Annotated in this window: 56 protein-coding genes, 1 tRNA gene and 1 pseudogene (2 of these 58 cut by a window edge); 23 read left to right on the forward strand and 35 right to left on the reverse strand. The window is 58.1% G+C overall.

Annotated elements, in window-relative coordinates; genetic code table 11:
• The 3 genes from murI to PVA19_RS11585 form a co-directional block, all read right to left on the reverse strand.
• Positions 1-88 carry the start of a glutamate racemase gene (gene murI / locus PVA19_RS11575; protein WP_274102518.1) on the reverse strand. 734 nt of this gene lie to the left of the window's left edge, so 88 of the gene's 822 nt are visible here — the first part of the coding sequence; it begins with the start codon at positions 86-88; its stop codon lies beyond the left edge, outside the window.
• A complete protein-coding gene (locus tag PVA19_RS11580) occupies positions 66-899 on the reverse strand; it encodes an RNA methyltransferase (RefSeq protein ID WP_274102519.1) in 834 nt (277 codons plus the stop codon). Before PVA19_RS11580 ends, murI begins: the two co-directional genes overlap by 23 nt.
• A 77-nt stretch (positions 900-976) precedes the next feature.
• Positions 977-1,507: a hypothetical protein gene (locus PVA19_RS11585; RefSeq protein ID WP_062427553.1), complete on the reverse strand. Its 531-nt coding sequence runs from the start codon at positions 1,505-1,507 to the stop codon at positions 977-979.
• Between the two features lie 214 nt (positions 1,508-1,721).
• On the opposite strand from PVA19_RS11585, the gene PVA19_RS11590 reads away from it, so the two are divergent.
• The 3 genes from PVA19_RS11590 to PVA19_RS11600 all read left to right on the forward strand — a co-directional run bounded on the left by PVA19_RS11590 (position 1,722) and on the right by PVA19_RS11600 (position 6,040).
• Entirely contained in the window at positions 1,722-2,936 is a 1,215-nt protein-coding gene (locus tag PVA19_RS11590) for an NADP-dependent isocitrate dehydrogenase (RefSeq protein ID WP_062427554.1), read from the forward strand.
• Positions 2,937-3,062: 126 nt separating this feature from the next.
• Positions 3,063-3,686 carry a glutathione S-transferase family protein gene (locus PVA19_RS11595; RefSeq protein WP_274102521.1) on the forward strand — a complete coding sequence of 208 codons (624 nt, stop codon included), beginning with the start codon at positions 3,063-3,065 and terminating at the stop codon, positions 3,684-3,686.
• A 236-nt stretch (positions 3,687-3,922) separates the two neighbouring features.
• A complete protein-coding gene (locus PVA19_RS11600) occupies positions 3,923-6,040 on the forward strand; it encodes a bifunctional diguanylate cyclase/phosphodiesterase (protein WP_274102523.1) in 2,118 nt (705 codons plus the stop codon).
• A gap of 85 nt (positions 6,041-6,125) precedes the next feature.
• Here PVA19_RS11600 and lipB read toward each other — a convergent pair whose 3' ends face one another.
• Positions 6,126-6,860 carry a lipoyl(octanoyl) transferase LipB gene (lipB, locus tag PVA19_RS11605; protein ID WP_113260795.1) on the reverse strand — a complete coding sequence of 245 codons (735 nt, stop codon included), beginning with the start codon at positions 6,858-6,860 and terminating at the stop codon, positions 6,126-6,128.
• A 188-nt stretch (positions 6,861-7,048) separates the two neighbouring features.
• On the opposite strand from lipB, the gene PVA19_RS11610 reads away from it, so the two are divergent.
• Positions 7,049-7,133, forward strand: a tRNA-Leu gene (locus PVA19_RS11610).
• Between the two features lie 89 nt (positions 7,134-7,222).
• Here PVA19_RS11610 and PVA19_RS11615 read toward each other — a convergent pair.
• The 3 genes from PVA19_RS11615 to recA form a co-directional block, all read right to left on the reverse strand.
• Positions 7,223-7,411 (reverse strand): hypothetical protein, encoded by a 189-nt coding sequence (locus PVA19_RS11615; RefSeq protein ID WP_062427484.1) that lies wholly within the window; start codon positions 7,409-7,411, stop codon positions 7,223-7,225.
• 536 nt (positions 7,412-7,947) lie between these two features.
• Positions 7,948-10,611 (reverse strand): alanine--tRNA ligase, encoded by a 2,664-nt coding sequence (gene alaS, locus PVA19_RS11620; protein WP_274102525.1) that lies wholly within the window; start codon positions 10,609-10,611, stop codon positions 7,948-7,950.
• Positions 10,612-10,816: 205 nt separating this feature from the next.
• Positions 10,817-11,905 (reverse strand): recombinase RecA, encoded by a 1,089-nt coding sequence (recA, locus tag PVA19_RS11625; protein WP_062427486.1) that lies wholly within the window; start codon positions 11,903-11,905, stop codon positions 10,817-10,819.
• 245 nt (positions 11,906-12,150) lie between these two features.
• Between recA and PVA19_RS11630 the strand changes: the two genes are divergently transcribed.
• Together PVA19_RS11630 and PVA19_RS11635 are read left to right on the forward strand one after the other, a co-directional pair.
• Positions 12,151-13,089 (forward strand): carbohydrate kinase family protein, encoded by a 939-nt coding sequence (locus PVA19_RS11630; RefSeq protein ID WP_274102526.1) that lies wholly within the window; start codon positions 12,151-12,153, stop codon positions 13,087-13,089.
• Positions 13,090-13,119: 30 nt separating this feature from the next.
• Complete coding sequence (locus tag PVA19_RS11635; RefSeq protein WP_274102527.1) at positions 13,120-14,043, forward strand: pseudouridine-5'-phosphate glycosidase; 924 nt, start codon at positions 13,120-13,122, stop codon at positions 14,041-14,043.
• A gap of 74 nt (positions 14,044-14,117) precedes the next feature.
• Here the strand turns inward: PVA19_RS11635 and PVA19_RS11640 are convergent, their stop codons facing one another.
• Positions 14,118-16,343 (reverse strand): OmpA family protein, encoded by a 2,226-nt coding sequence (locus PVA19_RS11640; RefSeq protein WP_274102528.1) that lies wholly within the window; start codon positions 16,341-16,343, stop codon positions 14,118-14,120.
• 259 nt (positions 16,344-16,602) lie between these two features.
• Positions 16,603-17,868, reverse strand: coding sequence for an MFS transporter (locus PVA19_RS11645; RefSeq protein WP_274102529.1), 1,266 nt, complete (start codon positions 17,866-17,868; stop codon positions 16,603-16,605).
• A gap of 330 nt (positions 17,869-18,198) precedes the next feature.
• Here PVA19_RS11645 and PVA19_RS11650 point away from each other — a divergent pair, with 330 nt between their 5' ends.
• The 5 genes from PVA19_RS11650 (at position 18,199) to PVA19_RS11670 (ending at position 22,083) form a co-directional block, all read left to right on the forward strand.
• Entirely contained in the window at positions 18,199-18,972 is a 774-nt protein-coding gene (locus PVA19_RS11650; RefSeq protein WP_062427490.1) for an ABC transporter substrate-binding protein, read from the forward strand.
• 115 nt (positions 18,973-19,087) lie between these two features.
• Positions 19,088-19,888, forward strand: coding sequence for an ABC transporter permease (locus PVA19_RS11655; protein ID WP_062427557.1), 801 nt, complete (start codon positions 19,088-19,090; stop codon positions 19,886-19,888).
• Positions 19,885-20,715: an ABC transporter permease gene (locus PVA19_RS11660; protein ID WP_274102530.1), complete on the forward strand. Its 831-nt coding sequence runs from the start codon at positions 19,885-19,887 to the stop codon at positions 20,713-20,715. Before PVA19_RS11655 ends, PVA19_RS11660 begins: the two co-directional genes overlap by 4 nt.
• 159 nt (positions 20,716-20,874) lie before the next feature.
• Positions 20,875-21,141, forward strand: coding sequence for an usg protein (locus tag PVA19_RS11665; RefSeq protein ID WP_274102531.1), 267 nt, complete (start codon positions 20,875-20,877; stop codon positions 21,139-21,141).
• Between the two features lie 117 nt (positions 21,142-21,258).
• Entirely contained in the window at positions 21,259-22,083 is an 825-nt protein-coding gene (locus PVA19_RS11670; RefSeq protein ID WP_274102602.1) for a class I SAM-dependent DNA methyltransferase, read from the forward strand.
• A gap of 60 nt (positions 22,084-22,143) precedes the next feature.
• Here the strand turns inward: PVA19_RS11670 and PVA19_RS11675 are convergent, their stop codons facing one another.
• The 3 genes from PVA19_RS11675 to PVA19_RS11685 all read right to left on the reverse strand — a co-directional run bounded on the left by PVA19_RS11675 (position 22,144) and on the right by PVA19_RS11685 (position 23,905).
• Positions 22,144-22,632 (reverse strand): Lrp/AsnC family transcriptional regulator, encoded by a 489-nt coding sequence (locus tag PVA19_RS11675; protein ID WP_062427493.1) that lies wholly within the window; start codon positions 22,630-22,632, stop codon positions 22,144-22,146.
• A 66-nt stretch (positions 22,633-22,698) separates the two neighbouring features.
• Complete coding sequence (locus PVA19_RS11680) at positions 22,699-23,358, reverse strand: uracil-DNA glycosylase family protein (RefSeq protein WP_113179834.1); 660 nt, start codon at positions 23,356-23,358, stop codon at positions 22,699-22,701.
• 1 nt (position 23,359) lies between these two features.
• Positions 23,360-23,905, reverse strand: a complete 546-nt coding sequence (locus tag PVA19_RS11685) for a thermonuclease family protein (RefSeq protein ID WP_274102532.1) — start codon at positions 23,903-23,905, stop codon at positions 23,360-23,362.
• 141 nt (positions 23,906-24,046) lie between these two features.
• Here PVA19_RS11685 and PVA19_RS11690 point away from each other — a divergent pair, with 141 nt between their 5' ends.
• Positions 24,047-25,582 (forward strand): sensor histidine kinase, encoded by a 1,536-nt coding sequence (locus PVA19_RS11690; RefSeq protein ID WP_062427496.1) that lies wholly within the window; start codon positions 24,047-24,049, stop codon positions 25,580-25,582.
• A 1-nt stretch (position 25,583) separates the two neighbouring features.
• On the opposite strand, the gene PVA19_RS11695 is transcribed toward PVA19_RS11690, so the two are convergent.
• Together PVA19_RS11695 and cobT are read right to left on the reverse strand one after the other, a co-directional pair.
• Positions 25,584-26,003, reverse strand: coding sequence for a diacylglycerol kinase (locus tag PVA19_RS11695; protein ID WP_062599003.1), 420 nt, complete (start codon positions 26,001-26,003; stop codon positions 25,584-25,586).
• A 7-nt stretch (positions 26,004-26,010) separates the two neighbouring features.
• A complete protein-coding gene (gene cobT / locus PVA19_RS11700) occupies positions 26,011-27,036 on the reverse strand; it encodes a nicotinate-nucleotide--dimethylbenzimidazole phosphoribosyltransferase (RefSeq protein WP_113226294.1) in 1,026 nt (341 codons plus the stop codon).
• Between the two features lie 221 nt (positions 27,037-27,257).
• Here cobT and cobS point away from each other — a divergent pair, with 221 nt between their 5' ends.
• From cobS to PVA19_RS11715, 3 genes are read left to right on the forward strand one after another with little or no spacing between them, the layout of a single operon-like run.
• Positions 27,258-28,010: an adenosylcobinamide-GDP ribazoletransferase gene (gene cobS, locus PVA19_RS11705; RefSeq protein ID WP_274102603.1), complete on the forward strand. Its 753-nt coding sequence runs from the start codon at positions 27,258-27,260 to the stop codon at positions 28,008-28,010.
• Between the two features lie 18 nt (positions 28,011-28,028).
• On the forward strand, positions 28,029-28,208 hold the full coding sequence (locus PVA19_RS11710) for a DUF1289 domain-containing protein (protein ID WP_062427560.1): 180 nt from the start codon (positions 28,029-28,031) through the stop codon (positions 28,206-28,208).
• Entirely contained in the window at positions 28,205-28,912 is a 708-nt protein-coding gene (locus tag PVA19_RS11715; protein ID WP_274102533.1) for a retropepsin-like aspartic protease family protein, read from the forward strand. The genes PVA19_RS11710 and PVA19_RS11715 overlap by 4 nt, the downstream gene beginning before the upstream one ends.
• Before the next feature lie 6 nt (positions 28,913-28,918).
• Here the strand turns inward: PVA19_RS11715 and PVA19_RS11720 are convergent, their stop codons facing one another.
• From PVA19_RS11720 to PVA19_RS11735, 4 genes are all read right to left on the reverse strand, one after another.
• On the reverse strand, positions 28,919-29,680 hold the full coding sequence (locus tag PVA19_RS11720; RefSeq protein ID WP_062427500.1) for an ABC transporter permease: 762 nt from the start codon (positions 29,678-29,680) through the stop codon (positions 28,919-28,921).
• Complete coding sequence (locus tag PVA19_RS11725) at positions 29,677-30,615, reverse strand: ABC transporter ATP-binding protein (protein ID WP_062440788.1); 939 nt, start codon at positions 30,613-30,615, stop codon at positions 29,677-29,679. Before PVA19_RS11725 ends, PVA19_RS11720 begins: the two co-directional genes overlap by 4 nt.
• A gap of 404 nt (positions 30,616-31,019) precedes the next feature.
• On the reverse strand, positions 31,020-32,189 hold the full coding sequence (locus PVA19_RS11730) for an extensin-like domain-containing protein (protein ID WP_274102534.1): 1,170 nt from the start codon (positions 32,187-32,189) through the stop codon (positions 31,020-31,022).
• 244 nt (positions 32,190-32,433) lie between these two features.
• On the reverse strand, positions 32,434-34,251 hold the full coding sequence (locus PVA19_RS11735) for a methyl-accepting chemotaxis protein (protein WP_274102535.1): 1,818 nt from the start codon (positions 34,249-34,251) through the stop codon (positions 32,434-32,436).
• A 275-nt stretch (positions 34,252-34,526) separates the two neighbouring features.
• On the opposite strand from PVA19_RS11735, the gene PVA19_RS11740 reads away from it, so the two are divergent.
• A complete protein-coding gene (locus tag PVA19_RS11740; RefSeq protein ID WP_116493833.1) occupies positions 34,527-34,838 on the forward strand; it encodes a DUF1883 domain-containing protein in 312 nt (103 codons plus the stop codon).
• 64 nt (positions 34,839-34,902) lie between these two features.
• Here the strand turns inward: PVA19_RS11740 and PVA19_RS11745 are convergent, their stop codons facing one another.
• Both PVA19_RS11745 and PVA19_RS11750 read right to left on the reverse strand, forming a co-directional pair.
• On the reverse strand, positions 34,903-36,219 hold the full coding sequence (locus PVA19_RS11745) for a replication-associated recombination protein A (RefSeq protein ID WP_274102536.1): 1,317 nt from the start codon (positions 36,217-36,219) through the stop codon (positions 34,903-34,905).
• Positions 36,216-37,622, reverse strand: coding sequence for a DegQ family serine endoprotease (locus PVA19_RS11750; protein WP_274102537.1), 1,407 nt, complete (start codon positions 37,620-37,622; stop codon positions 36,216-36,218). The genes PVA19_RS11745 and PVA19_RS11750 overlap by 4 nt, the downstream gene beginning before the upstream one ends.
• A gap of 172 nt (positions 37,623-37,794) precedes the next feature.
• On the opposite strand from PVA19_RS11750, the gene PVA19_RS11755 reads away from it, so the two are divergent.
• Positions 37,795-38,148 (forward strand): lysozyme inhibitor LprI family protein, encoded by a 354-nt coding sequence (locus tag PVA19_RS11755; RefSeq protein ID WP_062440774.1) that lies wholly within the window; start codon positions 37,795-37,797, stop codon positions 38,146-38,148.
• On the opposite strand, the gene PVA19_RS11760 is transcribed toward PVA19_RS11755, so the two are convergent.
• Positions 38,145-39,146 carry a serine hydrolase domain-containing protein gene (locus PVA19_RS11760; protein ID WP_274102538.1) on the reverse strand — a complete coding sequence of 334 codons (1,002 nt, stop codon included), beginning with the start codon at positions 39,144-39,146 and terminating at the stop codon, positions 38,145-38,147. The genes PVA19_RS11755 and PVA19_RS11760 overlap by 4 nt on opposite strands.
• Positions 39,147-39,307: 161 nt before the next feature.
• Positions 39,308-39,985: an SDR family oxidoreductase gene (locus PVA19_RS11765; protein WP_274102539.1), complete on the reverse strand. Its 678-nt coding sequence runs from the start codon at positions 39,983-39,985 to the stop codon at positions 39,308-39,310.
• 141 nt (positions 39,986-40,126) lie between these two features.
• On the opposite strand from PVA19_RS11765, the pseudogene PVA19_RS22420 reads away from it, so the two are divergent.
• Positions 40,127-40,441, forward strand: a pseudogene (locus tag PVA19_RS22420) (GNAT family N-acetyltransferase); the annotation flags it as partial.
• A 116-nt stretch (positions 40,442-40,557) separates the two neighbouring features.
• Here PVA19_RS22420 and ilvD read toward each other — a convergent pair.
• Entirely contained in the window at positions 40,558-42,393 is a 1,836-nt protein-coding gene (ilvD, locus tag PVA19_RS11770; protein ID WP_062427511.1) for a dihydroxy-acid dehydratase, read from the reverse strand.
• A 260-nt stretch (positions 42,394-42,653) separates the two neighbouring features.
• On the opposite strand from ilvD, the gene PVA19_RS11775 reads away from it, so the two are divergent.
• The 3 genes from PVA19_RS11775 to msrQ all read left to right on the forward strand — a co-directional run bounded on the left by PVA19_RS11775 (position 42,654) and on the right by msrQ (position 44,897).
• Positions 42,654-43,106, forward strand: a complete 453-nt coding sequence (locus PVA19_RS11775) for a hypothetical protein (RefSeq protein ID WP_274102540.1) — start codon at positions 42,654-42,656, stop codon at positions 43,104-43,106.
• Between the two features lie 191 nt (positions 43,107-43,297).
• Entirely contained in the window at positions 43,298-44,239 is a 942-nt protein-coding gene (msrP, locus tag PVA19_RS11780; RefSeq protein ID WP_113179761.1) for a protein-methionine-sulfoxide reductase catalytic subunit MsrP, read from the forward strand.
• Position 44,240: 1 nt separating this feature from the next.
• A complete protein-coding gene (msrQ, locus tag PVA19_RS11785; protein WP_274102541.1) occupies positions 44,241-44,897 on the forward strand; it encodes a protein-methionine-sulfoxide reductase heme-binding subunit MsrQ in 657 nt (218 codons plus the stop codon).
• Here msrQ and PVA19_RS11790 read toward each other — a convergent pair.
• On the reverse strand, positions 44,872-45,279 hold the full coding sequence (locus tag PVA19_RS11790; protein ID WP_440598713.1) for a DUF2809 domain-containing protein: 408 nt from the start codon (positions 45,277-45,279) through the stop codon (positions 44,872-44,874). The two genes, msrQ and PVA19_RS11790, sit on opposite strands and share 26 nt — an antisense overlap.
• A gap of 80 nt (positions 45,280-45,359) precedes the next feature.
• On the opposite strand from PVA19_RS11790, the gene PVA19_RS11795 reads away from it, so the two are divergent.
• Both PVA19_RS11795 and PVA19_RS11800 read left to right on the forward strand, forming a co-directional pair.
• Positions 45,360-46,217, forward strand: coding sequence for a DUF817 domain-containing protein (locus PVA19_RS11795; protein ID WP_274102604.1), 858 nt, complete (start codon positions 45,360-45,362; stop codon positions 46,215-46,217).
• A 186-nt stretch (positions 46,218-46,403) separates the two neighbouring features.
• A complete protein-coding gene (locus PVA19_RS11800) occupies positions 46,404-46,781 on the forward strand; it encodes a hypothetical protein (protein WP_274102543.1) in 378 nt (125 codons plus the stop codon).
• 601 nt (positions 46,782-47,382) lie between these two features.
• On the opposite strand, the gene rplQ is transcribed toward PVA19_RS11800, so the two are convergent.
• The 11 genes from rplQ to rplF all read right to left on the reverse strand — a co-directional run.
• Positions 47,383-47,808: a 50S ribosomal protein L17 gene (rplQ, locus tag PVA19_RS11805; protein ID WP_062427518.1), complete on the reverse strand. Its 426-nt coding sequence runs from the start codon at positions 47,806-47,808 to the stop codon at positions 47,383-47,385.
• Between the two features lie 117 nt (positions 47,809-47,925).
• On the reverse strand, positions 47,926-48,936 hold the full coding sequence (locus PVA19_RS11810; protein WP_003495228.1) for a DNA-directed RNA polymerase subunit alpha: 1,011 nt from the start codon (positions 48,934-48,936) through the stop codon (positions 47,926-47,928).
• A gap of 185 nt (positions 48,937-49,121) precedes the next feature.
• Positions 49,122-49,511 (reverse strand): 30S ribosomal protein S11, encoded by a 390-nt coding sequence (rpsK, locus tag PVA19_RS11815; protein ID WP_062427519.1) that lies wholly within the window; start codon positions 49,509-49,511, stop codon positions 49,122-49,124.
• 137 nt (positions 49,512-49,648) lie between these two features.
• Positions 49,649-50,017, reverse strand: a complete 369-nt coding sequence (rpsM, locus tag PVA19_RS11820) for a 30S ribosomal protein S13 (protein WP_062427520.1) — start codon at positions 50,015-50,017, stop codon at positions 49,649-49,651.
• A 224-nt stretch (positions 50,018-50,241) separates the two neighbouring features.
• Positions 50,242-50,856 carry an adenylate kinase gene (locus PVA19_RS11825; RefSeq protein WP_062427521.1) on the reverse strand — a complete coding sequence of 205 codons (615 nt, stop codon included), beginning with the start codon at positions 50,854-50,856 and terminating at the stop codon, positions 50,242-50,244.
• The gene (gene secY, locus PVA19_RS11830) at positions 50,853-52,193 is read right to left on the reverse strand and encodes a preprotein translocase subunit SecY (protein WP_062427522.1); all 1,341 of its coding nucleotides are present in this window, start codon (positions 52,191-52,193) and stop codon (positions 50,853-50,855) included. Before secY ends, PVA19_RS11825 begins: the two co-directional genes overlap by 4 nt.
• 358 nt (positions 52,194-52,551) lie before the next feature.
• Positions 52,552-53,031 (reverse strand): 50S ribosomal protein L15, encoded by a 480-nt coding sequence (gene rplO, locus PVA19_RS11835; RefSeq protein WP_062427523.1) that lies wholly within the window; start codon positions 53,029-53,031, stop codon positions 52,552-52,554.
• 16 nt (positions 53,032-53,047) lie between these two features.
• A complete protein-coding gene (gene rpmD, locus PVA19_RS11840; RefSeq protein WP_062440744.1) occupies positions 53,048-53,254 on the reverse strand; it encodes a 50S ribosomal protein L30 in 207 nt (68 codons plus the stop codon).
• Between the two features lie 11 nt (positions 53,255-53,265).
• Positions 53,266-53,835 carry a 30S ribosomal protein S5 gene (rpsE, locus tag PVA19_RS11845; RefSeq protein ID WP_062427525.1) on the reverse strand — a complete coding sequence of 190 codons (570 nt, stop codon included), beginning with the start codon at positions 53,833-53,835 and terminating at the stop codon, positions 53,266-53,268.
• A 128-nt stretch (positions 53,836-53,963) separates the two neighbouring features.
• On the reverse strand, positions 53,964-54,326 hold the full coding sequence (rplR, locus tag PVA19_RS11850; RefSeq protein ID WP_062427526.1) for a 50S ribosomal protein L18: 363 nt from the start codon (positions 54,324-54,326) through the stop codon (positions 53,964-53,966).
• Positions 54,327-54,338: 12 nt separating this feature from the next.
• Positions 54,339-54,558, reverse strand: partial view of a 50S ribosomal protein L6 gene (gene rplF / locus PVA19_RS11855; RefSeq protein ID WP_062427527.1) — the end only. 314 nt of this gene lie beyond the right edge of the window; 220 of the gene's 534 nt are visible here — the last part of the coding sequence; its start codon lies off the right edge, out of view; the stop codon is at positions 54,339-54,341.

Below are 54,558 nucleotides of genomic sequence, written 5' to 3' on the forward strand. Positions count from 1 at the left end.
CGCGCAAAACCGTCAGCCCGCCGATGCCGGAATCGAAGACGAGAACCGGCTTTGAGACGGGAAGATCAGTCGTTGTCGCCAGAGCCATTCGTCGGTGTCTCCTCGCCTTCGGCGCTTTTCTCTGTCCGTTTCGGCCAGCGGCGCGGAAACGCGTCCAGCGACTTGATCACGCCGCGAAACACGCTGATCTCCTGCTCCGTAAATCCCCGTCGTGACAGAACTGCGCGCAGATTGTCGACCATTTTGGGCTTTTTTTCAGCCGGATGGAAATATCCGCGCGCATCCAGCGCCTCTTCGATCTGGTCGAAGAGGCCGAAGACCTGTTCCTTGGTGGAAGGCCGTTGCTGCACCGACTGGAACGCAGTCTCGGCAAGGTCCTCCATGCCGGATTTCATCCATTCATAAGACATCAGCAGCACAGCCTGAGCGATGTTGAGCGACGCAAACGCGGGATTGACGGGAAACGTCACGATTTCGTCGGCAAGCGCCACTTCCTCGTTCGTCAGGCCCCAGCGCTCGCGACCGAACATGACGCCGGTCGTTTCGCCTGCCTTGAACTTGGCGCGCAAGGTTTCGGTCGCGGTGACGGGCGCGCGCACCGGCTTGAAGCCGTAACGCTCACGTGCCGTCGTCGCATAGACGAAGTTCAGATCGCGAACCGCATCTTCCAGCGTTTCGTAGACCTTGGTTGCATCGATCACATGATCGGCCTTGGAGGCGGCCGCACGTGCTTTCTCGCTCGGCCAGCCATCGCGCGGATTGACCAGACGCAGCTCTGCCAGCCCGAAATTCGCCATGGCGCGTGCCACCATACCGATATTTTCACCAAGCTGAGGCTCGACCAGAATGATCGCCGGGCCTTCGGCAATGAGTTCGAGATCGCTGTTTGTACCTGCCATAGTCGCCTTCCAATTTTTTGGCTTCACTGGCACAGTTTTCCGCGCAAATCAAAGGCAAGGCGTGCGTTGCATGCGGCTTATTCGCCCTTGATGATGTTTGCCATCTCTTGCTGCACGGAATCGCGGCCCTCATCGCCAACACGATGAATGTCATTGATGACCGGCTTGCCGTCTTCTTCGATCACATCGAAATTGACCTGATCAACGGTCGCCTTCATCTCGGCCTCATCCATGCAGGCCCAGAGCTTGAACTTGACGGTGACGTCGCTCACGCCATCCTTGGGCGGCGCTGCCGAGATGTTAACGTCCTGCAGCGGGCAGCCATCCTGCGAATTGGTAACCACGTCATAACCGAAGGGGTCGCCCTTCTCGCCTGCCTCTGCCTCATAGGCGGGCTTCTTCGAGGCTTCGCGATATTGGGCGATGAACGCCTTGCTGAACAGCGTCGTCAGCAGATCTTCATCGAAAATATACTTCCAGTCATCGGCCTCGCCGGACCAGTTCTTCACCGTAATATCCATGACCTTCTTCACCGGCTCGGTGGGATCGGCGGCAAAGGCGCTGGAGGAAAGGAATAGTGCGGCAATGGCGAGCAGAACTTTCTGCATGATGACGTCCTGAAACTTCAGCTTACCCAACGTAAGCGATTCGCCTGAATCTAATCCGCGAATGTGTTTTGGCAATCCGGTAACAAGGCTTTTAGAAAGGCCAAAAAAGCTGACCGATGGCTTTGCCTCCGCCGGTCGCAATGCTATAGCGCCACGGGATATTGACCCTTATGGCGCTCGATTGGGCGCAACCGTTCTCGAAGGTGAGGAATTCATGACAAAGATCAAGGTAGCCAATCCGGTCGTCGATCTCGACGGCGACGAAATGACCCGTATCATCTGGCAGCTCATCAAGGACAAGCTGATCCTGCCATACCTCGATCTTGATATCGAATATTACGACCTTTCCGTTGAAAACCGCGACGCTACCAACGATCAGGTAACCGTTGATGCGGCACACGCCATCAAGAAGCATGGCGTCGGCATCAAGTGCGCGACCATCACACCGGACGAAGCCCGCGTGGAAGAATTCAACCTCAAGCAGATGTGGAAGAGCCCGAACGGCACGATCCGCAACATTCTGGGCGGCGTCATCTTCCGCGAGCCGATCATCTGCAAGAACGTTCCGCGCCTGGTTCCCGGCTGGACCCAGCCGATCGTTGTCGGCCGTCACGCTTTCGGCGACCAGTACAAGGCAACAGACTTCAAGTTCCCCGGCAAGGGCAAACTGACGATCAAGTTCGTTGGCGAAGATGGCCAGGTCATCGAGAAGGACGTGTTCGACGCTCCGAGCGCCGGCGTGGCTCTTGCCATGTACAACCTCGACGATTCCATCCGCGAATTCGCCCGTGCATCCATGAACTACGGCCTGATGCGCAAGTGGCCGGTTTACCTCTCCACGAAGAACACCATCCTGAAGGCCTATGACGGTCGCTTCAAGGACATCTTCGAAGAAGTCTACCAGAGCGAATTCAAGGCGCAGTTCGACGAAGCCGGTATCACTTACGAGCACCGCCTCATCGACGACATGGTCGCTTCCGCGCTGAAGTGGTCCGGCGGCTACATCTGGGCCTGCAAGAACTACGACGGCGACGTTCAGTCGGATACCGTGGCACAGGGCTTCGGCTCGCTCGGCCTGATGACCTCGGTTCTCCTGTCTCCGGATGGCCGCACGGTCGAAGCAGAAGCGGCGCACGGCACGGTGACGCGCCACTACCGTCAGCATCAGAAGGGTCAGGAAACCTCGACCAACTCCATCGCATCGATCTTCGCATGGACCCGTGGCCTCGCCCACCGCGCCAAGCTGGACGACAATGCTGAACTGGCAAAGTTCGCCACGACGCTGGAAACCGTCTGCGTCGACACCGTAGAAGCCGGCTACATGACCAAGGACCTCGCGCTCCTCATCGGTCCGGATCAGCCTTGGCTCTCCACCACCGCCTTCCTCGACAAGATCGACGAAAACCTCAAGAAGGCCATGGCTGCCTGATCGGCATCTAACCCTTTAGAGACCTTCGAAAACCCGGCCTTCGCGCCGGGTTTTCTTTTGCCCCCAATCGATGTCTTGATTAGGTCATGCTGCCGGAGCAAACTCTGCTCAACAAGGGAGAGAGACATGAGCGATCTGACATTCTACACCCATCCCATGTCACGCGGACGCATCATCCGCTGGATGCTGGAGGAAGTGGGCGCATCTTACGACACCAGAATCATCGGCTTCGACAGCGACATGAAGGCTGGCGAGTACAAGGCCATCAATCCCATGGGCAAGGTGCCCGCGATCAAACACGGTGACGTCGTCGTGACGGAATGCGCAGCCATCTGCGCCTATCTGGCCGACGCCTTTCCGGAAAAGGGTCTTGCCCCTCCGACCAACCATCGTGGCCTTTACTATCGCTGGCTCTTCTTTGCGGCCGGCCCTTTGGAAATGGGCGTCAGCAACCGCGCCATGGGTCTGGTGATTCCGGAAGACAAGTATCGCATGGCCGGATGCGGACGCTTTGAAGACCTGATGGACACCCTCGAATACGCCGTGACGCAGAACGCTTTCATTGCTGGCGACAGCTTCACCGCCGCCGACGTCTATGTGGGCTCGCATATTGGATGGGGTCTGCAATTCGGTTCGATCGAGAAGCGCAAGTCCTTCGCCGGTTATCTCGGTCGCCTCGGTCAGCGCCCGGCTTTCCTGCGCGCTCAGGAGATCGACGATTCAATCATAAAGAAAATGCAGACAGCCTGACGTCGCACGGCCTTTGGCGCATCTCATTCTATCAAAAGATGCGTCAGACAACCCCCAAAACCTACCTAGGATTGATCTAAGCCTTTGTGAACGTTGTAGAATTTTGTTGTACGCCATATAAATTATTAACTCGTTGTGTAGTAAACCATCACATTGCCATCCACCCGGCCTGCGAACGCAGTAAACGGCTGCTGCGTTTGCTCAAATGCGGTGCCTTCCTACAAGGGGCGACTGTAATGATGACTGTGCTGGGATGCATCGTCTACGAACACAACATCTGGCTCGTGCTTGTGGCAGTGCTACTCTGCGGCACCGGTTCTTGGGTGACATCCCGGCTTTTCAGTAAAACGACGACCGCGACCGGGAAGCAGCGCATCGGCTGGCAGGCGATGACGGCGCTGTCCGCTGGCGTGGCGATCTGGTGCACACATTTCGTCGCCATGCTTGGCTATGACGCAGGCGTGCCCATCGGCTTCGATTTGTCGTTGACGGTCGTTTCGCTTCTGGTCGTCCTGTTCGGCAATGCGATCGGTTTTGCCGTTGCAGTCAGCAACCGTCATCCCATCATGCCCGCCTTGGGCGGCGCAATCGTCGGTCTCGCCATTTCCACGATGCACTATACCGGTATGATGGCCTACCGCGTTCAAGGGATCGTATCCTGGGACAGGACTTACCTCGTCGCCTCGATCGTTCTTTCCGTAGGTCTTTCTTCGGCTGCGCTGCATTTTGGCATGCGCAAAGGCAGCAACGTCATGGCTGTGGTCCTGACGCTTGCAATCGCCGTTTTGCACTTCACGGGGATGACGGCGTTCAAGGTCGAACCGATGTATGTCGATGGATCCTTCTCCAACCCGGACTCGCTCTGGACTCTGGCCATCGCCATTTCCGGCATGGCTTTCGTCATCGTTACCTGCGGTCTGGTGAGCTACCTCATCGACAATGGCACACGCGCCGAGACCATAGCGCATCTTCGTCAAATGGCGTTGTACGACGCACTGACCGGCCTTCCCAATCGCGCCAATTTCAACGAGAGGCTGGAGGAAGAGATCGCGCTCGCCGATGCGCAGAAGAGCCGGCTAGCCATGATCGGCATCGATCTCAACCGGTTCAAGGAGATCAACGACACCCGTGGCCACCATGTCGGCGACGACGTATTGACCGACCTTGGTCTGCGGCTCAAGCATTTGGTTCGGGAAGACAAGGGCGAGTTCGTTGCCCGCGTTGGCGGAGACGAGTTCGCCGCTCTTTTCCGTATTCAAGACGATGAAATGGTCGGCATAAACCGGTTTCTGAAACGTCTTGAAACGGTGATGTTCACTCCGATCAATATAGACGAAGCCCAAATTGTCGCTGGCGCAAGCTTCGGTGTCGCACTCTATCCCGACGACGCAACCACCAGGGAAACGCTTGTCAGTAACGCGGACCTCGCCATGTACCGCGCCAAGTCGCAACTCACCGAAATGCGTGTCTGCTTCTATGAGGCGGGCATGGACAAGGCCGTCAAAGCAAGGCGCTGCATGGCGGCTGATTTGCGCAAAGCACTCTCCCGCGATGAACTCTCGATCCACTACCAGGTACAGACCTCCGTTTCGACTGGCGAGATCACGGGCTACGAAGCGCTGCTGCGGTGGCACCATCCTGAACGCGGTTTCATCCCGCCCTCGGATTTTATTCCGCTGGCGGAGGAAAACGGCCTTATCCTGCAACTTGGGGAGTGGGTGCTACGCACCGCATGCGCAGCCGCGGCCTCCTGGGAGCCAGCCTGCAAGATTGCTGTCAACCTCTCTGCCGTTCAGTTTGCAGCCGGCGATCTGCCCAAGCTCGTCATGAGCATCCTTCTCGAAACGGGTCTTCCCCCGCATCGACTTGAGCTTGAACTTACCGAGACCGCCATCCTGAAGGATCGCGAGCGTGCCTTTCACATGCTTCGCCAAATCAAATCCTATGGAGTTTCCATTGCGCTGGACGACTTCGGCATTGGCTATTCTTCGATAGATACGCTGCGGTCTTTCCCTTTCAGCAAGATCAAGCTCGACCGTTCCTTTATCGACGAAAGCCACAGCAGTCAGGAAGCACTGACCATCATCCGCACCGTATTGGCTCTCGGCAAGGGCCTCAGAATTCCGGTTTTGGCGGAAGGGGTGGAAACAAGGGAACAGCTCTCCCTTTTGGAATCAGAAGGATGCGGGGAAGCACAGGGCTACTTGCTCGGTCGGCCCGCGTCACTTGATCAGATCCTTGCGACGGGCCGCTTGCGCATCATCGAACGACCTCTCCCTTTGCCAAAAACGGCCATTCACGACCATTTCGGCCTATCTGACGTGGCTATTGGAAACACAGGCACAGACAGCTGAAACCCAGCGAAGGCTGGAAGACTGTCTGTTATCCCATATGATGCGGAGCTGGTTCTCGAACATCCGATGGGTTTAGAAAACCGAATTAAGACGGCGCCCCTGCGCTCTCATTCGCGGTATCGCCAAAGACTTCCTCGAAGGCCTCCCGTAGGAAGACATCGACATCGTTGATCATCACCAAGAGGCCTAGATCAACGAGGCTGGTGACGCCATATTGGGTAATACCACAGGGGACGATGCCGCCGAAGTGGGTCAGGTCGGGATCGACATTGATCGACAGGCCATGGAAGCTCACCCACTTGCGCAGGCGAATACCGAGCGCCGCAATCTTGTCCTCCGACATGGAGCCATCCGGCAGAAGCGGCTTTTCCGGCCTGCGAACCCAAACACCGACCCGATCCTCACGCCGCTCGCCCTTGACGTTCATCTTGTCGAGCGTGCGGATGATGACCTCCTCCAGTGCCGCCACATAGGCGCGCACATCCTGGCGTCGGCGCTTGAGATCAAGCATCACATAGACCACCCGCTGGCCTGGGCCATGATAGGTGTACTCCCCGCCCCGTCCGGTTGCGAAGACGGGAAAACGGTCCGGCTCGATCAGGTCGGATGAATCGGCGCTCGTGCCCGCCGTGTAAAGCGGTGGATGCTCCAGGAGCCATACAAGCTCGTCCGCTTCGCCGGCAGCGATGGCTGCGACCTCACGCTCCATCTCCTCGATCGCCTGCTCATAGGGCACCAGCCCGTCAGAGATTCGCCAACGTACGGCAGGAGAACCGGCGCTCGGGTACATCGTGGAGGTTAGATCGGTGCGTGTGAGCATGAAAATGTCCTTTCCACAGCCTTCTGGCAGAATGAAATAGAGGCTGCAAGCCCAGCGTTTGCGGGCTTCTTCCATATAAGAAGGCAAAGGCCCGTTTTTAATTTCAAAAAACTGTCACGGCGCTCTTGTGCACCCAAAATCCTTTTGCTACATGCACCCCCGTCGGCGCAAGTCGACCCTACCACGATGCGGTCGTGGCGGAATTGGTAGACGCGCAGCGTTGAGGTCGCTGTGGGGCAACCCGTGGAAGTTCGAGTCTTCTCGACCGCACCAAAAGAAAAACCCGCTTAGGCGGGTTTTTCTTTGTCTTCAGTTATCTAAGCGAATTCCCTGAAGCTCCGTGTGAGCGATTTGCGATCCGTTCAATGGATAGGGATGTTTCGCTTATCCGCCTCTTCCTTGATGATATCCTCGACCAATTCGCGTTTCAGTGACGGATTTCCCAGCAGATAATCATCGGCAATTTCAAAGATGGATTTCGGGCTTTCGGTGCGGCTGAGCGTATCGAGATCCTGCGCGATCTGCTCCCGAAGTTCTGCATAATTTTCCATGGCCTTCTCCTTTGTTAAGGAGACAATGCGGATGGCATCGCACCGGTTCCTAAAGCACGATGCGTAGATCAAAGAAGACAGAGCGTCATTTGTGCCTCCAATAGGACGCACGGATCTCCAAGCCAAAAAAAACCCTCCCGCGAGGGAGGGTCAGGTTGGAGAAGACAGCATCATGCGGGTAGCCTGTCAGCTGCCAAGCCATCGAACCGTCATAGATACATTCAGTTCCCCTGCGTCGTCACCCAGCGCACGATGATCGGACTGCAACGCGGATGCGGTTGGACGGGTACGACGCTCTGAAGCGGCCTGTGAGAGCGAAACAAAACACGTCGACGTCTCATCCTGCCCTCCACCACAAACGCACGACGACGCAATCACTCGAAAGCTACCAGTACGCTATCACGCTGTCATTATAGCGTCGTGAACCCATGACTGAAACAAAGAGGGCCGGAACCTCATCTTCGAAGTTCCGGCCCTTGAATGTCAGCAATCAAACGCAGGGCAGCTCAGCTGCTTTCCCACGACGTTGAACAAGATCAGCTCGCGAGCGACGCTGCAACTGCTTCAATGGCTTCATCAGCCTTCGATCCATCGGGGCCACCAGCCTGCGCCATGTCCGAACGTCCACCGCCACCCTTGCCGCCGAGAGCAGCCGACGCCGTACGCACCAGATCGACCGCGCTGAAACGCGATGTCAGGTCTTCGGTGACCGCTGCGACGGCACTGGCCTTTCCATCCTCGGATACGGCGATCAGCAGCACCACGCCAGAGCCCAGATTGGTCTTGGCATCGTCTGCGAGACCCTTCAAATCCTTGGCGTCGATGCCGGACATGGCCTTCGCCATGAACTTCACGCCGCCGACCTCTCTCGTATCGCCGGCCGAGCCTTCCGCCGAACCGCCGCCCATGGCGAGCTTGCGGCGAGCATCGGCCAGTTCGCGCTCCAGCTTCTTGCGCTCATCCAGCAGACCCTCGACGCGCGAGATAACATCGCCTGGCTGCACGCGCAGCGACGAGGCAAGTGTTTTCACCCGGTCATCCTGCTCTGCAAGATAGGCAAGCGCACCCGGTCCCGTGACTGCTTCAACGCGGCGCACGCCCGCACCAACGGCACTTTCGCCAAGAATACGCACGAGGCCGATCTGTCCCGTAGCGGAGACATGCGTACCGCCACAAAGTTCGACTGAATAAGGCCGGTTGGCCTTGGCGCCGTGGATACCAGTGCCCATGGAGACAACGCGCACTTCATCGCCATATTTTTCGCCAAAGAGCGCCATCGCGCCTTCTGCAATCGCATCGTCCACGCTCATCAAGCGCGTGACGACCGGCGAGTTCTGGAGAATGATCTCATTAGCCATCTCCTCGACGACCTTGAGCTCGTCCGCCGTCATCGGCTTTGGATGCGACACGTCGAAGCGCAGACGTTCCGGTGCCACAAGCGAGCCCTTCTGCGCCACATGGGTTCCGAGAACCTCGCGAAGCGCTTCGTGCAGCAGGTGGGTTGCGGAGTGGTTGGCACGCAGGCGCGATCGGCGATCATGATCGACCGTCAATTGAACGGCGTCGCCGAGCTTCACGCCGCCCTTGGCGACCTTGCCGATATGGACGAAGAGACCCTCGCCCTTCTTCTGCGTATCGGTGACCGTGACGCTGCCGTTGTCGGAGGAGATGACACCGGTGTCGCCCATCTGGCCGCCGGACTCTCCGTAGAACGGCGTCTGGTTGACGACGATCTGGACAGTCTCGCCTTCGGCTGCAGCGTCGACCGACTTGCCATCCTTGACGATCGCCTGGACCACGCCCTCGGCAGTCTCGGTGTCGTAGCCAAGGAACTCGGTCGCGCCGAACTTTTCCTTCAGCTCGAACCAGACGGTCTCGGTTGCCTTGTCGCCCGAGCCGGCCCAGTGCGAGCGGGCTTCCGCCTTCTGGCGCTCCATGGCATCAGTGAAGCCGGCAATGTCCACGCCGATTTCGCGGGCGCGCAGTGCGTCCTGCGTCAGATCGAGCGGGAAGCCATAGGTGTCGTAAAGCTTGAAGGCGGTCTCGCCGTCCAGCATGCCGCCCTTGGAAAGGTCGGACGTGGCGTCGGACAGAAGCGAAAGACCACGCTCCAGCGTCTTGCGGAAGCGGGTTTCTTCAAGCTTCAGCGTCTCGGAGATCAACGCTTCGGCGCGCACGAGTTCCGGATAGGCGCGGCCCATCTGCTGGACAAGCGTCGGCAAAAGTTTCCAGATCAACGGTTCCTTGGAGCCCAGAAGCTCGGCATGACGCATGGCGCGGCGCATGATGCGGCGCAGAACGTAACCGCGACCCTCATTAGAAGGCAGAACACCATCGGCGATCAGGAATGCCGAAGAACGCAGGTGATCGGCAATCACACGGTGGCTTGCGCGCTTCTCGCCTTCAGCCGGAACGCCGGTCGCTTCGACGGACGCCGAGATCAGCGCGCGGAAAAGGTCAGTATCGTAGTTGTCATGCTTGCCCTGCAGCAGAGCGGAGATGCGCTCAAGGCCCATGCCCGTGTCGATGGATGGACGCGGCAGGTTGATGCGCTCTTCCTTCGTCACTTGCTCATACTGCATGAAGACGAGGTTCCAGATTTCGATGAACCGGTCGCCATCCTCATCTGCAGAGCCAGGAGGTCCGCCCCAGATATGATCGCCGTGGTCGTAGAAGATTTCCGAGCAAGGACCGCAAGGACCGGTGTCGCCCATGGCCCAGAAGTTATCGCTCGTCGGAATGCGGATGATGCGATCATCGGAAAAACCGGCAATCTTCTTCCAAAGGTCGAAGGCTTCGTCATCGGTATGATAGACCGTCACCAGAAGACGGTTCTTGTCGATGCCGAACTCCTTGGTGATCAGGTTCCAGGCGTGCGTGATCGCCTCTTCCTTGAAATAGTCACCGAACGAAAAGTTGCCGAGCATTTCGAAGAAGGTGTGGTGGCGCGCGGTGTAACCGACATTGTCGAGGTCGTTATGCTTCCCGCCCGCGCGAACGCACTTTTGCGATGAAGCGGCCTTCGAATAAGGACGGCTTTCAAGACCAGTGAAGACGTTCTTGAACTGGACCATACCCGCATTGGTGAACATCAGGGTCGGATCGTTGCGCGGCACCAGCGGGCTGGATGGCACAATTTCATGGCCGTTCTTCTTGAAGTAGTCGAGGAAAGTCGACCGGATTTCATTCACACCGCTCATACGAAGTCCTTCATTGCCACGCTCACGCAGCGATAATAAAAAAGTCACAGGCTTTTATCGTCCGCCACCCTGCCTGTCCAGCCAAAGAGCGCCGGGCTCTGCCAGAATGAGGCAGCAAAATGACAAAGGCCGCGCGAAGGGATCGCACGGCCTTGGATCGATTAACGGTGGACGACGATGCCGGAGAAAGCCCGGCAGCGTTTAATCATGCGTCCGGTTCTACCCCATCCGCATCGGCTTCGGGTCCGCCGTTCTCAAGGAAGCGGTCGGCGATCAGGCCGGCATTCTGACGCAGCGCCATTTCGATTTCGTTGGCGACAGCGGGATTGTCGCGCAGGAAGGACTTGGCGTTTTCACGCCCCTGCCCCAGCCTCTGGCTGTTATAGGAGAACCAGGCACCAGACTTCTCGACGATGCCGGCCTTCACGCCGAGATCGACAAGTTCGCCCGTCTTGGAAACGCCTTCACCATACATGATGTCGAATTCGACCTGCTTGAAGGGAGGCGCCATCTTGTTCTTGACGACCTTGACGCGCGTCTGGTTACCAACAACCTCTTCCCGCTCCTTGACCGAGCCGATACGACGAATATCGAGACGAACCGAGGCGTAGAACTTCAGTGCGTTGCCGCCCGTCGTGGTTTCCGGCGAACCGAACATCACACCGATCTTCATGCGGATCTGGTTGATGAAGATCACCATGGTCTTCGACTTGGAAATGGATGCGGTCAGCTTGCGCAGCGCCTGGCTCATCAGACGGGCCTGAAGACCCGGCAGGCTGTCGCCCATCTCACCCTCGATTTCAGCACGTGGCGTCAGAGCAGCAACGGAGTCGACCACCAGCACGTCCACGGCACCGGAGCGCACCAGCGTGTCGGTAATTTCAAGCGCCTGCTCGCCCGTGTCGGGCTGCGAAATCAGAAGGTTGTGAAGATCGACGCCAAGCTTGCGGGCATAGACCGGATCAAGCGCGTGCTCGGCGTCCACAAAGGCGCAGATGCCGCCCTTCTTCTGGGCTTCTGCAATGGTCTGCAGTGCCAGGGTCGTTTTACCCGAGCTTTCCGGCCCGTAAATTTCAACGATACGCCCCTTCGGCAGACCGCCGATGCCGAGCGCAATATCAAGGCTGAGAGATCCCGTCGAAACGGTCTCGACCTCGATGACGTTTTCATTGGAACCGAGCTTCATAATCGATCCCTTGCCGAACGAACGTTCGATCTGGGAGAGCGCCGCTTCCAGTGCCTTGCTTTTATCCACCGAATTGTCCTCTACAAGACGCAAAGAATTTTGTGCCATCTGAACCACCTTTAGGTTATTGAAGCCGCACAGGCAACGAAGCAGTGTGTAGACTGTATGTACTCTTTTTGTTCTCATTCCACAACAGCGCATCAGCCCGTTGAAAACAAATAACGATAAGCCGTTCGTTCTGCTTTTGTTTTTCTTTGTTGAAGAATTTTCCACTGCCAAGGGGTCAGTTGGAAAGAGCCGAAAAACACCGAATCGGATTTGGCAGTTTGTCGCGTGAAGAAGGATTGGCCAGCGTGAAGAAAATACTCGTTCTGGGCGGCGCGCATATTGACCGGCGCGGCATGATCGAGACGGAAACGGTGCAAGGGGCAAGCAACCCCGGTTCCTGGATGGAGGAAGCCGGCGGCGGCGGTTTCAATGCGGCCCGCAACCTTTCCCGGCTGGGATTCGAGGTGAGGCTCATCGCGCCGCGTGGCGGTGACGGCAATGGTGCGGCTGTTGCCGCAGCAGCGCGAGATGCGGGGGTCGAGGATACGCCTTTCACCTTCCTGGACCGCAGTACCCCGAGTTACACGGCAATTCTGGAGCGCGACGGCAATCTGGTCATCGCCATTGCCGATATGGATCTCTACAAGCTCTTCACGCCGCGTCGCCTCAAAGTGCGCGCCGTGCGCGACGCGATCAACACCACCGATATCATTCTCTGCGATGCCAACCTGCCTGAGGATACGCTGAGCGCGATCGGCATGGCGGCGCGTGCCTGCGAAAAGCGTCTCGCGGCCATTGCCATTTCGCCAGCCAAAGTCGTGCGTATGAAGCCCGCATTGGCCGAGATCGACATGCTGTTCATGAACGAGGCGGAAGCGCGCGCGCTGACAGGCCAGAATGTCACCGAGGTGAGACAATGGCCGACTTTGCTGAGAGAGGCCGGCCTACGCGGCGGCGTCATCACCAGTGGCGCCAAACGCGTTGTCGCTTTCGACCAGAACGCTACTGCGGTGCTGACTCCGCCCCTGATCGAGGATGTGAAAGATGTGACCGGTGCGGGCGACGCCATGGCATCCGGCTACCTGTCGGCCATTGCCAGCGGCAAACCCATCACCGAAGCCTTGCGCCATGGTGCCGCCGCAGCTGCCATCACCGTCCAGTCTCCTTTTGCGACGGCCAGCGAATTGAATGCGGAGACACTTGCTGCCGCACTGGCGCTTGTGCCGCAGGCTGAAATGGTGTGAAGAGATCGCTTAATTAAACTGGAAGAGACCATGACCAAGACCACCTCCCCGCTCCTGCCGATCGTCTATTCGGAAGAAGTTGCCGCCGCCAAGCAGCGCGGCGCGCCGATCGTTGCGCTTGAATCCACGATCATCACCCACGGCATGCCCTATCCGGGCAATATCCGCATGGCTGAAGGCGTGGAGAAACTGATCCGTGATAATGGCGCGGTTCCGGCCACCATTGCCGTCATTCACGGCACGCTGCATATCGGTCTCGAAAAGGATCAGTTGGAAGCCCTGGCACAGACCAAGGATGCCATGAAGGTCTCTCGCGCCGACATCGCTTTCGCGATTGCCGAGCGTCGTACGGGTGCAACGACGGTTGCCGCCACCATGATTGCGGCTGAACATGCCGGGATCAAGGTCTTCGCGACCGGCGGAATCGGGGGCGTACACCGTGGGGCCGAAGAAAGCTTCGACATCTCGGCCGACCTGACCGAGCTTGCACGCACCGGCGTCATCGTCGTCTGCGCAGGCGCAAAGGCGATCCTCGATGTGCCGAAGACGCTCGAGGTTCTGGAAACCAACGGCGTTCCGGTCGTCACCTATGGCTCGCAAGAATTCCCGGCCTTCTGGTCGCGCGCGTCGGGCCTCAAGAGCCCGCTGACGCTCAACAGCCCGGCAGCGATCGCAAACTTCCAGACGACCCGTGAACAGTTCGGCCTCGACGGCGGCATGCTGATTGCCAACCCGGTGCCGGAGGAAGATGAAATCGGCCGTGACGAGATGGAGATCTACATCGAGCGCGCGCTTTCCGCAGCCGAAGGAGACAACATCACCGGCAAGGCGGTCACGCCCTATCTGCTGGCAAAGATTTTCGAGATCACCGAAGGCCGCAGCCTCGACACCAATATCTCGCTGGTGCGCAACAATGCCCGCCTCGCAGCCGAGATCGCCGTCGCACTCGTCTGAACACGGCCGCTTAGAGACAAAAATAGGCCCGGAAGCTGATGGCTTCCGGGCCTTCTTATTGATCGGTACGAATTTTAGTTCTGCGCGACCGGGCGCACCAGCGGCGTGATACGGCGGATGGTAACGCGACGGTTCTCCTGGTTCGGACCAAGCGTCTGGACCTTCAGGTAGCGCTCGCCATAGCCCTGCGTCGTCAGGTTTTCCGGCGGAATGCCGTACACTTCGGTCAAGACCTTGGCGACAGACTCTGCGCGTTCGTCAGAGAGCACAAGGTTGCTTTCATCCGAACCGACGGCATCGGTATGGCCTTCGATCAGGAAGGTTTCAGCCGGGTTCTTTTCAAGCACCTTGTTCATCGCATCGGCAACCTTGCGCAGCGAGCGTGCCTGGCTCATGGGAATTTCGGCACTGCCGGTCGCAAAGGTGATGGTGTCAAGGTCGATACGACGCACCATGTCACGCACACGAGCCGAGTAGCGGACCTCATCCATGGAGTAAACGCGCTGGACGGGCTCTACCGGAGGCTGTTCCAGGAAGCGATAGTAGTCGCGGTCATCGTCGGACGACGTATCGATGATATACTCGTTGACGGGAATGCGCAGACGCAGTGGCGGCAGGTCGAGACCAGGATCGCGATAGACGTATTCGCGGTCCGGTTCATCCGCCAGCTCCGGTGCGTAGAACAGCACATATTCGCGACCGCGGGCGTCGATACGGGAACGCTGAATGACGTCACCATAGCGATTGCGGATCGTCACCACCTGCGTTCCGTCGGATCGCTCGATCGTCTCGCGGTAGCGATCGTCAGGAAGGCGCTCATAGTAGGGCTTCGCGCCTTCGCTGACGAAGCGGTCGTCATCACTGCCACGCACCACGACGCGGTCACCGAACTGCAGGAACACGCGGTCGCCCATGTCGCGGTCGCGCGGCATGTCGCGAGGACGCCATTCGCGTACACCGTCGGGACGGTCGAACTGCGGACGGCGGTCGATGCGCTCACCCTGGATATTGGTGATGTTCTGAATATTGATCTGCGGCGCGGGCTGTCCGTCACGGCGTCCACCCGCCTGGGCTTCGGCATCCGAGGTCGGGACCTTGAAGTCCTGGCCCTGCTCGCGTTCACGACGACGCTGTTCGCGAAGCTGCTCGTTGCCGCTGCGATAGACTTCCTTGTCGCTGTCGAGAACGGCAGCTCCCTTGTCCACGGGCAGCACGACGGTATCAGCCGACTTGGACGGGTCCTTGGCTATCGCGCGGGCCTTGTCCAGCTGTTCCTTGGTCGTCGTAGGCGCTTCTGTCTGAGGCGTTGCGACCTGGGCTGGAACCGGCTCACCGGCTGGTGCCTGGCCAGTCGCGGCGCCGTCCAGCGGCGTTGCGGGCGCACCCGGAACAGGGGCTGGTGCAGGTTCGCCGTTTTGCGCGCGCGGCGGGCGTGGCTGCTCGGATGGCTGCTGGCCTGGGGCCGGGTTCGGCTGCTCTGTCGGTGCGGGAGCGCGACCAGGTGTCGGCGGTTCTGCAGGCACCGGTGCGGCACCCTCGGCAGGTTCTGGAGCTGCCGGACGCTTTGCAGGCTTCGCAGGCTTTTCCGGTGCAACTTCATTGGCTGCGGGTTCATTTGCAGGCTTTGCGGTCGGGGCTTCGGGCTTTGCTGCCGGCGCTTCCGGCTTCGGCGGCTGCTTGCCTTCAGCTTCAGGCTGCGCTTCGGCAGCGGGCTTGCGGCGCGGGCGCTCCTGCTGCTGCTCGGGCTCAGCCTGTGGCGCGGCTTCGGGAGCAGCGTCGCGGCGCGGACGCTCTGGACGTGGCTGGCCTTCGGCTTCAGGCTGAGCCTCTGCGGCTGGCTTGCGGCGCGGGCGTTCCTGCTGCTGCTCAGGCTCGGCCTGCGGCGCTGCCTCTGGGGCGGCTTCACGGCGTGGGCGCTCTGGGCGAGCCTCACCTTCTGGCGCTGCTTCGCGGCGTGGACGCTCCTGTGGCTGCTCGGCCTGCGGTTCAGGTGCTGCTTCGCGCTTCGGACGCTGCGGGGCTTCCTCACGCTTCTGCTCAGGCTCGCGCTTCGGCTCAGCCTGGGGCTCGCCCTGCTGCTCGCGCTGGCGGCGCTTCAACAATTCTTCTTCTGGGTTCGGCGGCGCTTCGGCCTGCGCAAGAGTGATGGCTCCGTTGCCGTTGGAAAGGGTTCCCTGTTGCTCAACCTGCGCCATCGGCGCTGCATGCGCAACGGTGGCCACAAGTGCCGGCTCGACTGCAATGGCAATCGACATCAGGGGAAAAACGACCCCGGTCATCAATTTATTCTTATTCAGCATGGCGCTTCCTCATCTGCCGTCTTCATTTGCGTCTGCCCTGCGGCATTGGGGCACAGTCTGCACATCGTGGCGCTAAACAACGCCCGGCATGCCGTCTTGTTCCAATGATGAAGATGCCGGCCTGTACCGGGAATGAACGAATAAAGGCATTTTCTGGGAGGACTGCCATGATTGAAAGAACTGGCTTATGGCAACAGCCGCCATGCCCATCACATCGCAACGACGGCGGGGATGAATCCGCCGTCGTCCAGCGCAAATTTCAAGCCGTTCTTCCCCGCGCTGACGGCGCAGGTTCAACCGGTTGGTCATCTGGGACGCCAAACTGTACGTTGCGCTTTTCATATCCGAACCCCGCCAGCAGGGCGACCGCGCAGGCAACGACAACGGCAACGCTGAACAGCGCCAGAGCGTAGTCCCCCTGCCAGTGGGCGGCCAGCGTCGTCTGCAGGGTTGCGTTGCCGGAGGCCAGCAGGTTTCCAAGCTGGTAGGCAAAGCCTGGGAATGTGCCACGCACTTCGTCCGGCGAGAGTTCGTTCAGGTGAACAGGGATAACGCCCCATGCACCCTGGACGAAGAACTGCAGCACGAAAGCACCGATAGCAAGCAGGACGGCGCCGGGAGCATAAACCCAGAACCAGGCGGCCGGAATGGCCAGAAGCGAGGCAATCACAATTGCCTTCCGGCGGCCAATTCGTTGCGACAGAGCGCCGAAGAACAGACCACCGCAAATCGCCCCAATGTTGTAAACGATCGCAATGGCGCCTGTCGTGTGGCTGTCATAGCCCCGCTGCGTTTCCAGGAAGGTTGGGTAGATATCCTGCGTGCCGTGGCTGAGGAAATTGAACGCCGTCATCAGGATAACAGTCCAGATGAAGAGTGGAATATTCTTCTTCAAGACAGTCAGGAACGGTTGCTGAGGTCTGCTCTTGCGTTGGAGGAATGCGGGGGATTCCTCGACGCTGCGCCGGATATAGAGAACGATCAGCGCGGGCAGAGCGCCGACGAAGAACATGCCTCTCCAGCCGATGATCGGGTAGAGCAGAAAGAAGACGATCGACGCCAGCAAATAGCCAGCCGGGTAGCCCGCCTGGAGCAGGCCGGAAACGAAGCCACGTGCTTGTGGCGGCACCGTTTCCATGGTCAGTGAAGCCCCGACACCCCACTCGCCGCCCATGGCGATGCCATAGAGCAGACGCAGGACGATGAACATCGTAAGCCCGGTCGAGAAGCCGGAGAGAAGTTCAAGGGCCGAATAAAGAAGGACGTCGACCATGAGCGTGATGCGGCGACCGTAACGGTCGGATGCAAGGCCAAAGATCAGCGCGCCGATCGGACGCATGGCAAGCGTCAGGAAAATTGCGATCGAGACCGCAGGGATGCTTGTATTGAACTCCTTCGCGATATCCTTGATGACAAAAACAAGGATGAAGAAATCGAAGGCGTCGAGAGTCCAGCCGAGGAAGCTGGCGATGACAGTGTTGCGCTGCGCAGGTGTCAGCGCCCGAATGCTGTGTGTGATACCCATGAAAATTCCTCCTGGAGGTGGAGGCGGAGGCCGAAAATCGGGAACCGTCGTCTGAAAAAAATGAATTATCGCCTGAAATTATAAGGCTTCCTTACTACGCATAAGCGCCATATTTTGTTCCCTGGATTTCGAGCAGGTGGCAGCGATTCAAATCGATTTATTGAGGAGGCTGTCGCAGCGCAAAACAATGATGTTGCATTTTTTTTGCAACGGGATGAGTATCCCGGCAAGCATCCGCAACCGGCCTCGACCGCGCGCGGAATGCCAAAATCTTCACGCACGCAGAACATAAATGAGGCGTGCGTCGTATCGCCGAAAGAGAGGATCTAAATGCTGAACCCCACCCGTCTGTTTGCTGCAGCTTCCATTGCAGCCTTGTCGCTGTTTGCTGGCTCCGCCATGGCGCAGGACAAGATCGTCATCGGCACGGAAGGCGCCTACCCGCCATTCAACGTTCTGGAGGCTGACGGAAAGCTGACCGGCTTCGATATCGATATCGCCAAGGCGCTCTGCGAACAGATGAAGGCCGAATGCACCTTCGTCACCAATGACTGGGACGGTATCATTCCAGCCCTTCAGGCGAAGAAATTCGACGCCATCGTTGCCTCCATGTCGATCACGCCTGAGCGCCTTGAAAAGGTGGACTTCTCCGAGAAGTACTACAACACGCCTCCGGCGATCGCCGTACCAAAGGACTCGCCGATCAAGTCCGTTGAGGACCTGAAGGGCAAGACAATCGGCGCGCAGGGCTCCACCACGCACGCCAACTATGCTGAAAAGCACTTGGCTGATTCCGAGCTGAAGCTCTATCCGACAGCTGACGAGTACAAGCTCGACATCACCAATGGCCGCATTGATGGCGTCATCGACGATATCGTGGTTCTGTCGCAGTGGGTGAAGTCGGACGCTGGCGCATGCTGCAAGATTCTGACGGCTATGCCTGTCGATGAACAGATCAACGGCAAGGGCGCAGGCATTGCCGTTCGCAAGGGCGACAAGGCTCTCGCCGATAAGTTCAGTGCGGCGATCAAGGCCATCCGCGCCAATGGCAAGTACAAAGAGATCAACGACAAGTACTTCGATTTCGACGTCTACGGCCAGTAAGCCTGTTTCTCATGTTGAAATATCGTGGCGGGAGGGTTGCCCTTCCGCCATTTTTGTTTGAGAACACCTTCATAAAACAAATATGAAAGCGGCGCAGACCGCGGGGGAAGTTGGCATGAGCGGAGTGTTTTCCGCCATAGGTTCGTTCTGGACCTATCTCACATATCTGTTCGACCCGTTCTGTGGTCCGGTCGGTATCTTCTCACTCTTTGGTAACGGCACCCTGCTCGCCTGCGGCGATGGCTGGGGCGACGAAATTGCCTTCGGCGTGAAAGTGACGATTTCCGTGGCCCTCGCCACGCTTCCCGTCGGGCTGTTCCTGGGTTTCCTGATCGCGCTAGCCGCGCAGTCGCAGGAAAAATCCCTCCGGCTCGCGGTCGGCATCTACACCACGATCTTCCGTGGTCTACCCGAGCTCCTGACCCTCTTCATCGTCTATTACGGCATGCAGATCCTGCTCCAGACGATCGGCGGTTATCTCGGCTTTACCGGCCCCATCGAGATCAACGCCTTCGTTGCGGGCATGATTGCGCTTTCAGTCGTCTTCTCGTCCTACTCGTCCGAAGTGCTGCTGTCTGCGTTTCGCGCCATTCCCAAGGGGCAATATGAGGCGGGTGATGCGCTTGGCCTGTCGCGCGGCCGCACCATGGTTCTCATCATCATCCCGCAGCTCGTGCGTATCGCTCTTCCCGGCATGACCAATCTTTGGGTCATTCTGTTGAAGGACACGTCCTACGTCTCGATCATTGGGTTGGCGGATATCGTGCGCCAGACCGGTATCGCCGCACGGGTGACCAAGGATGCGTTTCTGTTTTACGGCATTGCCTGCCTGCTCTACCTCATTCTCGCTCTCATTTCCTCGATCGGCATTGGCTATATCGACCGCTGGGCGCGCCGCTCGGAGGTGCAGAGATGAGCCATATCGACAATTTGATTGAGGCAAGACCCGCACCACCCGCTCCTGCGCGGCGGTTCTCATTCGCGCGGATCGCCGGCTATGTCATCGTCACTCTCTGGGCCATGCTGTTCGTCGGTCTGGTGCTTTCGCTGATCCTGGACTGGGACGCGGATAAGATCGCGCGCTATGGCTGGCGCTATATCGATGGATTGTGGACGACGGTCAGCCTCGTCGGCCTTGCTTTGATCCTTGGCGCTGTCCTGTCTGCTCCGATTGCTTTCGCCCGCATGTCGAAGAATAGGATCGTAAGCGCCATTGCGTTCGCCTATGTCTATCTCTTTCGCAGCACGCCACTTCTGGCGCAGCTTTTCCTCATCTATTACGGCCTCGGTGGCTTTCGTACCGAGCTTGAGGCCGTCGGCCTGTGGTGGTTCTTCCGCGACGCGTGGTATTGCGGGCTTCTTTCACTGACGCTGAACACCGCCGCCTACCAGGCCGAGATCCTGCGCGGCGCAGTCCAAAGCGTTCCACGAGGCCAGCACGAGGGCGCCGCATCGCTTGGCATTTCCAAGCCGGTGACATTCTGGAAGGTCGTTCTGCCGCAGGCATTGATCGTGGCGCTTCGCCCCTACGGCAACGAAATCATTCTGATGATTAAAGGCTCGGCGGTCGTTTCCATCGTCACCGTCTTCGACCTGATGGGGCAGACCCGATACGCCTATTCCCGCACATTCGACTTCCAGGCCTATCTCTGGGCGGCGATCTTCTACCTCTCGATGGTGGAAATCCTGCGCCATGTCTGGGCAGGCGTGGAAGCGCGGTTGACACGCCACCTGAAGCGATGAGAGATTGGCAGCACTCATAAAGCTAGGATGCTAACACTCTGAGAAATATAAATAATTTGTGACATCTCGGTTTCTTGGCAAGCTTTGATTAACCATGTCATGTTCCCATTGTCGATGACACCTCGGTGTGTCGGCGATCAATAGAATGGGAGCAGCCACATGAACCAAGACATGGAAATGATGCTGAAAGGCTATGGTCTCACCACAGCCGAAATCCTTTATCGCATGCCGGATCATCCTTCCGTGCTTCAGAGCTATCTCTGGCAGAACTATGACCTCGCACCCGACTTTCCGGAAATGCACGGCTTCCTGAAATTCTGGCAGGGAAAGCTGGACGGCCCACTGCACTCGGTGCGCTACGTCCACCGAAAGCTGATATCGGCCCAGGAATGGCGCTCGTTGAAGGGCGAATTCATCCTGCACTGACATAAATGTCTGCACGGATGCGCCTTCGGCTTCAAATCGAACGATGAAACAAAACATTGCGCGCAAAAGCGTTGCGGCTTAATCAGGCTTCCAACGAAGCGGAGCCTGATGAACGCCATGACCAAGAACGCCAAGATCGATGAAGAGGCTCTTGCAGAAGCCTATAACCGCGCGCTTGCGCTCGAAAAGGCCGGCGATATCGACGCCGCGGTGAAGGCTTACGAAGAGGTTCTCGCGATCGATCCCGAAGATCATGGCGGTGCCGCCGTGCGCATCGCATCGATGGGACGAGGCGAAGCGCCGCCTAAGGCACCGGACGCCTATGTCGAAACGCTCTTCGATCAGCACGCGGAAGCCTTTGAAGGCATTCTCGTCGAACAGCTTGGCTACGCCGTTCCGATGATGGTGCGCCAGCGTTTACAGACGCTTGAACTCGGTCCCTTCAAGCGCATGCTGGATCTTGGTTGCGGCACCGGTCTCACGGGCGAAGCGCTTCGCGACATGGCCGACGACATCACCGGCATAGACATCTCCGAGAACATGGTCGAAATCGCCCATGAAAAGGATGTCTACGAGACGCTCTACGTCGCCGAAGTCGAGGATTTCCTCGAAGACAATGACGACGATGCTTTCGATCTGATCACCGCAACCGACGTGCTGCCCTATCTCGGCGCCCTCGAACCGCTGTTCTTCGGTGCCGCAGAAAACATGGTGAAAGGCGGCATCTTCGTCTTTTCGTCAGAGACCCTCCCCAACGATAAAATGGCTGACAGACCCTACATCGTCGGCGCGCATCAGCGCTTTGCCCATGCGGAAACCTATGTGCGCGAACGTCTGGCCGCGACGGGCTTTGATGTGATCGAGGTCACCGACATCAACGTGCGCATGCAGGATGGCGAGCCGACACCCGGCCATCTGGTGATCGCGAAGTTCAAGGGCTGAGCGTGGCTCTAATCATTCCCGCGATCAGCGCGGGAATGAGCTATCCGTTGAAACGGCTGATCACTCTTCGCCGGACTTCGGATTGTCCAGGATCATGTAATCGAGCGGCAGTTCGGTCGTATACTTGATCTGCTCCATGGCAAATACCGATGACACATCGCGGATTTCGATCTTGGCAATCATCCGCTTGTAGAAGGCATCATAAGCAGCAATATCCGGTACGACGACGCGCAGCAGATAATCCACGTCACCGCTCATACGGTAGAATTCGACCACTTCCGGAAACTCGGAAACAACCTCCGAAAAGCGCTTCAGCCACTCGATCGAGTGAGACGCGGTGCGAATGGAAACGAAGACCGTGACCTTGGTATTGACCTTCGCCGCATCCAGAATCGCCACGCGACGACGAATGACGCCATCCTCTTCCATCTTCTGGATACGCCGCCAACAGGGCGTCGTGGAAAGCCCGACCTTCTTTGCAAGGTCGGCAACAGCCAGCGTGGAATCCTCTTGCAGAATACGCAGAATTTTACGGTCGAGACGGTCCAATCTTCTCTCCTACGGAATTATTTTCCTCTATTTACACTAAAAAAAACGAAGAAAAAGAAATTTGTTTCATCGCGTGAGAATTTCCACATGCTGACGGAGGGTCGGCAGTATCTCCTGCTCGAACCAAGGGTTCTTTCGCAACCAGGAGGTATTGCGCCAGCTTGGATGCGGTAGGGGCAGCACGGGAATGCCCGTATTGCTTTGCAGATAGTTTCGCCAGTTCTGCACGGTTTCCGTCATGCTTTTCTTGCGGCGGCCGCCAAGATGATAGGCTTGCGCATATTGGCCAATCGCCAGCACAAGCTCGATCTGCGGCATGGCGGACATCGCCTCATCGCGCCAGCGCGGTGCGCATTCCCGCCGGGGCGGCAGGTCGCTGCCGCGCTCGTCATATCCGGGAAAGCAAAAGCCCATCGGCACGATGGCGAACCGATCGGCATCGTAAAACATCTCCCGATCGACATTCAGCCACGTGCGCAGTCGGTCGCCAGAGGCATCATTGAATGGCAGACCGCTTTCATGCACACGAAGTCCGGGCGCCTGCCCGGCAATCAAGATTTTAGCCTTGGCCGAGATGACAGCGACCGGTCTGGGCTCATGCGGCAGCCGGTCGCCTTCGCCCTTCAGCGGCGTGTCCCGACAGATCCGACATCGCGCAATACTGTCGCGCAGCGTCTCGATCAATGCCTCTTGGATATCCCCCTGCTTCTCCACAGTCACGCTCATGTCACCAGCCGAAGGCATGGCGCAGCACCGTCAAAGGCCCTGCCCGCGGCGCATCGGCTTCCATTGTCTTCTGCTCCTGTCGCCAGTCCCTGGGGTTTTCGAATGCTCCACTCCAGAGGCCAAGCTTTTCCTCTCGCGCATTGTCCTCCTCCTTGGCGTAGAGGAAATATTCCGTGGTCACAGCCAGACCTTCAGAGACGATGAGGCTGCCGAGGTCTGCACCATTCACAGAACAGCGAACGAGAAAACGGGAATACCGATCTTTGCTACCGCCGGTACACTCGACCTCGCCTGTCTCGAGAACCTCTCTGACGAAATCCTTAGCCGCGTGTCCACATGCCCAGGTTCCATCACCCGTTCCGCAATCCTGACGAAGCTCAGGCGCATCGATCCCGATCAACCGATAACGGGAAGCACCGAGCGCAAGCGTATCTCCGTCAATCGCGACGAAGCTACCGGAGAACTGCCGATCATTCAGACCATCGACCTTCGCCATGATCAAGGCACCCAGAACGATCAGCAAAAGCAGAATGATTCCGTCCTTCACCGGAGAAAATCTCCTGCCTGACTTTCGTCTCATATCCCAACAAACCCTTTGCAGAAATGGCAAACAAATCCTTTCGCGGCAGCATCTTCTTAAGACTTTACCGGTAACGTGCAAACATCTCGCATCGGTTTCGTTCAGTAGATGAGTAAAAGCGCCAGCAACATAGCCGACAAGAACATCGTCGATCGGTCTCGCACGCGGCGTAATAAAGCAGTGTTCGATGCCGTGAAGTCGACGCGCGAGCGGCTGCAATATGGCGGTGTCGGCACTGTGGCCTTCGAATGCGAAATGCTGCAGATGCATATCGCAGAGACGCTGTACGGCGCAACCATCATGCCGCTCTTCATCCTGCTGGCAACCGGCATCGGCGTCTACATTACCCGCGACATCGAGATCGTCGGCTGGACCCTTCTGGCGCTGAGCGGCCACGCCCTCGCGCTGATCTTTGCGCGCAAGGCGCAAAAGCAGACTATCACACCCGCAAACGTCAACCGCTGGGTCAGCACGTTCCTTGCCGTGCAGATCATCATCGGCCTGATCTGGGCGCTTTTTGCCGGCTACCCGATGGGTGCCAAGGACGCGGCCTTGCCGATGTTCTACAAAGGCGCCACGCTGCTCATTGCGCTCTCCATCACCGCCATGTCCAACTTCATGTTGCGGCGGGCGATCTTGATGACTTTTCTTCCGGTGCTGATGGCGCTTGGCATCAATGCCGCCACCTCGCAGGATCCGATGGCAATCGGCATGGCGCTGATGTTCTTCATGGCCATGCTGTTTTGCCATTACATCACCAGGCGTCTGCACAATTCGAGCATCAAGCTTCTGTCCTTCCAGTCGGAAAAGGACGACCTGATCGCCGAACTGGAAGTGGCAAAGTCCATGTCGGACGAGGCAAGGCGCCGGGCGGAGGAAGCCAATCTCGCAAAGTCCCGCTTTCTGGCATCCATGTCGCACGAACTGCGCACACCGCTCAACGCCATTCTCGGTTTTTCCGAAGTCATGGCATCGGAAATCCTCGGGCCGCTCAACAACCCGCTCTACAAGGAATATTCGGGCGATATTCACCGCTCCGGCCAGCACTTGCTTGATCTGATCAACGAAATCCTTGATCTCTCCCGTATCGAGGCAGGCCGGTACGAGTTGCAGGAAGAGGCCGTCTCTCTCCTAGAGATCGCCGAAGACTGCGTTGGCATGATACAGCTGCGCGCACGCGGCAAGAATATCCGCATCGTCCAGCAGTTCGAGCGCAGCCTGCCGAGCGTCTGGGCAGATGAAAAGGCGCTCCGCCAGGTGATCCTCAATCTCCTATCCAACGCCGTCAAATTCACCCCACAGGGCGGCGAGATTTCGATAAAGGCCGGTTGGACCGCGCGTGGCGGCCAGTACGTTTCTATCAAGGACAACGGTCCTGGCATTCCGGAAGAAGAAATTCCAGTGGTGCTCTCTGCCTTCGGCCAGGGATCGATTGCCATAAAGAGTGCAGAACAAGGCACAGGTCTCGGCCTGCCGATCGTTCAGGCCATTCTCTCCAAACATGATGGTCAGTTCGTGCTGAAATCGAAACTGCGCGAGGGGACCGAAACAATCGCGATCCTGCCGGCCAAGCGCATCCTGCAAACCGTGCCTGCGGTTGAAGACGTGCAGGCGGTGCAGCCACGCAAGCGGTCTTTTGCCTGAATCAGATCGCGCTGACGCTGAAGAACACCGTTGAAATCAACGAGTAGAGAATAAAGCCGCCATTGGCGAGCAGAAGGCAGAAGACCGCAAAGGAGCCCAGATCCTTGGCGTTGCGGGCAGCGCTGGAAAACTCCGGCGAAACGCGATCGACGATTTCCTCGATTGCCGTATTCAGCGCTTCCACACAAAAAAGCAGCAGCATCAGCAGGATGAAGATCAGATCGTGCACCAGAGGTGCGTTGATGGCTGCCAGGAAAACAAGTCCGGCACCCAAGGCAATCACTTCATGACGAAACGCCGCCTCTTGCCAGAGGCGCTGAAGCCCTTGCAGCGAGTAGCGTGCAGCGGCAAGCAGATGGCGAAAGCCGGTTTCCTTGCGGAAAACTGGCTCTGACACTGGGCTCTTGGGAAGGTTGTCCATCATCGCCTCAATGGTGAGCAGCACCGGTATCGACGCCGGCCTGTGCGAAGGTCGCCATGCCGGAGTGGCATGCAGCAGCGGCCTTGACGATACCGGCTGCAAGTGCAGCACCGGTTCCCTCACCAAGACGCATGCCAAGTGCCAAAAGCGGCGTTTTGCCCAGCCGCTCCACCGCCGCCATGTGGCCCGGCTCGCCGGACACATGGCCGATCAGGCAGTGATCGAGAGCCGCAGGGTTTGCGGCTTTCAGCAGAGCGGCAGCCGCGGTTGCCACATAGCCGTCAATCAGGACAGGTATCTTCTCCACACGGGCTGCGAGGATCGCGCCGGCCATGGCGGCGATTTCGCGACCGCCCAGTCTGCGCATAATTTCCAGCGGGTCGGAGAGATGATCCTTGTGGAACTCCACGGCCGCCTTCACAGCGGCGATCTTGCGCTCCATGACGTCACCTTGAGAGCCCGTGCCAGGACCGGTCCACTCTTCAGCCGTGCCGCCATAAAGCGCCAGATTGATGGCGGCAGCAATCGTCGTGTTGCCGATGCCCATTTCCCCGATGCAGAGCAGATCGGTGCCGCCTGCGATCGCTTCCATACCGAAGGCCATGGTGGCGGCGCAATCCCGCTCGGAGAGTGCTGCCTCGCAGGTGATGTCACCGGTCGGGTAATCGAGGGCAAGGTCGAAAATCTTGAGGCCGAGATCGTGGGTCACGCAGATCTGGTTGATCGCAGCACCGCCTGCCGCGAAGTTCTCCACCATCTGCTGCGTCACGGAGGACGGATAAGGCGTCACACCGTTGCGGGTCACACCATGGTTGCCGGCAAAGATCGCGACGAGCGGACGATTGACTGCAGGTGCGCGACCCGACCAGGCGGCAAGCCACATTGCAATCTCTTCCAGACGACCCAGCGAGCCGGCAGGCTTGGTCAACTGCGCATTGCGCTCCTTGGCGGCAACCAGCGCATAGGTATCCGGACCCGGCAGATCACGCAAAAGAACACGAAAATCGTCGAAAGGCAGGCCGCTCACGCTCATGGTATCGATCTTTCTCTCATGCCGAAGACTTGTGTTTTCCGGCAAATCGGTCTTTGTTGCGCCTCTCATAATCGGGGACGGGCAGAGGGACAACCTCTAAAGCATGTGGCGCAAACCGAGGACGCGGTTTTGCCATACTATTGCGCTCGTCGACAGCGCAACATTGGCCTTTCGAAATGCGGGAGAGCGGATTGATCCTGGATGGTTTTCTGACGCGGGTCATGCACGCACTCAGCTTTCTCAGTCGCGTCCCTGTCCATGACAGCTTCTTTCAAGGTCGCAAGGTAGACATGCTGGCCGCCACCCGTGTCTTCCCCATGGCCGGGCTGCTGATCGCCCTGCCATCCGCCATTCTCGTCTCCATTCTCCATCACGCGCACGCCGACCCGTTGCTGACCGCGGCATTGGCCTTGGCTGTCGCCACTGCTCTCACAGGCGCCTTGCATGAGGACGGGCTGGCAGACACCGCGGATGGTTTTGGCGGCGGGGCGGACAAGGAACGGTCCCTCACCATCATGAAGGACAGCCGCATCGGAAGTTATGGCGCCATCGCGCTGATCCTTTCCTTCATGGTCAGAGTTGCAGCCATCGCCATCCTGATCCGCGAACTCCCCGGGCTGGCAAGCGCGGCCTCTCTGATCGCCGTGGCAAGCTTCAGCCGTGCCATTATGGTGTGGCACTGGCATGGTCTTCCACCTGCCCGCCAAGCTGGCGTCGCAGCCTCCCTTGGCCAGCCAGGAACGACCGATCGAAACCACGCTCTTGCCTACGGCATCGTCATCGCCTGCATGGTGCTGTTTTTGTCATACGCTGTAGTTGCCGCAATCGTCGCGATCGCCGCCTCTTTCGCGGCCGCGCACCTGTTCAAACGTCTGTGTCTCCGCAAGATCGACGGGCACACCGGCGATACGATTGGCGCAACACAGCAAATCACCGAGATCGTGATGCTGGTCGCTCTTGCTCTCCTCGCCTGAAGAACAGATATGAAAACGATGGAAACACCTTGCATTCACGTCTGCCAGCTCAGCCCTGAAGGTCTTTGCACCGGTTGCCACCGGACAATCGCTGAAATCACTGGCTGGAGCGGCTTTACCGTCGCTGAAAGGCACAGGATCATGAGTGAGTTACCCAGACGCAGGACGGCGAAGGCGACAGGAATGGAGAGTGCATGAACAGGCTGACTTTGGTTCTTCTCATCCTTGGCATCGGCCTGGCACTTCTCTTGATCAACAACAGCAGCGGACAGACCTTCGGCATCGACAACGATCGATTCGCCAGCGCGCTCTATCTGACGCCGATTGCCGTTCTGCTAGCGGCCGGCATTTTGGCGGGCAGTCGCGGCAACCTGCCCACGGTGCTCCGACAACTGGCCATCTGGCTCGTCATCATCTTGGGGCTCGCCGCAGGCTATCTTTACCGGGGAGATCTGCAGCGTTTCGGCGACAGGCTGATGGCAGGCCTCGTTCCCGGTCGCGCCGTGGTGACGACGACATCCGACGGTGTCCAGGAAGTTATCCTCAGCAAATCCATGGGCGGCCATTTCGAGGCGGATGCCACGATCAACGGCGTCTCTGTCCATATGCTGGTGGATACCGGTGCAAGCTCCGTCGTCCTTTCCAATGCCGACGCCGAGGCAGTCGGCATCAATCCGGACAATCTGAATTATACCGTCTCGGTGACGACCGCCAATGGACGGACATCGGCAGCCCCCGTGCGTCTGTCGGAGATCGCGGTCGGTCCGATTGTTCGGCGCAATGTCCCTGCGCTTGTCGCGCAGAAGGGCCAGCTGGATCAAAGCCTGCTTGGCATGACCTTCCTATCGACACTCGGATCGTTGCAAATGCAGACAGACCAGCTGACGCTCAGGGATCGGTAAGAACGGTCAGTTGCGCAGCTTGTAGCCCGTCCTGAACATCCAGCTGACGATGGCAAGGCATACGGTCAAAAACCCGATGATCATCACAATGCTGATCAGCGGATTGACGTCGGCGATCTCGTAGAAGCTCCAGCGAAAGCCACTGATCAGATAGAGCACCGGATTGAAATGGCTGACCGTCTGCCAGAAGGGCGGCAGCATGTTGATCGAGTAGAAACTGCCGCCGAGGAAGGTCAAGGGCGGAACAACCAGCATCGGAATGAGGTTGAGCTGCTCGAAATTCGACGCCCACATACCGATGATGAAGCCGAACAGGCTGAAGCTGACGGCCGTCAGCACGAAGAACAGGACCATCATGAACGGATGGGCAATCGAGATATCGACGAAGAAAGACGCCGTGATCAAGATAATTGTACCGATCATCAGACCTTTGGTGGCCGCCGCTCCGACATAGCCTGCCAATATCTCCGTCATCGAGATCGGGGCGGAGAGAATTTCATACACGGTGCCGGTGAATTTCGGGAAATAGATGCCGAAGGAGCCATTGCTGACGCACTGCGTCAGCAGCGTCAGCATGATAAGGCCAGGCGTGATGAAAGCTCCATAGGAAACGCCCTCGACCTCCTGGATGCGCGATCCGATCGCGGTGCCGAAGACGATGAAATAGAGCGATGTCGAGATGACCGGCGAGATCACGCTTTGCAAAAGCGTGCGGCGCGTGCGTGCCATTTCGAACAGGTAGATGGACTTGATGGCTTCAAAATTCATTTCTGTCCTCCTACCAATGCAACGAAAATATCCTCGAGCGAGCTTTGTCGTGTCGAAATATCCTTGAAATGAATGCCCTCACCGGCAAGCGCTGACAAAAGCTCGGCGATCCGTCCCTGCTCTCCATTGCCGTCATACTCATAGGTCAGACAGGTACCGTCTTCCGAAAGTTGCAGATGGAAAGGCGACAGGCTTTCGGGAAGCGTGGTGACCGGCGTCGTCAATTCCAGCGAAAGCTGCTTGCGGCCCAGCTTGCGCATCAGCGCAGTCTTTTCTTCCACCAACAGAAGTTCGCCGCCATTGATCACCCCGACACGATCGGCGATTTCCTCGGCCTCTTCGATGTAATGGGTGGTCAGAATGATGGTGACGCCAGCGGACCGCAGCTCTTCGACAACCTTCCACATGTCACGCCGCAGCGCCACATCCACACCAGCCGTCGGCTCGTCGAGAAACAGAACCTTCGGCTCATGCGCCAGCGCCTTGGCGATCAGCACGCGGCGCTTCATGCCGCCGGAAAGCTCACGCAGCATATTGTCCTTCTTGTCCCACAGCGACAGGGATTTCAGAACGCGCTCGATCAGTTGAGGGTCTTTACGATAGCCATGCAATCCGCGGGAAAACGACACCGTGTTCCACACCGTCTCGAACTGGTCGGTCGTCAATTCCTGTGGCACGAGCCCGATCAAAGCGCGTGTCTTGCGAAAATCCTTGACGACATCACTGCCGCCGACGAGCACGCTGCCCTCGCCCGGATTGACGAGACCGCAGATGATCGAAATCAACGTCGTCTTGCCAGCACCATTGGGGCCTAACAGCGCGAGGATTTCGCCCTCGTAGATATCAAGGGTGACGCCTTTCAGCGCCTGAAAGCCGTTGGCGTAAGATTTCGTCAGATTGCGGATGGAAACGATGGGTTTGCGGGAAGGCGTCATGAATGATCTTTCGGCACGTTCTTGAACTGCTCATATAAAGCATTTCCAGCAAAAGTGTTGTCCGTTTTGCATCCGGAAAAGGATCAAGACAAAAAGTCAGCTGGAGAGAGCGGAAACACCACACGCTGGTTGCAGTTCCGCAAATTTCACCAACTGCTTCACCTTCTTGGCGCCCCTGTCATGAATATGTGATGGTGATGTCGTAGAAATTGGCGTGACGGGTACCGGACTGTTCACCACATGGCGCCCGTCCGGTTTTCAGCACCGCTCGACATTTTGAGACATACGGCAGTCATATTGAAAAACATTATTTTGGGCAGAGGCTACCCCCGCACTCTGCCCTGTTTTTTTGGCTCTGTTTTTTGGGCAGTCGACATCCACCAGCCGATCGAGGAGCAAGGCCATCAATCGCAGTGGCGATAACCGGACTTGCGTGTGCGCAGATCGAAGTGAAAGTGGTTCCAGTGGTTGGGGTCGCTTCCCGGTCCGAGCACGGTGGAGAAGTACTTGCAGCTGTCGGAGCGAACGGCCTTCAGCAAGCCTTTCTCACGGAAAGCAAAGAAGCTCTTCTTGCGAACGTCGATTTCCTTGCCGTTCTTCAGCGTGATCGTTCCAATATCGATGGCGTTACCGCGCGCATGCTCAGACCAGGGGTTGCTCGCCCTCGAATTCATCTTGCGGCAGGAGTAACCACCCATCGGCGTGATACGGCCGACGCCGGAAAAGTAACGGAAGCGAGAAGACGGCACGAGTTCGAACTTCACCCATTTGGCGAAGGCGAGTGTCACCTGGCAGTTCAGCTTCACAGCCGGGCGGATCGCAACGCCACTATCGAGACCGCTAAGCTCTATCGGGTAATCGATACCGCAGGTCGGGCCATCGGCAATGCGCGCGACATCGCGGAAGGCGACACCCAATCGGCGAAGCTCTGTGCGACAGGCCACTTCGGAGGGCGGCATCATGCCGGGCGGCTGCGACATACGTCGCTCCTGCGCCGGATTGTCCGGCATCAGCATCGCCACCTCTTCCACGGGCTGCGCCTGACGCTGACCGCTTGGCGGCGGCGGAATGAGGCGGGATTGATTGGCGAGACGACGCGGCGCTGGCGGTGGCTGAGAAGCGGCACTGTCGGGAGCGGACACCTCCATATCCTGCTCCTCCGCAAGGCTCCGCCCCGGCGCCACGCCCAGTCCTGCATCCATGTTCACGCCCTCGTCACCCTCCGCCATCTGCGACGGCATGTGGGCTGACTGCGGCTGAACGGGCGCAAGGCGGCTCGCCTGCGCATCGAGCGTCGAGTAGCCCTGCCCGCCGGAGGCCAAGAGCGGATCACGCGAGACCGGCGCCTCCGGCAGCGGCTGCGACAGGGCGGACTGGTCGTTGAAAGGAAGATCCTGGCTGACAGGTGCGGGTGGCGCACTGTAGTTCTGCCGGCTGGAGGAGCGAATGGAACTGACCCGTGTCGCGCCATCGACCTCAGCGGGGGGCACCAGCCCCTCCGCTGAGCACGACACGATCACCGCCGACATTGTCATCAACGCCGCAAGACGACGCGGAAGGGAAACATACGCCATACCAGAACCTGTACCTTCAGCGACCGCAACACGCGGCGATCAGATCAAATCCTAAAGAAATCTGGTAAACGAACCCTTTGTGCTGACGCAAAGAAAGTGACCGGCAAAGGCTTGTATGTTCTGAAACGAAACAGCAGGCTCCCGAAAACCGCACAGTCGTAGCTGCGACCGAAGCGTTGCATCCACATGCGAAAACGAAAAGGGCGCCGCAAGCGACGCCCCTCTATCGGTATGGAAGCGAGAATCAAGCCGCCCGCGACATCGAGCCTCCAGCAGAAAAGCTTCCAAGCTGGAACCGCGCCAGCAGCGAATGCAGCTTGCGGCTCTCTTCTGCCAGCGTTTCGCTCGCCGCTGTGGTTTCCTCCACCATTGCGGCATTCTGCTGGGTCATCTGGTCCATATGGTTGACGGAAGTGTTGATCTCCTGCAGTCCCGTCGCCTGCTCACGCGCAGCCGTGGCAATCGAGTTCACGTGGCCGTCGACACGGTTGACCAGCGAGACGATCTCCTCCAGCGCCTCCCCGGTGGAACGAACGAGCGTCACACCACCACTCACCTGCTCTGCCGAGCTGTTGATCAGCGTCTTGATTTCCTTTGCAGCATTGGCGGAACGCTGAGCAAGTTCTCGAACCTCCTGCGCCACGACGGCAAAGCCACGACCCGCCTCACCGGCACGTGCGGCTTCGACACCAGCGTTCAAGGCGAGCAGGTTTGTCTGGAAGGCGATTTCATCGATGACGACGATGATCTGGCCGATCTTGCGGGAGGACTCCTCGATCCGGTTCATGGCCTCCACTGCGCTGCGGACGATATCGCCGGAGCGACCCGCACTTTGCTTCGTTTCCGTCACCATCTGCCGCGCCTCGTTTGCGCGCTCGGAGGCTGTGCGAACCGTTGCCGTGATCTCATCGAGTGCAGCTGCCGTCTCTTCCAACGCCGCTGCCTGCTGTTCGGTACGGCGGGAAAGATTACCCGTCGCCTCGCTGATATCGGAGGCGCTGGCGTTGACGACATCGCTGCTGCGCGAGATCGTTGCAATCACGTCCCGAAGGACACCAACAGCGCTGTTGAAGTCGGCGCGCAGCTTGTCATATTCAGCACCCACCTGCCCCACCTGAACGGTAAGATCGCCGCGCCCGAGGTTTTCCATAGCCTGGCCAAGCGAGTCCATAGCCTGGGTCTGGCGCTCGGAGGCGGAACGAAGCACGTCCTCGCTTTCCCGGCGCGTATTCTCGATTGCCTTCTGCTGCTCGGCTTCGCGAAGCTGCAACTGGCTGCGCTCATTGACGGAGTTGCGAAGAACGAGCAGCGTCTTGGCCATGGCGCCGATCTCGTTGCGACGTTCGACGAACGGCACCTCGGCCTCGGCGTTTCCATCCGCGATGCTGGACATGCTCGTCTTCAGCTTGCCGATCGGGCCTGAAACGCTGCGCACGACCGCGGTGGCGACAGCAAGAACGACGAGGGCGCTGATCAGGCAAATGCCGACATAGAGGGTTGCCTCGCGCCAGAACATGGCGTTCAGATCGTCAACATAGACACCTGTGCCGACGATCCAGCCCCAGGGCGCAAAGCCTTCGACATAAGAAAACTTGCCCACGGGATCAGGCGCGCCGGGCTTCGGCCACTGATAATCGACAAAGCCCTTCCCGCTTGCCTTCACGGTATTGACGAACTCGACAAAGAGGAACTTGCCGTTCGGATCCTTGTTTTTTGTCAGATCGACACCGTTCAGCTCCGGCTTCACCGGATGCATGACCATTTTCGGACCCATGTCGTTGATCCAGAAATAGCCGTTGCCATTGTCATAGCGCATCGCCGCAATCGAAGCCTTCGCCTGTTGCTGAGCGACCTCCCGGGTCAGCGTCCCGCTCTGTTCCAGACGATAATATTGATCGAGAATGCCGACAGCCGAATGCGTCAACGCTTCCAGCCCGGCCTTGCGCTCCCTCTCCATCCCGCCATAGCCACCGAACAGGCTTGACGTCAGCGCCGCCGCCAGTATCGCCAGAAACAATGCGACCAGCGCATAAAGCCGCGTGGAAATGGTCAGATGTTTCATACGTCAAATTCCCCCCGAATGTGATCAATTATTGTTAATCTTAAAAAATTGACAAAAACATAAAGTGCACGCAATGGTAGGTGGAAATATAATTTGGAAGGTAACGGCTCAGACAACACATTTGAGATATCGGCGTATTGTTTTTAGTTCGCAGTATCGTGGGGAGTTTGTCTCCTGCAAGCCTAAAAAAAGTTCGCACAGACTACACATCAAGTAATTTCGAATTAAGAAATCAGAATCATGATCTCTGCGCCGAATAAAACGACGAGATCGATATGCCAAAACCTAATTTTCGCTACACCCACTACGATCTCAAGGAGATCCGTACTGGTACCATTATTGAAGTATCTCTCAACGCGGTCGCCAACGTACGCTTGATGACGGCCGGAAATTTCCAAAGATTCACAGAGCTTCTGGATTTCAAATATGTCGGCGGCGTTGCGCGAAAATCACCGCTGCGTCTGGCGATCCCCGAAACCGGCCATTGGCATGTCATCATTGATGGTGAAGGCCACAATGGCTTGGCGGAATCATCTGTGAAGATGCTGCCGGCAAACCCGGCCGCCGCCCAGCGCAAGAGCGCCTGATCAACCGTCCAGCAGGAATGAGAAGCGAAGCGCAGACAGCCAGCCCTAAAGCTGGTTTTGCGCTTCAGCGAGGGTTGCGTTCCCGTCTCAGCTTAGACCACCAATCCAGGCGCTTGCGAATGTCGCGTTCAAAACCCCGGTCGGGCGGATCGTAGAAGGTAGTGCGCCCCATCTTTTCCGGGAAGTAATCCTGGCCTGAGAAGGCATCTGGTTCGTCGTGATCATAGCGATAGCCATCACCATAACCCTCGCCCTTCATCAGCTTGGTCGGCGCATTGAGAATATGCTTGGGAGGCAGGAGCGATCCGTTCTCCTTGGCGGCCCGCATCGCACTCTTGTAGGCTGTGTAGACCGCATTGGATTTCGGCGCCGTCGCCAGATAGACGCATGCCTGCGCCAGCGCCAGTTCCCCTTCCGGCGAGCCGAGATAATCATAGGCATCTTTCGCCGCATTGCAGATGACCAGTGCCTGCGGGTCGGCAAGCCCGATATCCTCGACTGCCATACGCACCAGGCGTCTGCCGAGATAAAGCGGATCTTCGCCCGCATCGAGCATCCGAGCCAGATAATAAAGCGCTGCATCGGGATCGGAGCCGCGCACCGACTTATGTAGCGCCGAGATCAGATTATAATGCCCGTCCTGGCCCTTGTCATAAACCGGCGCCCGACGCTGCACGATGCGGGTCAGCGCTTCCGTATCGAACACCTCGCCTTCGCGCGCCGCACGCCAGACTTCCTCGGCGAGCGTCAGCACGGCGCGACCGTCACCATCGGCCATGCGCAGCAGTGAGAGCTGCGCGTCTTCGTCGAGCGGCAGCGGCTTGGCTTCCGCCTCCTCGGCGCGCTTCAAGAGCTCCATCAGACTTACTTCGTCATGCGGCTTGAAGGTCAGAACGCGGGCACGCGACAGCAAAGCGGCATTCAGTTCGAAGGACGGGTTCTCGGTCGTCGCGCCCACGAGGATGATGGTTCCATCTTCCATCACCGGCAAAAAGCTGTCCTGCTGAGCCCGGTTGAAGCGATGGATTTCGTCGACGAAGAGCAGCGTTTGCCGCCCATTCATCCGCCGCGTCCTCGCAGCCTCGAACACCTTCTTCAGGTCGGCCACGCCGGAGAAGATTGCAGAAATCTGCTCGAAGGCGAGACCTGCTTCACCCGAAAGCAGCCGCGCGACGGTCGTTTTGCCCGTGCCCGGCGGCCCCCAGAAGATCATCGAGCCCAGCGAGCCGCTTTCGATCATGCGGCGCAGAACACCCTCTTCGCCCGTCAGATGCGGCTGACCTGTGACCTGTGCGATCGTAGTCGGCCGCAGCCTGTCTGCCAGAGGCCGCCGGTTGGCGACCTCCGCTGGAACCTGAGGTGCAAAGAGGTCTCCGCTCATCGCAGGAACTGCCGCAGGCGCTGACCATCGCGAATGATCTCAAGACGCCAGAAGCCCGGATCGTCATGCAGCGCTTCCTCCATCTGGGCGCTGGAGGTGATATCGGCGCCGTTCAACGACACGATGATATCCTTTGGCTGGAAGCCGACGCGCGAAGCGGGCGAACCGCGCGCGACATCGACGATCACGACACCGGAGGGTGTTCCGACCATACGCAACTCATCGGCAAGCTTCGGCGAAAGATTGGCAACCGTCGCGCCGGCAAATGGATTGCGACCCTCCAGCAGGCGCTCGTCACGCGGTGCCGTTTCCGGCGCAGTATCGAGCGAGATGGTGACGGTCTTTTCCTTGCCCTTGTCGATCAGTGCGATCTTGGCGGATTTGCCGATACCTGCCGTCGTCAGGCGATAACCCAGCGCATCCGGATGCTCCACCTCGATGCCATTTACGGCAGTGACCACCTGGCCAGGCTCGATGCCCGCCTTTTCCGCAGGACCACCCTTCACAACGCTGACGACGAGTGCGCCGCGCGCGCGCTTTAGCCCAAGAGCTTCCGCGACTTCGGAGGTAACCGGATCGAATGTTGCACCGACATACGGCCGCTGAAAACTCTTGTCGCCCTTTTCAGCCGCGGCCAGGAACACCTTGACCAGGTTCGCAGGGATGGCAAAGCCGATACCGTTGGAGCCACCGCCGCGCGAGAAGATCGCCGTATTGATGCCGATCAGCTCGCCGTTCATGTTCATCAGTGCGCCACCGGAGTTGCCGGGATTGATCGAGGCATCCGTCTGGATGAAGAAGCCGAAATCGCCTTGCGTCACCTGATTGCGCGCCAAGGCTGAGACGATACCGCTGGTGACGGTCTGGCCCACACCGAACGGGTTACCGATGGCAAGCACCAGATCACCCACTTCCGTGGCATCTGAATTGCCGAGCGGCAGCACGGGGAACTGTTCCTTTGCATCGATCTGCAATACGGCGAGATCGACACGGTCGTCCTTCAGGAGAACCTTGGAGGAAAACTCACGGCCATCGGCCAACGCGACCTTGATGTCGTCGGCGCCTTCGATGACGTGGTTGTTCGTCACCACCAGGCCACTGGCCGAAACGATAACGCCGGAGCCCAGCGAAGATTGCTTTTCCGTGCGGTTCGGCAATTGCTGGCCGAAGAATTGTTCGAAGAACGGGTCGCCGGCAAAGGGCGAGGCGCGGCGCTGGACGATACGCTCGGCATAAACGTTCACCACGGCACCGGATGTGCGCTTGACCAGCGGAGCAAAGGACAGCTGCATCTCCATGCGGCTGGCCGGCACCGCTTTAGCGTCCTGCGCCTGCGCACCCAAGGGCGCAAGAAGCAACGCAGCAAGAAAGCCGTGGGCCATGAATTTCAACACGCGCTGCATGTGATTCCTCATCTTCATCAATAGGATGCAGTTATAGCGTCTCAGCCTATAAATCAAAGGGCGGCAATATCATGACGCACGGCTTTACAAGCGAGCGCTTTACTTTCTTTGGAACTGGTTTCGATGTCTGAGAATTGAACCGCCAAGATATGATGAAAGATGAGACAGAAAAATGCAGTTTCGAAAACACGCTCTGGCCCTGTTTATTGTTTGCGCCTCCTATTCGCATGGATCGCCCGTCGGAGCCGCGAGCTTCGATTGCAGCAAGACTGATCTCGCGGCAGATGAGAAGACCATCTGCGAGAACCGCGCCCTGAATGATCAGGACGTGAAAATGGCCACCACCTTCGACATCCTCACTCAGCTCATGGCCATGGGGTCTCGTGATGCACTGAAAACCGAACAGAGCGAATGGCTGAAGCGTCGCCAGACCTGTGAAGCGGATGTCGCCTGCCTTACCAAGGCTTATGACGAGCGCATGGTTAAACTTGGCGAAGCATTCCAGAGCATCAACCGCCCACTCTAACTCGCCGCGATGATATTCGTCATCAAACCTTGCAACGCATCCCGGTAACCCGTGCGCGCCGAGGGCGCATCTTCTCGGGACGTCATGACCACAGAGAGCTTTTTCGACGGCACGATATAGAGCATCTGTCCGCCATAGCCCCAGGCGTAGAATACGTTCTCTCCCGCCATCTCCTTGATGAACCAGCAATAGCCATAACCGTCTCCATTGAACACCGAGTTCGTTCGCTGCGTCCAGGACTGGTCGATCCATGATTGCGAGAGGATGCGCTCGCCATCGGCGGTAACGCCACCACGCCTATACAATTCTCCGAAAGCCAAGAGCGAACGCGCCGTCATCGCCATCTGGTTACCGCCCAGATAAATGCCCTGCGGATCACGTTCCCAGCTGCCGATGGCAAACCCATCGAGCGGTTTGAACCAGTCTCGGGCAAGCGCCAGCGTCGGGCGGCCGGAGGCTTTCGTCAAAATGGCCGAGAGGAGATGCGTTGACGCCGTCGAATAGAGCATGCCACCACCCGGCTCGCCATCGAAGCCCGAGCCGAGGGCTGTGCGTACCCAGTTTCGGCTCGCGACCCAGCGCCCGTAATTTGGACCAGACATGCGTGCGAGACCAGACTGCATCGAAAGCAGATTGCCGATCGTAACACGTTCCAGTCGCGGATCGGAGTTCGCGGGAAAGTCGGCTCTCAGCACGGAGGCGATAGGCTGATCGGTACCCTCTAAAATCTTGCGATCGATTGCCATGCCAACAAGGGCAGAGACGATCGACTTGGACGCGGACTTGATATTGGTCGATCCGTTGAGCGATGAACCATTATAGGCGCGCGAGGCGACTTCCTCGCCATCGAGGCTGACGATCACCGCCTTCAGCGTCTGGAGAGAACCCGCCCCTTCCAGGATGGGATCGAATTCGGCGCTTGTGCCTGACGATTGCGCGCGAACCGCTGTGGCGAAAGGCAGGGAGGCGAGGAGTGCGAGTGCTGTGCGACGTTTCATGTCTACCTAGGTAAGCGCTGCCACGATCAAAGGAAGCAGCATCACCACCTTGTGACTCGCAAAGCGTCGATGGCGAAAATGATTCTGGAAACAATGCGTTTCAGCACTTTCCTGAATCAAAATCTCAACGCCCTGATTCATTTTTTGAAGAAACACGAACGTTATTCCTCATAGATCATCTTCCGGGTCATTCCACCATCCAGCACCAGAACCTGACCCGTCATGAAGCCGGCACCCGCTAGATAGAGCACAGCGTCAGCAATATCCTTCGGCCTGCCAACGCGCCCTACCGGATGCTGCGCATGGTCCTTTTTGCGAAGATCAGTTTCATCGGTCACCCAACCCGGCGCGATCGCATTGACGCGGATCTTTGGCCCGAGACTGACAGCCAGCGCATGGGTGAAGGCAACAAGCCCACCCTTGGACGCGGCATAGGCCTCGGTTTCCGGTTCGGACATGAAGGCGCGCGTCGAGACCATATTAACGATGCTCGCACCCTCGCCCATCAGCGGCACGGCGGACCTTGTCATCAGGAAGGCGCCCGTCAAATGGCTATCGGTGACCTTGCGCCAGTCGGCAAGCGACAGCTCATGGATCGGCCCATTAACCGGGCTTGCAATACCGGCGTTGTTGACGAGCAGTTCAAGCCCTTTCCAACCAAGCTGATCGAAGGCGGCAAGCACTGAGGTCTCATTTCCCACGTCACACAGAATGTTGCGCGCCGCTGTCTTGGTGTCCTTGATATCGAAGCACGCAACGGTCCAGCCGTCGTCCAACAAAGCCTCGATAATTCCCGTTCCGATCAAGCCACCGCCGCCGGTCACAACTGCCCGCTTCATGATTTTCTCCCTAGCAATTCATGCGGCAACGTTTCCGATTGCCGGGTTGTTCCGATGCTGAAACAAGGGTTGCGTCGACGAACGTCTCGCGCATGATGAGGTCGATGAACAAGGTTCGAGACGGCTGTTGGTGAATTCGGCTATTGGCTCGGCCGCAGCGCTTGGGGCAAAGGCTTTGCCACGGAGGCAGCACGTCTTGTCATCAACCATGCTTTCGAGTGCCTAGAGATCGACACGCTTCATGCCAGCCCGATCGCGGACAACAAAGCATCTCGCCATCTGCTGGAGAAGCTGGGGTTTGAAAGGAACGGCGTCGCCAGAGCCTTTTGCTGTCAGCGTAGCAAGGTCGTGCCCCTTATCCGTTACAAGCTTGAGCGGCTGACATGGGAAAACGCTCAAAGCCGCGACCGAAGATGGAGGCGAAGTCTCAGCCCTTATCCAGAATCCGCATGGTGATCGGGACCTGATTCAATTTCATAACCAAACCTCCCAATCCGTTGAAGGAAATGAAAAAACGCCCGCGTCAGGGCGTTTTCCATTTTTACAAGATCATGCTGAGACCGGGAGAAAACTCACTCCGGCAAAATGCGCACCGCACCCTTATCCGCGCTGGATGCAAAGGCGGCATAGGCCTTCAGCGCGGTGGTAACGTTGCGCTTGCGGAATTCCGCCGGCTTCCAGCCAAGCTGATCCTGCTCCGCGCGACGGGCCGCAAGTTCGGCGTCCGAAACCTTGAGGTTGATCGTGCGGTTGGGGATGTCGATCTCGATGAGATCGCCCTGACGCACGAGGCCGATGGCGCCGCCCTGGGCCGCTTCCGGAGAGGCGTGACCGATGGAGAGGCCCGACGTGCCGCCGGAGAAACGACCATCGGTGATCAACGCGCAGGCTTTGCCCAGACCCTTGGATTTCAGATAGCTCGTCGGATAGAGCATTTCCTGCATGCCGGGGCCGCCCTTCGGGCCTTCATAACGGATGACGACGACATCGCCCGCCTTGACCTCGTTGGAGAGAATGCCCTTCACCGCAGCGTCCTGGCTTTCATAGACAACAGCGCTGCCATTGAACTTCAAGATGCTTTCGTCCACGCCCGCGGTCTTTACGATGCAGCCATCCAGCGCGATGTTGCCGTAAAGAACGGCAAGGCCGCCGTCCTTCGAGAAGGGCTTTTCGACTGAGCGGATAACGCCGTTTTCGCTGTCGGTATCGAGATCGTCCCAGCGCGAAGACTGGCTGAAGGCAACCTGGGTGGGCACGCCACCAGGCGCCGCCTTGAAGAACTCGCGCACCGTTTCGGAATTGGTGCGGGTAATATCCCAGCGGTCGATAGCGTCACCCAGCGTGGGCTCATGAACAGTATGGCAATCGCGATTGATGAGGCCGCCACGGTCGAGTTCACCCAGAATACGCATGATGCCGCCGGCGCGGTGCACGTCTTCCATATGCACGTCCTGCTTGGCAGGCGCGACCTTGGAAAGGCAAGGGACCTTGCGCGAAAGCCGGTCGATGTCTTCCATCGTAAATTCGATTCCACCTTCATGCGCCGCTGCCAGAATATGCAGAACCGTATTGGTGGAACCGCCCATGGCGATATCGAGCGACATGGCGTTCTCGAATGCGGCCTTGGAAGCGATGGTGCGCGGCAGCACGGTCTCGTCATCCTGCTCGTAATAGCGACGTGCCAGATCGACGATCAGGTGACCGGCTTCAACGAAGAGACGCTTGCGATCGGAGTGGGTCGCGAGCGTCGAGCCGTTGCCGGGCAGAGAAAGACCAAGCGCCTCCGTCAAGCAGTTCATCGAGTTGGCCGTGAACATGCCCGAGCACGAACCGCAGGTCGGACAGGCCGAGCGCTCGATGATCTTCACGTCTTCATCGGAAACCTTGTCATCGGCAGCAGCAACCATGGCATCGACCAGATCGAGCGCAACGGTCTTGCCATGCAGAACGACCTTACCGGCTTCCATCGGGCCGCCGGAGACGAAGACGGCAGGAATGTTGAGACGCATCGCGGCATTCAGCATGCCGGGCGTGATCTTGTCGCAGTTGGAGATGCAAACCATGGCATCGGCGCAATGCGCATTGACCATATATTCGACGGAGTCCGCGATGATCTCGCGCGACGGTAGCGAATAGAGCATGCCATCGTGACCCATGGCGATACCATCATCCACGGCGATCGTATTGAATTCCTTGGCAACGCCGCCCGCCGCCTCGATCTCGCGCGCGACGAGCTGGCCGAGATCCTTCAGGTGAACGTGACCAGGCACGAACTGCGTGAAGGAGTTCACCACCGCAATGATCGGCTTACCGAAATCGCCATCCTTCATACCGGTGGCGCGCCAAAGGCCACGCGCACCCGCCATGTTGCGGCCATGGGTTGTCGTTCTGGAGCGATAGACAGGCATCTCGTTATTCCTCGGTTCTCTCAAACTCGCGGGCATATCTCCCAGGCACATCAACGCGCCCTGCCCGCTTAAAATCTGACGCGTCTTCTACTCCATTCGCAAACTCCTGTCACTGTCACCTTGCGGCAAAACAGTACGGTGCGGTACGGTACGCCAATTCATTTGTTTCTCACCTGTACTGAGGGTGATACGATGCGTGACACGCATAGGTGCCAGTTGACGCGACTGTCTGTGAGGACGATCCAAGGTTGGAGATTTCAATGATCGTAATGCTTCTGCGGACACTCAGAATAGCGCCAGCATCGTTGTTGGCATTGACCTGCATGTCCCAGGCAGCCGAAGTAAAAGTCCAACAGGTTCGGGTAGCAGTTCTCCTTGACGCGTCCAAGGAGCCGCTCATCGCGACAGCAGCCTGCGAAAGCGGCAGGAACTGCGCCATCATTTCGGAACCAAAGCTCGGCATTACGGTGGGTATCGAGTTAGGTCAGGCAAACGGTATCTACCCAAACACACTGACCGTTGCCTGCGCCTCGCCCTGCTCGTTCCATACAGGTCAAGCGCGTATCACCTTTAGGGGCCAGGAAACCTTCAATCTTTTCGAGGGCGAGTCGCCGAGCGTCATGCACTATCTCGTCCAGCGCCCAAGGAAAAAAATCGGCGAAATCTCCGTCATTACAGTACCCAGCGAACCAATCCTTCGTCCACCTATCTGACCAGAATGTAGAACTTGTTTTACAAAGAAGGGCGCTCGCTCGTCATAGCAGACGAACATATTGCACCACGCTTTCACTTTCGCGCGATTAAGTGAACCGACGCCTGTTGTTTGCCGTAAACCAGGATCATATCATATGGACTTGCCTCATCATGCACGTCCGGTGCAGCACCTGTTTCTCAGGAGATTTCGATGCCCGTCTATCGCCCACCCCGTATCGCCTCCAGCGAAATCACGCCGCGCGATGTTTATCTCTCCAGGCGTCGCTTTCTCGGCACGGCGGCGGGGCTCGCGGCCATCGGGCTGACGGGTCGCGAAGCGGTCGCGGCGCCACTGACGGCAAAGCCGGGCGCCTATAAGCTGGATGAGCAACTGACGCCGCTTGATGCCGTCACCAGCTACAACAACTTCTATGAATTCGGCGTCGGCAAATCCGACCCGAAAGAAAACTCCGGAAAGTTCAAACCGACGCCCTGGACCGTGAAGGTCGACGGTCTCGTCGGCAAGCCGAGAGAGTTCGGGCTTGAAGAGTTGATGAAGTTCGATCTTGAGGAGCGCCCTTACCGCATGCGCTGCGTCGAAGGCTGGTCGATGGCGATCCCATGGATCGGCTTTCCGCTGGCAAGCCTTCTCGACAAGGTAGAGCCACTCGGCAGTGCGAAATTTGTCTCCTTCGAGACCGTCGTTCGCCCCGATGAGATGCCGGGTCAAAGCGGGCTTTTCCAGCCGCTCAACTGGCCCTATGTCGAAGGCCTGCGCCTCGACGAGGCCCGTCATCCACTGACGATCCTGGCTGTCGGCCTCTATGGCGAGACCCTACCGAACCAGAACGGCGCGCCGATCCGCCTCGTGGTTCCTTGGAAATACGGCTTCAAGGGCATCAAGTCGATCGTCCGCATTTCGCTGGTCGAGAAACAGCCCGAAACCACGTGGAAAAACTCCAACGCGCGGGAATACGGCTTCTATTCCAACGTCAATCCTAACGTCGATCATCCCCGCTGGAGCCAGGCCACGGAGCAGCGCATCGGCGAAGGCGGCTTCTTCAGCGTCAAGAACCGGCCGACGCTGATGTTCAACGGCTATGAAGACGTTGCTAGCCTCTATACCGGCCTGGACTTGAAGGCGAATTATTGACATGGCATTCGCCCTGCCCCTGCCTTCCTTGCCCAAACGCTACCAGCCCGCCGCCATCTGGGCACTCTACATCCTCGGCCTCTGTCCCGGCCTGTGGTATTTTTACCTGGCCGCGACAGGTGGGCTTGGATTTAATCCCGTCAAGGATTTCGAGCATCTGCTGGGCATCTGGGCTCTGCGCTTCCTCTGCCTTGGGCTGCTGGTGACCCCACTGCGCGATCTGTTCAACATCAACCTGATTGCCTATCGACGCGCCCTCGGCCTCTTGGCCTTCTATTATGTGCTGGCGCATTTTGCGGTCTATTTGACGCTCGATCGCGGTCTGGTCTTCAGCTCCATCATCGGCGATGTTCTGAGACGCCCCTACATCATGTTCGGCATGGCGGGACTGGCAATGCTTCTGCCCCTGGCATTGACCTCGAACCGCTGGTCGATCCGCAACCTCGGCTCGCGATGGAACACGCTCCATAAGCTCGCCTATCCGGTGCTCATCGTCGCCGTTCTTCACTTCGTTCTGGCGCGCAAGAGCCTGACGCTGGAACCGGCCTTCTACATCACCCTCACGATCCTGCTCCTCGGCTATCGCCTGATCCGGCCAACCATCATGGCGCGGCGCAGAGCCCGCAGAGCCGCTACCGCTTCGCGACCTGCAGCGTGATCGCGGCAGCCATTCCGATACCGGCGAAATAGCAAAGGATATTCCACGGCGAGAACACGCGGCCGAGCAGCAAGGTGCCGGTCGCCGTGTCGCGGAATGTATCCAGCGCCGGGAAATGCACCAATCTCAACAACTCCACAGCGATAGCGAAGCAGCACGTGGCGGCGATGATGAAAAGCTGCGTCCTGTGGTTCACGAATAGCAGCGCCGCCAGAAGATAGACCATCGCGCCCCACAACACCGAACCGCCATATTTGACGATGAGGAATGGCAGTCCGATCATGTATCCGTAACGACGCAGCGCCAGTCCCGCCAGAATGACGAGGATGAGGCCTGACAGGATCAGCACTCGGGACGCATAAAATTTGCCGCTATCGATCATCATCATCCTGCCTTACGTCGATTCCCTCACCCATTTCGCGACGCCGGTAAACAGGAGCATAGACCTTGGTATCCGATACAATGTTCCCGGCAACCCGTCTGTCATTCCTGGATCATTATCTTTGTGACGCGCGGCCTTGGGGAGGCTTGAGCGGCATCAGGCGCTTTGCCGTTGAATTCCTCTACTTCGGTATCAAGAATGCCAGAGCCTGCCTATTTGCCGGGCTGTTCTTCCTGTCCATCTTTCTGGTGCCGCGTGCCGGCCTCTTCGGTCTGCCGCGCTACGACGTTCTTCTCGTCATTGCGTTGACGATCCAGATCTTCATGATCTGGAGCAAGCTCGAGACGCTCGATGAGGCGAAAGCGATCTTCCTGTTTCACATCGTCGGCTTCGCGCTGGAATTGTTCAAGACATCCGGCGCCATCCAGTCATGGTCCTACCAAGACTTCGCTTACAGCAAAGTCTTAGGTGTGCCTCTGTTTTCCGGCTTTATGTACGCGGCCGTCGGCAGCTACATCATTCAAGCGTGGCGGCTATTCGATTTGAGAATTCGCCATCATCCGCCTTACTGGATGGCAACGCTGATCGCGCTTGCGATCTACGCCAACTTCTTCACCCATCACTATATTGGCGACTATCGCTGGTACATCGCCGCCTGCGCGCTGGGCCTTTATGCCCGCACCACAGTGACCTACCGCCCTTATGACAGGGATCGGGAGATGCCACTGCTTCTTTCCTTCATCCTCATCGGCTTCTTCGTTTGGCTGGCGGAAAACATCTCTACCTTCTTTGCCATCTGGAGCTACCCCAACCAACTCGGCGCATGGTCCGCAGTGAGCCTCGGCAAATGGAGTTCGTGGTCGCTGCTCGTCATCATGACTTTCACCATCGTCTGCCATTTGAAGCATATCAAACACAGAATCTTCATCCCGGAGTAGAGGCAGACTACAAACACACCTAAAGGTTTTGTTTCACTCCGAAAAATCGTACGAGAAACCATAATTTACAGACCTTCAGATGAGGCCTATCTTCAAGTCTTATGCCGGATACGGCCGCCGACATGACGTCGTGAAGATCTGCGTGATGACCACGAAACGTTCTGCCTCTCTTGAAAGGAACCGGCGTTGCGTATTGGTATCTTCATTCTTCTGGCAAGCCTGTCCAGCGCTCCGGCTTTAGCCGCCTCCACCGCCAAGCCTGGCCCCTCCCAGACGGATTACATGTTCCAGTGTGGAGCGACCTTCATCATCAACGCCCACGCGTTGCAGGATGGTCCAAAATCCGCCAAGGCGAGAGCGCAGGCGCAGGCTTACGAAAGCAGGTTCAACAGACTCGCTGCGATGGCGGAAGCGTCTTTCGAAGAGAACAGAATGTCGAAGTCGGAAGCCCGGACCTACCTGCAGAAGCACGTCGACACGATGTCCGCGATCTTTGCCAAAGACCCCGACTCCATGAAGCGCTTCGTCACCCTTTGCGACGCGCGTTTCCCAGAAAAACAGTAGGCCGGTCAAAGCCTCTCATGGACGGACGCCGGGGTATCTCGCAATGGCGTCATGCGCACAACGAAGGTGCGCTGCATGAGCAACAGCCACAGGTGTTTGCTGCGTTATCCCCTAGCAGCAACGAGCAAAACTGATAGCGAGAGGCGTCAGACTACACCCGCCGACGTCGCTTGACCGTCTGGCCCGAGAAAACCACGCACCGAAAACATTGATCGGCATTTTCGACTACTATTGGGCAAGAAAGCCGCGACGCTTCAAAGTGTCCCTGCACTAGCTTGTGTCGGCCGATACAAACCGCGTTGGTGTCACAGTGCTGGCCACACCGCGACTTGAGACATCAATGCATGAACCAGGAGGTTCTGACAGCATCGGCCCGAAAATCGAAATCGATTCTCGCAAAGCACGATGCGTAGATCAAAGAAGATGAAGCATCCTCTGTGCGTTCAATAGAGACGCACGGCGCGCTAGACATTTCGACACCGGTCATCCAACCGCTTCCCCATCGTGCCGGACCGCTTCACCCGCCCGACCATGCAAGAAGGCAAAGAAGCCGGGTGATCGCTCACCCGGCTTCTCAAGTCTTGATGCTTAAGCGCGAGGCTTATGCAGCTTCGGCAGCAGCCGTCTCAGCAGCAACGCGAGCCTTGTCGGCTGCGCCCTTGGCGTCGACGTCGCGCTCGACGAATTCAACGACAGCCATAGCCGCGTTGTCGCCCTGACGGAAGCCAGCCTTCATGATGCGGATGTAGCCGCCGTTACGGTTTGCGTAACGAGCTGCAATCGCGTCGAAGAGCTTACGGACAGCGTCCTGGTCCTTGATCTGCGAGATGGCCTGACGACGAGCGTGCAGGTCACCACGCTTGCCGAGCGTGACCAGCTTTTCTACGATCGGGCGAATTTCCTTCGCCTTCGGCAGAGTGGTGACGATCTGCTCATGGGTGATGAGCGAAGCAGCCATGTTGGCAAACATTGCCTTGCGGTGGCTGGCGGTTCTATTGAGCTTGCGGCCTGAATTTCCGTGGCGCATTGCTATTCTCCTTTAGTGCAGGTTCCCTATCCGGTCCTGCCGTTTCCTGGCACATGCAGACGACTGGTCTGCTGTTTGACGGGGAAAGGCAGTCTTTGAGGGCCTGCCTTTTCTTTGTTAGTACTGGTCTTCGTAACGCTTAGCGAGATCTTCGATGTTCTCTGGTGGCCATGCGGGCACTTCCATGCCGAGATGCAGACCCATGGAAGCGAGAACTTCCTTGATTTCGTTGAGCGACTTGCGACCGAAGTTCGGCGTGCGAAGCATTTCGGCTTCGGTCTTCTGGATCAGGTCGCCGATATAGACGATGTTGTCGTTCTTCAGGCAGTTTGCCGAACGAACGGACAGCTCGAGCTCGTCGACCTTCTTGAGAAGTGCCGGGTTGAACGCCAGTTCCGTAACCGATTCTTCTTCTGCTTCCTTCTGCGGCTCGTCGAAGTTGACGAACACGCCAAGTTGGTCCTGAAGAATACGAGCGGCGAAGGCAACGGCGTCTTCGCCGGAAACCGAACCGTTGGTCTCAATCGTCATGATCAGCTTGTCATAGTCGAGAACCTGACCTTCACGGGTGTTTTCCACCTTGTAGGACACTTTCTTGACCGGAGAATAAAGGCTGTCCACAGGGATGAGGCCGATCGGGGCATCTTCCGCGCGGTTACGCTCTGCAGGCACATAGCCCTTGCCGTTGTTGACGGTGAATTCCATGCGGATTTCAGCGCCATCGTCGAGCGTGCAGATAACATGGTCGGGGTTCAGGATCTCGATGTCGCCAACCGTCTGGATATCGCCAGCGGTAACGGCACCAGGGCCCTGCTTGCGCACGACCATGCGCTTGGAGTCATCGCCGTCCATCTTGATGGCGATTTCCTTGATGTTGAGCACGATATCCGTCACATCTTCCCGAACGCCGGGGATGGAGGAGAACTCGTGCAGGACGCCGTCGATCTGCACGGCAGTAACAGCGGCGCCACGCAGAGACGACAGGAGCACGCGACGCAGCGCGTTGCCGAGCGTCAGACCGAAACCACGCTCCAGCGGCTCAGCAACAAGCGTTGCCTTGGTGCGGCTGGAGGACGTGAACTCGACCTTGTTCGGCTTGATCAGTTCCTGCCAATTCTTTTGAATCATCTTTAAACCTTCCGTTCGCCGCCACCATCCAATCGTGGCGGACCGAGCATGATCACCGAGAGGAACCGCAAAGGTTCATCGGAGGGTTTCAAGCGTAAGCACACCGGCCACGCCGGCAACCACACGCCGATTACGCGAAAATTCCGCCAGACCGATGGAAAGGCGGAACCTCCAGACAGAACGCGTTAGACGCGGCGCTTCTTGCGCGGGCGGCAACCGTTGTGCGGGATCGGCGTCACGTCGCGGATGGAAGTGATGAGGAAACCGGCAGCCTGCAGAGCGCGAAGTGCGGACTCACGACCCGAACCCGGACCGCAAACCTCGACCTCAAGCGACTTCATGCCATGTTCCTGAGCCTTCTTGGCGCAATCTTCAGCAGCGATCTGGGCAGCGAACGGGGTCGACTTACGCGAACCCTTGAAGCCCTTGGCACCGGCAGACGACCAGGCAATCGCGTTGCCCTGTGCGTCGGTGATGGTGATCATCGTGTTGTTGAAGGTCGAGTTGACGTGCGCTACACCCGACGTGATATTTTTGCGTTCGCGACGGCGTACGCGTGCGGCTTCCTTGGCCATGATAGTCCTTTCATTGATCTCTTCACCGCCGTAACACCAGCGGCTACACCGGCGCGCCACCCGCTTGCGAGCATTGCGCCAAACTCAGAAAGGCTGGCGCGGTTCGCACCAGCCTCCTCTTCCGCATAAACGGAAAATTACTTCTTCTTGCCCGCGATGGCCTTCGCTGGACCCTTACGGGTACGAGCGTTGGTGTGCGTGCGCTGACCGCGAACCGGAAGGCCACGGCGGTGGCGCAGGCCACGGTAGCAACCGAGGTCCATGAGGCGCTTGATGTTCATCGCGGTTTCGCGACGAAGATCGCCTTCGACCTGGTAATCGCGGTCGATGGTTTCGCGGATCTGAAGGACTTCAGCGTCCGTCAGCTGATGAACGCGCTTATCGGCCGAGAGACCAACCTTGTTCATGATTTCCTGCGCGAATTTCGGACCGATCCCGTGAATATAGGTCAAAGCGATAACAACGCGCTTAGCCGTCGGGATGTTGACGCCAGCGATACGTGCCACGTCTATTCTCCTTGCGTTCCAGTTGCCATCCGGCAAGTGGTGCTTCCATTTGAGCGGCACGATGCTGCCGCCAGTTCAAATTCCTGTTCGTCACAAGTCAAAACGACCGAACCCGGACTTTCCTTCCCTAAAGGAAAATCCGCGCCAGTCGCTTGGGTTGTCGCGAGTTGGCGCGGTGTTTAACGGAATCGGTTGAAAAAAGCAACCGGCCCCGCCAAGATTCTTTAGATCCGTGCAGCAGAGGCCGCCGGGCTGTTGTCTTTTTCCAAGGCGCCAGCGATTGCGGCAGTCACCGCATCCACATCGGCCATCCCGTCCAGCACGACGAGCTCGCCCTGCTCACGGTAGTATTCGGAGAGCGGCGCTGTCTTCTCACGATACTCGGAGAGGCGCTTGCGGAAGGCTTCCGGATTGTCGTCCGAGCGAACGGTTCCGCCAGCAGCGATCGTCTCAGCCACACGATTTTCGATTCGACGCACAAGCGCCTCTTCGTCGACCTTGAGCTCGATGACCGCATCCAGCTGAATGTTCTTCTGCTGAAGATTCTCGCTCAGAGCCTTGGCCTGCGGTACCGTCCGCGGGTAGCCATCGAGAATGAAGCCGTTCGCACAGTCAGCCTGCTCGATCCGTTCGGACACGATCTGGTTGACGATATCGTCCGACACGAGACCACCGGCATCCATCACCGCCTTGGCGCGCTTGCCGATGTCCGTTCCAGCAGTCACAGCCGCACGCAGCATATCGCCGGTGGAAAGCTGCGGAATGCCGTACTTGTCCGTCAGACGCTTGGCCTGTGTTCCCTTGCCTGCACCTGGCGGTCCCAAAAATATCAGTCTCATCGTCCCCTCTTTCCTCCACGCAGTTTCGATTTCTTGATCAGCCCCTCATATTGCTGAGCAATCAGGTGGCCCTGGATTTGCGCAACAGTATCCAGAGTTACACTGACTACGATCAAAAGCGAAGTACCACCAAGGGCTAACGGTATGCCTGTACGGGCAATAAGTGTCTCAGGAAGGATACAGACGAAGACAAGATAAATCGCGCCGACAACCGTGATGCGTGTCAACACATAGTCAATGTACTCTGCGGTGCGCTCGCCGGGACGAATGCCGGGAATGAAGCCGCCATGCTTCTTCAGATTATCCGCCGTGTCCTTTGGATTGAACACGATCGCCGTATAGAAGAAGGCAAAGAACGCAATCAGCAGGCCGTAGAACAGCATGAAGAGCGGCTGGCCATGCTGGAGAGACGCAATGATCGTCGTCGCCCAGGAAGGAAGGTTCGTGCTGTTGGTAAAGCCTGCAGCCGTTGCCGGCAGGAGCAGCAGCGAGGACGCGAAGATCGCAGGGATAACACCCGCAGTGTTCAGCTTCAGCGGCAGGTGCGAGGTGTCGCCCTGGAACATGCGGTTGCCGACCTGACGCTTCGGATACTGGATCAGAAGACGGCGCTGGGCGCGTTCGACGAAGACGATCAGCGCGATCACCAGGATGGCGACGATGACGACAGTGAGAATCAGCGTCGTGGACAGCGCTCCTGTGCGGCCAAGCTCCAGCGTACCGGCCAGAGCCTTCGGCAGACCAGCAGCGATACCCGCAAAGATAATTAGCGAAATACCGTTGCCGATACCGCGCGAGGTGATCTGCTCGCCAAGCCACATCAGGAACATCGTGCCGCCAAGCAGCGTGAGGACGGTGGAGACGCGGAAGAACAGACCTGGGTCGACAACGAGGCCAGCACCGCTCTCGAGCCCGACGGAAATGCCGTAGGCCTGCAGCGTACCCAGCAGCACAGTGCCGTAGCGGGTGTACTGGTTGATGATCTTGCGGCCTGCTTCGCCTTCCTTTTTCAAGGATTCCAGCGACGGCACGACCGATGTCATCAGCTGAACGATGATCGAAGCGGAGATGTAAGGCATGATGCCGAGCGCGAAGATCGCCATGCGCTCGACAGCGCCGCCCGCAAACATGTTGAAGAGACCGAGAATGCCGTTCGCCTGACCGCGAAATGCCTGGGCATAGGCTTCCGGGTTCAGACCGGGAAGCGGAATATGCGTGCCGAGGCGATAGACGAGAAGTGCGGCAAGGGTAAACCAGAGGCGCTTTTTCAGATCTTCAGCCTTGGCGAAGGTCGAAAAATTCAGGTTTGAGGCCAGTTGTTCCGCTGCTGAAGCCATAAATTTCTCCGCATGACCCTATCCAGCAGCACGGTGAACGGCGTCTCCGGCAGGGTCCATAAAGATACTGGTTCAAAAACCGGGCTTCGGACGGAAAGCGACTGTAACGTCGCAATCATGCCTCACCCTTGTTTTCGTATGTCCTATCCCCTCCCCCTACCGAGTTCAAGGTCAAAGGGAGTTCAAGGACTGTGAGGCACTCACTTGCGCTGCACGCTGCGGCATTTTGAGCGCGAGACATGCGAGATCGCAATGAGTCGCTGCGCATTTCCGTCAAATCGATTAGATTTTCAAAGACTTACGTAGCGTAAAGAGAAACGCCCGGGGCGAAACACCCCGGGCGTTCAGAGATCATATATTACTCGGAAGCTTCCGGCGCAACAACGAGAAGCTTGATGGACCCACCAGCCTTCTCGATTTTTTCAAGCGCAGGCTTGGAAGCGCCGGCGACTTCGAAAGCCACCTTTGCCGTTAGCTCGCCGTCGGCCAGGATACGCACGCCGTCTTTCGGACGACGGATCACGCCAGCAGCCTTGAGAGCAGCGGCATCAACCGTTGCCTTGGCGTCGAGCTTGCCAGCATCGATCGCAGCCTGAACGCGGCCGAGCGAAACGGTCACGTATTCGGAAGCGAAGATGTTGGTGAAGCCGCGCTTCGGCAGACGACGGTAGATTGGCATCTGACCGCCTTCGAAGCCGTTGATGGCAACGCCCGAACGAGCCTTCTGACCCTTGACGCCGCGACCACCGGTCTTGCCCTTGCCGGAGCCGATACCGCGACCTACGCGGATACGGTCTTTGGTGGCGCCTTCGTTGTCTCTGATTTCATTGAGTTTCATGATAGGTTCCTCCGTCTCACTTCTCGTCTACGACGCGAACGAGATGCTGGACCGCACGAATCATGCCACGAACAGAAGGCGTATCTTCCAGCGTGCGCTGACGGTGCATCTTGTTAAGACCCAGGCCGATCAGCGTCTGACGCTGGATCTCCGGGCGGCGGTTTGGGCTGCCGATCTGTTCGACCGTAACAGTCTTCTTGGCTTCAGTAGTGTTCTTGGCCATGATCCAGATCCTTACTCTTCAGAAGCGACGCCGGATGCGACGCGACGTGACTGAAGGGTTGCATACTTGAGACCACGCTGAGCAGCGATGTCCTTCGGATGAACCTGATGCTTCAGGGCGTCAAACGTTGCACGGACCATGTTGTACGGGTTCGAAGAGCCCGTAGACTTGGCAACAACGTCGTGAACGCCGAGCGTTTCGAAAACAGCGCGCATTGGACCACCGGCGATGATACCGGTACCAGCCTTGGCGGAGCGCAACAGAACCTTGCCGGCGCCGTGGCGACCGTTAACGTCGTGGTGCAGCGTACGGCCATCGCGCAGCGGAACGAAGATCAGATCGCGCTTGGCAGCTTCAGTTGCCTTGCGGATTGCTTCTGGAACTTCACGAGCCTTGCCGTGACCAAAGCCAACGCGGCCCTTCTGGTCGCCGACGACGACGAGAGCTGCGAAGCCGAAACGACGGCCACCCTTAACAACCTTAGCAACGCGGTTGATCGCGACCAGCTTGTCGACGAATTCGCTATCGCGCTCTTCGCGGTTCTGGCGATCGTCGCGAGAACCTCTTTTTTCCTGTGCCATTGTCCTTTTCCTTTTTCTTTTCCGGTATCGAACGGCAAACGAAAGTAGGCCCTCCGGCTCCATTGCTGAAGTCCGGTTGGCCCGGTGAAAATCCACCCGGTGCGACATGCGCCCGGGTGGATAAAGTCTTAGAAGTTCAGACCGCCTTCGCGGGCAGCATCTGCCAGGGCCTTGACGCGACCGTGATAGATGAATGCGCCACGGTCGAATACGACATCCTTGACGCCAGCCTTGCCAGCGCGCTCGGCAACCAGCTTGCCAACGACGGCAGCAGCCGCAACGTCAGCGCCGGTCTTCAGCGACGAGCGCAGATCGGCTTCGAGCGTGGAGGCAGACGCGAGCGTCTTGCCTGCAACATCATCGATGATCTGAGCGTAGATGTTCTTCGACGAGCGATGAACCGACAGGCGCGGGCGACCGTTAGCAACCGCCTTGAGCTGGCGGCGTACACGGTTCGCACGACGTGCAAGTGCTTCTTTCCTGCTAGCCATTTCGCGAGTTCCTTACTTCTTCTTGCCTTCTTTGCGGACGATCCGTTCTTCAGCGTACTTGACGCCTTTGCCCTTGTAGGGCTCGGGACCACGGTATTCGCGGATTTCCGCGGCAACCTGACCGACCTGCTGCTTGTTGATGCCGGAAACGATGATTTCCGTCGGCTTCGGCACGGCGATGGTGATACCCTGCGGCGGCTCGTAGACAACGTCATGCGAGAAACCGAGAGCC

The organism is Agrobacterium sp. CNPSo 3708 (assembly GCF_028674915.1).
Taxonomy (GTDB): Bacteria; Pseudomonadota; Alphaproteobacteria; order Rhizobiales; family Rhizobiaceae; genus Agrobacterium; species Agrobacterium cavarae.

What these genes read in the sequence shown, in the direction of transcription:
- PVA19_RS11740 (WP_116493833.1), top strand. Translation starts at nt 34,527, where the DNA reads ATGCCAAAACCTAATTTTCGCTACACCCACTACGATCTCAAGGAGATC.
- rpsK (WP_062427519.1), bottom strand. Translation starts at nt 49,511, where the DNA reads ATGGCCAAGGAAGCCGCACGCGTACGCCGTCGCGAACGCAAAAATATC.
- PVA19_RS11810 (WP_003495228.1), bottom strand. Translation starts at nt 48,936, where the DNA reads ATGATTCAAAAGAATTGGCAGGAACTGATCAAGCCGAACAAGGTCGAG.
- PVA19_RS11595 (WP_274102521.1), top strand. Translation starts at nt 3,063, where the DNA reads ATGAGCGATCTGACATTCTACACCCATCCCATGTCACGCGGACGCATC.
- PVA19_RS11695 (WP_062599003.1), bottom strand. Translation starts at nt 26,003, where the DNA reads ATGGACAACCTTCCCAAGAGCCCAGTGTCAGAGCCAGTTTTCCGCAAG.
- rplO (WP_062427523.1), bottom strand. Translation starts at nt 53,031, where the DNA reads ATGAAACTCAATGAAATCAGAGACAACGAAGGCGCCACCAAAGACCGT.
- alaS (WP_274102525.1), bottom strand. Translation starts at nt 10,611, where the DNA reads ATGAGCGGTGTGAATGAAATCCGGTCGACTTTCCTCGACTACTTCAAG.
- rplR (WP_062427526.1), bottom strand. Translation starts at nt 54,326, where the DNA reads ATGGCTAGCAGGAAAGAAGCACTTGCACGTCGTGCGAACCGTGTACGC.
- ilvD (WP_062427511.1), bottom strand. Translation starts at nt 42,393, where the DNA reads ATGCCTGTCTATCGCTCCAGAACGACAACCCATGGCCGCAACATGGCG.
- PVA19_RS11760 (WP_274102538.1), bottom strand. Translation starts at nt 39,146, where the DNA reads ATGAAACGTCGCACAGCACTCGCACTCCTCGCCTCCCTGCCTTTCGCC.
- PVA19_RS11670 (WP_274102602.1), top strand. Translation starts at nt 21,259, where the DNA reads ATGACCAAGAACGCCAAGATCGATGAAGAGGCTCTTGCAGAAGCCTAT.
- PVA19_RS11650 (WP_062427490.1), top strand. Translation starts at nt 18,199, where the DNA reads ATGCTGAACCCCACCCGTCTGTTTGCTGCAGCTTCCATTGCAGCCTTG.
- PVA19_RS11720 (WP_062427500.1), bottom strand. Translation starts at nt 29,680, where the DNA reads ATGAATTTTGAAGCCATCAAGTCCATCTACCTGTTCGAAATGGCACGC.
- PVA19_RS11825 (WP_062427521.1), bottom strand. Translation starts at nt 50,856, where the DNA reads ATGAGACTGATATTTTTGGGACCGCCAGGTGCAGGCAAGGGAACACAG.
- PVA19_RS11725 (WP_062440788.1), bottom strand. Translation starts at nt 30,615, where the DNA reads ATGACGCCTTCCCGCAAACCCATCGTTTCCATCCGCAATCTGACGAAA.
- PVA19_RS11775 (WP_274102540.1), top strand. Translation starts at nt 42,654, where the DNA reads ATGATCGTAATGCTTCTGCGGACACTCAGAATAGCGCCAGCATCGTTG.
- PVA19_RS11750 (WP_274102537.1), bottom strand. Translation starts at nt 37,622, where the DNA reads ATGCAGCGCGTGTTGAAATTCATGGCCCACGGCTTTCTTGCTGCGTTG.
- PVA19_RS11690 (WP_062427496.1), top strand. Translation starts at nt 24,047, where the DNA reads ATGAGTAAAAGCGCCAGCAACATAGCCGACAAGAACATCGTCGATCGG.
- recA (WP_062427486.1), bottom strand. Translation starts at nt 11,905, where the DNA reads ATGGCACAAAATTCTTTGCGTCTTGTAGAGGACAATTCGGTGGATAAA.
- PVA19_RS11765 (WP_274102539.1), bottom strand. Translation starts at nt 39,985, where the DNA reads ATGAAGCGGGCAGTTGTGACCGGCGGCGGTGGCTTGATCGGAACGGGA.
- PVA19_RS11710 (WP_062427560.1), top strand. Translation starts at nt 28,029, where the DNA reads ATGGAAACACCTTGCATTCACGTCTGCCAGCTCAGCCCTGAAGGTCTT.
- secY (WP_062427522.1), bottom strand. Translation starts at nt 52,193, where the DNA reads ATGGCTTCAGCAGCGGAACAACTGGCCTCAAACCTGAATTTTTCGACC.
- cobS (WP_274102603.1), top strand. Translation starts at nt 27,258, where the DNA reads ATGCACGCACTCAGCTTTCTCAGTCGCGTCCCTGTCCATGACAGCTTC.
- rplQ (WP_062427518.1), bottom strand. Translation starts at nt 47,808, where the DNA reads ATGCGCCACGGAAATTCAGGCCGCAAGCTCAATAGAACCGCCAGCCAC.
- msrP (WP_113179761.1), top strand. Translation starts at nt 43,298, where the DNA reads ATGCCCGTCTATCGCCCACCCCGTATCGCCTCCAGCGAAATCACGCCG.
- PVA19_RS11640 (WP_274102528.1), bottom strand. Translation starts at nt 16,343, where the DNA reads ATGCTGAATAAGAATAAATTGATGACCGGGGTCGTTTTTCCCCTGATG.
- rpmD (WP_062440744.1), bottom strand. Translation starts at nt 53,254, where the DNA reads ATGGCCAAGAACACTACTGAAGCCAAGAAGACTGTTACGGTCGAACAG.
- PVA19_RS11735 (WP_274102535.1), bottom strand. Translation starts at nt 34,251, where the DNA reads ATGAAACATCTGACCATTTCCACGCGGCTTTATGCGCTGGTCGCATTG.
- PVA19_RS11615 (WP_062427484.1), bottom strand. Translation starts at nt 7,411, where the DNA reads ATGGAAAATTATGCAGAACTTCGGGAGCAGATCGCGCAGGATCTCGAT.
- PVA19_RS11790 (WP_440598713.1), bottom strand. Translation starts at nt 45,279, where the DNA reads ATGATCGATAGCGGCAAATTTTATGCGTCCCGAGTGCTGATCCTGTCA.
- PVA19_RS11645 (WP_274102529.1), bottom strand. Translation starts at nt 17,868, where the DNA reads ATGGGTATCACACACAGCATTCGGGCGCTGACACCTGCGCAGCGCAAC.
- PVA19_RS11755 (WP_062440774.1), top strand. Translation starts at nt 37,795, where the DNA reads ATGCAGTTTCGAAAACACGCTCTGGCCCTGTTTATTGTTTGCGCCTCC.
- PVA19_RS11600 (WP_274102523.1), top strand. Translation starts at nt 3,923, where the DNA reads ATGATGACTGTGCTGGGATGCATCGTCTACGAACACAACATCTGGCTC.
- PVA19_RS11580 (WP_274102519.1), bottom strand. Translation starts at nt 899, where the DNA reads ATGGCAGGTACAAACAGCGATCTCGAACTCATTGCCGAAGGCCCGGCG.
- lipB (WP_113260795.1), bottom strand. Translation starts at nt 6,860, where the DNA reads ATGCTCACACGCACCGATCTAACCTCCACGATGTACCCGAGCGCCGGT.
- PVA19_RS11635 (WP_274102527.1), top strand. Translation starts at nt 13,120, where the DNA reads ATGACCAAGACCACCTCCCCGCTCCTGCCGATCGTCTATTCGGAAGAA.
- PVA19_RS11660 (WP_274102530.1), top strand. Translation starts at nt 19,885, where the DNA reads ATGAGCCATATCGACAATTTGATTGAGGCAAGACCCGCACCACCCGCT.
- PVA19_RS11655 (WP_062427557.1), top strand. Translation starts at nt 19,088, where the DNA reads ATGAGCGGAGTGTTTTCCGCCATAGGTTCGTTCTGGACCTATCTCACA.
- rpsE (WP_062427525.1), bottom strand. Translation starts at nt 53,835, where the DNA reads ATGGCACAGGAAAAAAGAGGTTCTCGCGACGATCGCCAGAACCGCGAA.
- PVA19_RS11745 (WP_274102536.1), bottom strand. Translation starts at nt 36,219, where the DNA reads ATGAGCGGAGACCTCTTTGCACCTCAGGTTCCAGCGGAGGTCGCCAAC.
- PVA19_RS11795 (WP_274102604.1), top strand. Translation starts at nt 45,360, where the DNA reads ATGTTCCCGGCAACCCGTCTGTCATTCCTGGATCATTATCTTTGTGAC.
- msrQ (WP_274102541.1), top strand. Translation starts at nt 44,241, where the DNA reads ATGGCATTCGCCCTGCCCCTGCCTTCCTTGCCCAAACGCTACCAGCCC.
- PVA19_RS11590 (WP_062427554.1), top strand. Translation starts at nt 1,722, where the DNA reads ATGACAAAGATCAAGGTAGCCAATCCGGTCGTCGATCTCGACGGCGAC.
- PVA19_RS11665 (WP_274102531.1), top strand. Translation starts at nt 20,875, where the DNA reads ATGAACCAAGACATGGAAATGATGCTGAAAGGCTATGGTCTCACCACA.
- PVA19_RS11715 (WP_274102533.1), top strand. Translation starts at nt 28,205, where the DNA reads ATGAACAGGCTGACTTTGGTTCTTCTCATCCTTGGCATCGGCCTGGCA.
- PVA19_RS11730 (WP_274102534.1), bottom strand. Translation starts at nt 32,189, where the DNA reads ATGGCGTATGTTTCCCTTCCGCGTCGTCTTGCGGCGTTGATGACAATG.
- PVA19_RS11680 (WP_113179834.1), bottom strand. Translation starts at nt 23,358, where the DNA reads ATGAGCGTGACTGTGGAGAAGCAGGGGGATATCCAAGAGGCATTGATC.
- cobT (WP_113226294.1), bottom strand. Translation starts at nt 27,036, where the DNA reads ATGAGCGTGAGCGGCCTGCCTTTCGACGATTTTCGTGTTCTTTTGCGT.
- PVA19_RS11585 (WP_062427553.1), bottom strand. Translation starts at nt 1,507, where the DNA reads ATGCAGAAAGTTCTGCTCGCCATTGCCGCACTATTCCTTTCCTCCAGC.